Here is a 57,671-nt window from a genome sequence, read left to right on the forward strand (position 1 = left end):
TCCAATTTGACATATCTGAAATATTAAAGGCTGGATCACTCTCAATGAGAATCCAGCCCTTTGATGTGTCTTGATTTAATGAATATGGGTAACTGATATATTCATATATTCCATTATCATTTAATTTAACGGCAATTTTTGACATTATTCTACCTTCGAATCATAAAGATACGTTTTGACCTGTTCAATTCTTGCAAATAGACGTTCGGTATCGTTCTTAACACTTTGAACATATACGTTTGATTTAATAGCATTTTTTTGGATTAATATTGAGCTACCCGTACCTGATACAAAACTGTCATTTAAGGATGTACCTGCTACCCCATCACTGGTGCCTATCTTCCATCCACTGAATGAAGCGGGACTTATCACAACTAAATCAGAAATTGAGTTTCCGTCAATTAGTTTCTCTTTTGAAATTTTAATTGATGTGTTAAAAGTCATTTTTGCTGTATTATCTTTAATAATAAAAGTATCACTATTCAAATAGTAAAGATGGTTACTTAAGGTCACCTCAATTCCGCCACCAACATTAGAAAATCCATTGATTAAATTAGATAATTTTGCAGAATCGTTAGTTGATCCATCGAACAGAATTGTTCCATCAGGTAAGTACTGAGTTATCGGCGTACTAAGAATTTCAAAAGAATTAATGGTATTAACCACAATGTCGTAATAAGCACCGCTATTTTCCCCACTTGCCATATTTAGATCATATCCACTAACACTTTGAATATCTAATGTATTATCAGACTTTAATTTAATAATAATTTTTGGTTTTAAAACGGCCCCACTACTATTAATATTTTCTCCCATTCCATCAAGTGAAATTGAAATATCATTCCCAGTAGATAGGTCAACTTTCTTTAAAGAAATGGGAATAGGCGTTGTTGTGATAAATTTACTTACCTTAAAAGAATTACTTCTATCATATATCAATGGTATTGATGTTGATGTGCCCTTAACTCCTTTTATAACAGCAGTTCTTTTCAATGAGATATTAAATTGCAGCCCATCATATAAGTACTCAGAATTCGTTCCCAAAGCACTAGCAATATTCAACTTATTAATCTGACTAATATCATAATTAGAACCTGAATTTGACCATATGATTTTGGTGGAACCAATATAATTTGTATAATCTGCATCTAATCCAGTTGAATCAGTGGGCATTGTTCCTCCTCCCCCACTAGTACCACCACTAAACTCTGAATTTTTAAAAATAGTTGCTAAATCAAGCGTATTACCATCTCCAACAGGCTTTGAAATGACAACGTTTCCTTTTTTATCTTCATATTGTGCTGACAAAAAAGCATGTGATGCGACTCTCGCTGTCCTTGTTAGCTTATTTGATGTAGCCATGTTTAATTACCTGCCTTTTCCGACTCGTCAATTGCTGAATTTAAAGTATCTATTTTGGTAGAAACTGTTGCATCATCGAAATTATCATTGGTATCTAATTTATCAACAACATCAGAGATTGTTGTCTGTGATTCCTCTTTTGTTAAAAATGCAGTTGAAAGATTTAAAAAATTTTTATCGTCCTTCTTCAAATAAACTTTAGTACCATCAGCTTTTGTATAATAGGCTCCCGTAATTAATCTAGTAGCAAGCTTCCCCACTTTGGTTAACATATTCATTAGACAATTCCTCCTTCTGACTCAGTTATGTAGTCATTCAATTCATCGATTCTAGCTGATACAACATGATCTAATATCAAATTATCAACGTTAATTGTTATCTGTCCACTGTCCAAAGCCGATTGCATTGTTCCAATAACGGTGTCGTTTGTTAAAATATTGTTACTTTTAATTTGAGAATCAATCCCATTCATTCTCTTTTGAGCATCGTCAATACTTGCATTAACAGCAGTTAACTTATTATTTGAAATACTAATAAATTGATCAACTTTGTCAGTTCCTGCTTTCAATTTTTCATTTGCATTGTCAATTGATTCTTGAACTTGAATTTTTAAATTGTTTAACGAATCAGAAATAACAACAGATTCGAAATTCAATAAATAATTTAGTTGTTTATCTGCATTTGTTTCCATTTCTTTTATATGAAATAAAGCTCGTTGATATTCAGACATATAAAAAGCCAATGCGCGTGGATAGCTCACGTCATTGGCAATAATATTAATCGTAAAATCTAATGTTGTTAAAACATTGGTTCTATCAGCATTTTCAATAACGAAATGAGCCGTCTTGTATCTTCCTGCAACCTGAGAGATCACTGCACTTGGTTTCCAAGTTAATCGTCCTAAATTTGCTTGAGTTGTGTCAAATATTTCATCATCTGAAATTTCTGCTTCACTCGCGTCTTTACCAGCAAAACGTATAACAACATTCGTTAAATCAACTGGACCATCTTTTGTGAGAAACAAGCAATTAATATGCTGCATGCCAGATTGACCTTGTCGAATGTTAACTTGTTCAAATATGCGCTCTTTTGTTAATGTGTTAACAACATTTTGCGGTGAATGAGTGTCCTCGTCTATTGTTGATTCGTGAGTCAAATAGAATGTCTTAGAATTATCCAAATAAAAAATTAGTGGTTGTTCTAATGGTATATCTGTATTTAACTTCTCATAATTTGGACTAGCCGGATTTTGAAGAGGCGGTATAACTGACATTCCATTTTCTGTTGTCGTTCCAAGATCTACCATAATTTAGTCCCCTTCCTTTACAATATTATTATTTAATTCATCAATTTTGAGTGATGTTTTAGGATCTGTAATGTCATCATTAATATCAACATTTGATGTCTTATCTCCCGTATAGCTAGGTGGAAAGACACCGCCAGCATTTGGCTTATATTGAATTTTACTTTGAATGTTTTCTAATTCATGCTCTAAATTATTTATTTTAATGTCTACGTCTGACTTTTTATAATATCCGTCAACCTGATTAGATATAATCTCTGATAAATCAATATCCTTTTTTTCAGCGAATTTATCCAAATAAGATTCAATTTCATTAATCCAGTCGATCATAGAGTTCATTTTTCTGGTAATCAACTGAATATAATCTCTTATTTCATCCCAATTCTTATTAGTAGTATCAAAGATATTATCATCGGATAATGATCCCCAGTTGCTAATAAGTTGATTAACACTGATATGTGCATTGTCAGAGAATTTGGGCCTTAAAATACTTTTATTTGCATCAACCAAGTTATATCTAGTAGCATTTTCAGAACCTTGTTTTTGAAGATAAAATTGACCATTATCCTGGTCAACAAAAATATTTGTTTTATCCTTATCACCATTCTTACTTTGACTTTTAGCAGCATAAATTGCAGGAAACTCGCTTGCCAATACCGAATCCGGAAAATCACTAACATTTATCAAAAAAGCACCTCCTAATTTGTAATTATTTTATATGCTGAATTTCTAGCATTACTATTAAGCTGAGATAAAGTATCTGCAAAATCACCGATAATATTTCCGAATGTAATTTCTGGTTCTTTATTAGTAGGCGAATGAAGATACTTTGTAATTTCAATTATTCGAGCAGAAATGTCTATATCATATCTATCTTTAATGAATCCTGAATTTCCTATTCCCACGTCATTCACTGACTGGAGTAGGTTATTTTTTTTGAATTCGTGATACTCCAAAGTGATTTGGGTTAATGGATAATCTTGCAACTTGTCTTTCATATGCTGAAGTAACTCATCTTTCGAAGATGCTGAATCATCTGTAAAATATTCATCGTCAATAATTCCATATAGATTTACATGTGGTGAAGTATATTCCGCAGTTATAACTTGCTCTGAATCGTCTCCATTCATTGAATCACTAGAATTTTTATCACTTGAATCAATTTTTTGACTGAATTCACCTAAAATATGTGTCTTAATAGATGTGTCATCATTCGTTGTACTAATTTTTGAAACATTTCCACTATCGACAAATGCAAAAGAATTATCACTACCAATTTTCTTAAAAAGATTAATGTGATAATTATCTACTGTAAATTCATATCCATAATCACTAACCCCATCGTTTAGAAATAAATCAAGGGCGTTTCCATCAGGTTCTTGATCAAAATTATACATTTCGAAATCATCGTAGATATTAAAGGTAAACTTAGTACCTGAAGTTATATATGACATGAATTGACCTATGGACCACTGAACCGAATCGTCTTTTTCATCTGAACTATCATCTTTAATTTCTTCAGGCTGCACATCATATTTGTCAGAAAAGTCAAAATTTGTCTGTTCAACCCATCCATTTGTAGATACACGATACCAAGACTTGCCTCCTGCCCCATCACTAACAGATCCATTAATTCTCCATTGAGTACCATTTTCAAGTTCCTGACCGGTCATTTTTTGAGGTGATACAGGAGAATCAAATACTTGAACTGATTTAGCAGAATCATCAATTTTTTGTGGTTTTACGTCTGAGGCACTTGAGAAATCAAATACTTCCTGCGTTACCCATTGATTAACACCGACACGATACCAAGATTTTCCTTGTGCTCCGCTGGATACCTCTGCTGTTATTTTCCATGTTGTTTTATTAGGCAGCTGTCGTCCAAGTTTGTGTTGGGGAGAAAATGGTGCATCGTACAATTCGGAAGATTTTTTATCGTCGTCATCTTTTGAAGATTTTTCAGGTAGTTTTATTGTTCCTTTTCCTAAAACCACTGTCACTTCATGCTCTTCTGGTTTTACGTCACTATCTTTATCAAAGGTAAGATATTTATCCGATACCCACTGATTAGTACCTACTGAATACCAATTAACATTATCAATAGACTTCACTAAATTAATTTTCCACATAGTTCCATTAGACAAGTGGCTAACAATATTGCTTCCACCTGGAGCACTGTATGTGGGTGCTCCACCATCTTCCATAGTGTTGATTGTCCCAATGGCATTGCCTGTAGGAGTCGCTTCACCGTTATTGATAGTATTGGAATCATCAGATGCTGTAACCTTTATGGTCCCACGGCCAAGTACTTTAGTTATGGTTGGATTCTCCGGTTTTACGTCACCATCTTTATCGAATGAAATATATTTTTCATTAATCCACTCATTAGTAGCAACACGATACCATTTAGTAGAATTAACAACTACTTGTTTATCAATTTTCCAATCAGATCCATTAGATAATCTAGTTGACAATATTTTACCTGCAACTGGAGCACTGTATATAGGCGCTCCGCCATCTTCCATAGTGTTGATTGTTCCTATAGCATTGCCTGTAGAAGTTTCTTCAGTATTAGATACTTTCGATGTAGCTGGCTTATGAATAACACGATCATTCAAATCATGAAGTACATGATATGCAGTGATATTCTTTTCCTTAACAATTCCTAGAGAATCTTCACTACGATTTAATATTCTGTATTGTTGACCATTATCTGATAACTCAAGAATTGAACGTTCTTGAATCATTTGAAACCCAACGTCATTTTCATCAAAATCATAAACAGTGGTATCCAATTGAGCTACTGCATTAACTTTTTCATTCAATTTAATCTCACCATAATTGATTAACGGTGCAGCCTTATTTCTTAAATCATAAATTGTAAGCATATATCCTCCTAATAATAAAAGCGGGTATCAATTGCAACTTCAAAGTTGCCTTGACATCCGCCTATTTTAAAATGATTCCAACCTTTTTTTAAATCAATTAACTCATGGTTACCATCAGCATATACTGACTCCCCATCTAAAAATGGCCATGCACCGTACAGTTCAAAACTATTAGTAGATGAGAAGTTTCTATTGATTTTAAAAGTTTGATTTGTTGTTTCATTAGATATAGTTAAGAAATTGGCTGCACCTTTATAAATGATCCGATATGGCTTCTCCTCAGCCAATATATCTATATTTGAAGCGTTAAACACATCAAATTCAGCCTCGTTAAACTTGTACTTAACGGATAGATTCAGTGGAATATTCATCCCTCCAATTGCCCATTTAGATAAATCATCAATATTTAACGTTGAATCAACAGTTTCTGAATATCCATCTGAGCAAATCAAATTGAATGAGACGTCACCACCCATATGCCAATTTTCATAGAATTTAAACGGCTGTTGCTCGGCTCTAACCTTCCATCTGATCATTGGAAGACGCATATCAATTACATAAAATTCCTCTATTGAATCAAAAATCTGAAAAAATTTATTACGTTTCATAACGATTGTTAAATCATTTGATGCAAACACATCCATAGAAATAGGTATCTGTCTTTGCCCCACCGATGTTCCAACAACCCGTTCACCATATCTACCAACTTGAACCGTAGCGTTTGTATAATTTGGTGATGGTGGTGAGAATTCAATTACTTTAATCCCTAAAGCGTCTAAATCATAAGTGGTTCCATCCAGTCTTTGAATAACTAAAGTTCTCATTAACGGCCCCTCCTAGTCATCTCGGCATTAATATAATCATTCATCAATAACTTCATTTTTGGGAATGTTGCTGTGGCTAAAGACACTCCATCAACGTTAATATTAACGGTTGTATCACCACTCAAAGATTCAACTAAATTATCAAATTTTTGAATTAACGATGCGATTATTCCTTCACTATTACTATTATTAGCATCTAAATTGTCTATCGCTTGATTATCTGAATTTCGACTCACCGGTAAACTCTTAAATTTACTAATAGATTCTGGTGATACTCCCTGACCTGGTAATACTATCTTTCCAAGCGCGTTAGGTTGTACATCATTAATTCTTTGAAGCAATTCTGTAGTCAATCCTGATGCGGTTGACTCCCATGGATTTATAACGAATTCGTCTTTGCCTTTTTCTGCTATATCTATTGTTTCAGGACTATAGACATGTCCACCTTGATTCATTCTTCTATGTCCTTGCGGTCCTGAGTGTAACCAATCAATCTTAGGTGTTCCCCAAATAACTGTTGGACCGATAGAATTAGCCCAGTCTGAATTATTAAAGAACGCTAATAGTTCATCGAAAGGATTCATCCTATTTGTATGTCCTGGCATTGCAAATGTTGCGAATGTTCCTGGTGTATATTGAAGAATTCCAGCAGCTTCCTGACCACCTGAGTTGGTATCGTGGATTTGTTGAGTAACACTACGTCCACCTGACTCACTTTGAATGGTTGCTTGAAGCATTTTAATAAAACTATCTGTGGGATGAACCCCCATTATTGCTGCAGCTTTAATAATCATTGCAGGATCATACGAACCACCTGTGGACATTATGCTTTTGACTAATTTATCTAACCAATTGGTCTGCTTCTTTTCGGTAGATTTAGTACCAGTACCTATGGATGCTGCATTTCCAGAAAATGCTGAAGAATCAAATTGACCTTCAATCAGTTTAGACCAAGTTTCTTTAGGCTTAGAAATCCAATCAATCAAATCGCCAGATACATTCTTGATCCAATCCCAGGATGTCTTAGCAGTATTCGAAATCCACTCACCAACATTACCACCTGTACCATTAGCGAACATAGAAATTCCCATACCATTTAAAGCGTTTGAAATAATCTTTGTATCACTACCACTGAATACTTGTGCCCCAGGATTAAGCATCCTAAATGTAGGAACAGCCGGTGATAATTCTAGACTTCCGTTACCGTAATCGATTAGCTCAGGTTCATACCCATCTCCCACAATTGATGGTGTTAGGGATGCAATTTTTCCGTTTGTTCCTGTCTTCCACGGTGTAGCAGATGGAAGACTCGTTTTTGTCTTACTTGTATGTTTCTTATAACTTGATTTACTTCCTAGTTGATTCGAAACATTATTAGCACTGTCAATACCATCATTAAAATTTCCGTTAACTCCATTAGCAATACTTGCGGATACTGATAATGGAAGTCCACTATTCGTCAAAATACCATTACCAAACGCTGTACTTTTATCAGCACCATATTTTTTAGCCAAATCACTGGATTGAAGTTGTGCGATAGACCCATCATGAACTAATAGTGCATTGCCTAAGGGATTGCTTATCATATCATAAATTCCACTGCCGTATGATGTAGTTATATCAGCACCATGCTGATATGGTAACCCCGTTGGAGTTAGACCAGACTCAGATTGTGTTCTTACATTGCTAATTGCTTTGGTCGCTGATCCAATGTTTCCATTTGCACCATCTGCATATGTTTGAATTGCATTACTACCTTTATCAGTTAAATCGATTTCAGCAGACTTCTTAACTAATTTATTTAACCCGCTCATAAATTGTGATACGGATAATTTCCCCGACTCTAGCCCTTCTGCAAGACTTTCAATGTTAAACTTACCTTTTCCTTTGAGGTCGACGGTAGCATTTTTGTTGATCTGGCCTTGGATCTTCTTCATTTCGGCTTGAACTGAAGGCAATCCTAGTTTTAAGCCATCAGCTAGTGTCTCAATTTGTCCTTTTCCCAGGTCTGTCAAATCTTTATTATAAATTTGATTTAACTGGAATTTATACTTATCCTCTATATCCTGAGTGTTTGTAATTCCTAGTGACATTGCTTGTTGTAGGGTTGATATATTTGCTTTACTTATTTTATTCAATTTGGGCGTTTGATTGTAAATTCTATCAATAGTACTACCGAATTTTTGCTGTAAATCGGATTTATTAGTAATCCCTAAATCTAAGGCTGTTTGTAACGTATCAATATCATCTTGACCAACATCACTCAAATCTTTTTTGTAAATAGCTTCTAGCTGAGGACCAAATTTTGCCTTCAACTCACTAGATTTGATTTGGCCATTTTGAAGTCCTTCATTTAAGGTATCAACTTCCTTTTTACCTAAATCCGACAGATCATTTGGAAATATTTGATATATTTTATCACCAAATTTATTCTTTAAATCATTAAGTGATACAACATTATTTTCATACGCAGACTTAAGAGACTTAATTTCTTGGTCCGGTATCTTAGACATATCGCTAGGAAACAAATCAAATATTGCTTTACCATATTTATTCTTAAGATTCTTTATACTAAGAACTCCAGATTCAAGACCTTCATGTAAGGCTGTCTTATTATCATCAGTTAAATCTTTAATAGATTTTTTACCATTTGATTTCCAGTCTTGAAACATCTGAAGATAATAAAGTTTTGCTTCTTCTTGTCCATCTTTACTTCCGGAAGTAAAATCAGTCCATAATTGCTTTGCCGACTTTTTACCATACTTCCCTAAATCAATATTTTTAACTTTACTAGTAATATCTAGTCCCCACTTACTTGCAACTTCAGCAGGGGTACCATTTTTATTAGACTGTAATCCTTTAATATACGATTTTTGGATTTTTTCAGCTTCCGCAGCAATGTTAGAGGCCGTCTTGTCAGTTTCCGACTCTATATTATCTCTGTCAGCCGTTGCTTGGACTATTGCCTCTTTTCTACTTAAACCCATCTTTTCGTAGAAACTAACTTGTTTTTTATAATACGAATCTAAATTGCTTTCAGCTGTGCCGTGTAATTCTTTCTGTTGCTTAATATATTTAGCATTTTGAGTTTTAGCCTCTTCGATCCATTGAGCTCGTGATACATATGAACCTGTCATAACTGATTTATAAGTCTTTTGACCCTTTGAATCTATTTGTGTTGAGGCTTCATAAATTGATTGTTTCGTAGCTAAAAATTGTGTGCCTGTATCCTTATAATGCTTATATGTAGTATCTTGATCCTTATAATAAACAATATTAGATTTGGTTATTTTGGCCTGATACTTGTTCAAAGAAACAGTACTTTCATCTTGATATTGCTTGTCAGTAATCAAATGAGCCTTATGGTCTTTTTTCAACTGAGCAAGTTCCTTATCTTGCTCTTTTTTTGCTGTCTCATATGTTTCGTGATGGGCATTCTCTTGCTTTTTAATATCTTCACGATACATTTTGGTTGTAATATTACCATGCTGATTCTTATAAGCATTTAACAATGCTTGCTGATCACGTAGCGAAATCGCAAATGCCGATGTCTGTTCAGTAATCAAGCTCTGTGCATCCTCAAATGAATGTTTTTGAGTAGAATTCATTTGTGATAAATCTCCACCCACTTGCTTATATATCCTGTGAATGGTTGCTTGGGCTTCTTTTACTTCTTTAGTTGAATCACCAGTAACATCATCAATGTGGCCATTAACGTTCTTAGTCATCTGATCACCAACAGCACCAAGATCACTGTTAAGCTGTTTTATAGACTTCTCACTGTCTGTCTTCATTTTGTCAAATCTGCCAGTAACAATTGTAGCCATTTTATCGTATTTGCTAACCACGTCTGAAGACAGCTGCTTAGATTGATCGTTGGTTGTCGAATCGAGAAGTGCCATATCATTAGTTGCTGATTTACTTAAATCATTAAATGACTTCATTGCTTTTTGTGTATTTTGGCTTACATTAACACCGTATTCATCTAATGTTTTTTTTATATTCTTTGATTTTCTTTTCATGCTCGTTATGAGCTTTAATTGCAAAATAGGACACAGCAGCCACTCCAACAAATGCCGCAGTCACACCAGCAATCGGTAATAACAGTGATCCTAAAGAAACACCAGTCGCACCAAGCTCAGGTATTAAGGCTGTTAAGGTTCTACCAAATAAACCGGTTTTGGTACCCGCTTCTGCTGTTTTGGTGGCTAATTTAGTAGCACCTTTAGCCCCGATTTCGGTACCGGCACCTAATTCCTCAGCACTTTTTGATGCTACTTTAAGTACAGTACTAGTTTCAGAAGTTCCATTTTTCACTTTAGCAAAGAAATTCAACATTTTAGGACCTGTTAATATAATATTACCAAGTCCTTTACTAATATTTCCTATCAAGCTTAAGGCGGGACCACCTGCAGCTACAACTAGCGCAGTATTAACAATCATTTTTTTAGTTCCGTCATCTAAGTCATTGAACTGTTTTAATAAAGAAGTAATATTTTTGATAATATCATTAACTTCTGGTACCAATTCTTGTCCTGCTGTAATAGCTAAAACATGTAGTGATTCTTTTAACTTTTGAGCGTTAGCTTGAGAGGTCTGATTCATCGTATCAGCAAGTTTCTTAGTATATCCAGTGGCATTCTTAGTCTCACCAGTAAGATTCCTAAGCGCATCCCCACCTTCATTAACTAAAATGTTCATTCCAGACTGAGCTTCAGTACCAAACGCTAATGCTAAATTAGATTGAAGTTGTTGTTTTGTCATACCTGAGGATTTCGTTTTAATACTATCTATAATATCTGGAAGTGTAATAGTCCCTTTCTTAAATGCTTCCACTGATATACCAAGCTTATCGAATCCTTCACGGTTTTGCCTAGATGGTGTCAGTAATGCTGACAATGCACCACGCAAAGCGGTTCCGGCCTTTTGACCTTCGATTCCTTGATTAGACATTAATCCAATTGCGGAAGCTGTCTGTTCTAGGCTTATATTTAACCCATGAGCTACTGGACCAACGTATTCCATTGCATATCCCATATCACTAAATCCAGCTGAAGTTTTGTTAGCTACATAAGTAAGTCCGTCAGTAACACGCTGCGTATTTTTTAACATCTTTGCAGTATCGTTTGATTTAAGACCGAATTGTTCAAGAGTAGACGTAGATACACTCATTACTTCATTAAAGTCATCACCAGATGCTCTCGATGCATTCAGCAAACTTGGCATTGCTCCCAATACCTGGTTGTATGAGTAACCTTTTTTAATCAATTCTTCCATTCCGGAATTAATTTTAGTAGTTGATACACCATACTGCGTTGACCACTTTTTAGAAGCACTTCCCAGATTCTCAAGCTCTTTTTTTAATGCAGAAGCTGAAACAGAACCATCATCTAAAAGTGATCCCATCGATTGAATTTGCGATTCAAAATCAATTGCTGATTTTGTAGCATATCCCAAAGCAGTAACTATGGGAACGGTGAATCTTTTACTCATACCATCGCCGATTTTATCTATACGGTCGCCGACTGCTTTAAACTTGTTACCAATCCCTACGGCTTTATCAGCAGCTTCAGCCATTTTAGGGGTTATATTTCCATATGCCTTATAAAGTTTTTGCGATGAAAGCACTAATTGTTGTTGATTAGCCTCAAGTACTTTATATGAGGCAGTAGCCTTCTTTACTTCATTAGATTCTTCACCATGTTCAGCCTTAAGTTTGTCAATACTGTCACTCTGTCTCTTCATGGTATTAGAGACTTCCTCAAGTGATTTATTGTAACTTTTTAATTTATAGACATTAGCCTGGTATTTGTTACCGACCTTATCATTAGCTTCAGATAATATTTTATAGGCTGATGCGGATAGTTTGATCTGCCCTTGGAGTTCTTTAAAAGATTTTTTATTCTTATCCAAAGACTGACTATCTTCATCAGTCTTTCTTCTAGACCCTGCTGCACTATTACCAAAATCATCTATTTCTTTTCCAGCTGATTTAGCAGACTTGCTAACATCATCTAATTCAACCTTGATTCCATCACCTAAGTCGGTGGCCATCAGGGATTTTTTGATACCGTCAATTTTTTTATTGGCATCATCAGTTTCAACCTTAACTTTAATTATAACTTGACCATCATCTGCCATATATTTTCCTCCTTTCTTCAAAATTTATAAATATCATTTAATTCGACCTTGATCACGCAGCTCTTTAATTTTTTTGACTTTATGTACCATATCTAATGGGGCTAAAATCATATCTAAATCAACTTTAGTTAGCTTTCCATCCCCATCATTATCTTTACGATCTAGTGAATAAATTAACTTCATCTGCTTTAAATAATTCTGAGTTTCAGATGACATGTCATCCGTTATCTTAACTGTTCGGTACGAAGTAACTTTTCTAAAAGATGTGTCATCTGTTAATCCTTGAAGCAAAGAATTGAATTTTGACCAAGTGAGATTAGTGAATATCCTTTTATCGGATAAATCAATTCCATATTGTTGTAAAAAGGATGAATAAATCAAATCCATATCTTGTTCGTAATCGAAAGACTTCTTTTTGGAATTGATTAATTCAGCATCCTCTTTATCCTTTTTGGTAAAAATAAAAGAGCTATAGATTTTCTCTAAAAGCTCCATTTTATCTTCAGCTGATAACTCACTAGTTGATTCTTTTACAAATGAAAATAGTGCCATATTAAGGCGTTCAGGAATAGTTAAATGTTCATCGTCACCAATATACTTGAAGTATTCCAAAACCAATGGAAACGCAGCATTAATTTGATACTTCTTGTTTTTGAATATCAGCTGATTCTTCTGTAGTAGATTCATCATCTTTCATATCCTTCAACTTGCTCATATAATTGTCGTAATAGTCTTTAGTTCCGATACTTTTTTCAAGTTCAGCATTAATTTGAATAACAACTTTTCGAAGTACTGCTGATGATTGACCACAAATTTTATAAATTTCATCCCCAGAGCCTTCTCCGAAGCAGTCATTCAGAAAGCCTTTTATCAGCTGCAATTGCCTATCTTGTATAGTATGGCTTTGCCGTTGAATCTTTTTGTAATAGGTGTCTTCAATACCAGCACGTTGTTTTCTATATTGAGCTTCTGTCATATCCTCACTAGTTGCATATTTTGCTTCTAGATCAGCGAACTTTTGATTCAATTCTGTTAGTTCAATATCTTGCTTGTGAACATCTTTTGACTCCTGAAGTGCAATTTTATTGAACGATTCAGCATATTTACCTCTACTTTTATCCGCAAGTGATAAATTAAACTTTTTAATGCCAATTTCGAATTTAAGTTCTGAACTGGGTACTTCAATTTTGACCACTTAACTATTCCTCCATTCATAAATTCCGACCACCTCCGCTCAAATAGTGAGTATGCTATATAAATTAATTATTCAAATGTAATATTGGCACCATCAGCTGTTGCATCTGTCTTAACGTTAGTTGGTACCTCTGGTGTTAAAAAAACTGTAAATCCTTCAACATCAACTTTTGAAGATTCGAGATCAGTAATTGTATCCTTACATGAAATCTGATAATCACCAGTAGCGACTACTGTTCCTTCGGTTAAACCAGTAATTGATACTAGATTTTTACCTTCAACTCCTTCTGCTACTTTAGTTCCATCTTTTTTATATAAAATTCCGATTTGATTAGTTCTATCTGCCATGATTTATTCTCCTATTATTTATAATTTATTGTAGCACCGTCCATAGTAGGACTAGATGTTACATTAGTTGGGGTTGCTGGAACTGTTGTTTCTGAATCGTCCACTTTTGGAGCAACATAGGAACCAGCTTGGGTACGTGCTTCATCAAGTGTTGCAGGACGCGACTTAGAAACGCTGATTGTATCCTCATCATCATCAACGTTTGGGGTATAGATTGTTACAGAACCATCAGCCTGAGGTTGTTCAATATTGACCCCTAGAATAGATGCATTTTGGGATGGTGTCTGATGAAGAATATTATCAAGTTGTTGAGGGTTGTTTGATGTAACAATAGTTGGAGTAGACAGATACTGAGCTGTCACTTTAAACCCTCCGTTATCATCAGCTGTACCGCCACCGTCATCTATATCTGAAAAGTTTGATTTTCCATACTCTGATTTAGTTAGCGTAAGTGTTCCGTCTTCATTTTGAACAAAAATATTTTTTCTGAACCAAAGCTGGCGACGAGCACCTGTCATAAATTTGCGATTGGCAATTAAATCTTGTGTTGGATTACCGTTAGATCTATCACCTGAAATATCGTAGGATGCTGTAACACCCGTAGTAGTTTTAGTTTCTGCACCACCACCATTATAATAAGCTGCTGTTTTAGTCTTATCGGTATATTTAGGAGTAATTGTTGTAATTCCATCCCCAAGATATAACCATCCAATTCCTGTCTTAGTTCCTAATCCAATCCAGTGTTCATTGAGATAGCCTTCTTGAATATCACCTTTAAAATCAACATTTGATGTAGGTGAGAGTGTATCTTGTGTATCTGCCATTGATTTGGCCTCCTTATTTAGTAATAATAGCTGTAACCTCAAATGAGGCAATATATATAGCAAAAACATTGTCCCCAGCTGAATTGCCAGTAACAACGTCTAAATTATCTGTTACATTTGCTGCAAAACTTGGTGAGTGTGTCATTTCAGCACGGGTAAATTGAAAGCTTCCATTATTCGACTTCAACTGAAAAGACTTTGCATTCTCCATTAATTCATTTATAGCATTTAAAATATTGATAGCATCCAACCAAAAAGGACACTTAGCCTGAATATCAAAGCTAAATGTCCTCTTTTTTCTGCCATCAAAATATACTTTATATTTTTGAAGTGGACGCATAACGTAGGCGACTGAACTACCATGCATACTTGGCTCACCCATTACGAGCTCTGCAGGTAAATCTAGATGATCATTAATGAAGTTGGCTACCCTTTCGTCCAAATCAAGGCTTCTTGATGCCATGTATCAACGCCTCCTCAGTAAATTCTTTAATTTCATCTATCGATTCATCTTTAACTCTATTTATCCAGTGTGAACCGGCGTCCGGGTGATGAGTAATCGTGTAATTAAATGGCTTGCCACTAGGACTAACACCAACAAATTGTTTATGCGAATATTTCTCACTGTATACAATATGTGCACCGACATCATCACCTATTATTTTTGTATGTCCAGCCATAGCACCACTTCTAAATGGTACATATGGATCGGACATTTCAGTAATTTTATAAGCTAATGCCAATTCAATGTTTTTAGGATTGCTAAGTCGTTGTGACCATTCTCCCAGATTAACTTGATTATTCATTCCAATTCAACTTCCCAATGATGTGGTTTATTAGTGTCCGTACTATACACAGGATAATTACTGACAGCGACTCGACTGATGCCATTCCAAATAACTTTATCTCCGATTTTGAGTAAATAATCATCTTTATTAATGGAATTAACCGAATCAATAAATAATGTGAATTCACCTTTATTCTGAGGGATATTATTAACTCCAGTGGGAGTAATTGATGCTTTATCTTTGGGCTCTATTCTGACACGATCAAATTCATGCTCAATTAATTTTCCTGGTCTTTTAAGTGAACTAGATGAAGTCTCGGATGATTCTTGTATAACAATATTATGAATCAATAGATACAGTGGTATCGCAGGGATATTCAATATTGACCAACTCCTCTATATAAGAGACCTGTAGGCTTTAGATATCTTATAGCCTTACGTGATATAAGAGATTTCATTCCAGTCGATGCCTGTTTAATACCAGACATGCTGAAATTACCAATAGTAACACCAGTCGGCTTACTTAATGAGGCTAGTTCAGTTGTTCCATTCAATTCATAAAAATGTTCAATTTGGGCACACATGGACTTTTTAATATTAATTTTATCTTGTTCAATAGGTAATTCATCAAAGGAATGATTATCAAAATAATAATTACAAAGTTCATTGATTACATCCGCAGCTTGTTTACAATTATTCTTAATATAATTTGCAGGAATATCGATACCGCCGTAATCATTGACATAAAATTCACTATTGATGGTTTCAAATAACTCCACAATTAATCATCCCTTTCTATTTTGATGGTGTTGAAGCGCTTGTTGTACCTGATGCAGTATCAGCTGTTTTTTTGCCACGTTTAGTATTAGCTTCAATAACAGTGCCTGTACCAGTGAACTTATCTGGATTAATAGCAAGCAATTTAGTGTCATCATAAATTGCCACACCATAATGAACATCCGCATTGAACTTAGTAAGTTTATGATCCATATCACGACCAGATTCCGTTAAGACATTTCGTTTCATATATGTGCGCATTGCTCCAGGCTTGATTGCTAAGGCAGCTCCTTCACTCATTTTCATAGTACGAATAATTTGCCAACCTAGTAACTCCCCAAATGTTCCGTTCACAAGAATGCTATCACCAAGAGCTGTCGCACGTGTCCAATCTAAGCCAGCAGCTTTACGTAATTTGTTAACGTCTTTAGGATTCATGAATAGTACACCGGTTGCAGGTGCAGAATCCTCAACTGAACGTTCATCTGTGTTATCGTTGAACGCTGCTTCAATAGCATCAACCATATCTACAACATCCACATTAGTAGACAGTGCTAATGGTGCTTTCATCGCAGTGGCAATAGTATCATTATCAATTTTAGAAGCAACTGACAGTACAACTTGGTGTTCACCCTCTTGCACTGGATTACCATATCCGGATAGCATCGCTTCATCAGTGATTTTTACACCTTTACCTGCCTTTTTAATTGTGAATTGATCAGTGTCAGTAGTTAACTGTGCATAGTCAATCATTTGTCCTTCGGTGAAATCTGTAGCATCCCCAATATATTTAAAACGAGGAACCGTAATTGCATCCCCAGGTTGTCCCTGAAGTGTCGCGTCAATTGGCGCAATTGATGTAAAACGAATAACCTTAGGTAATTCGGCAGAAATCATGTCACCCATAACCTCTGGATTAACCATGGTAGCCAATTGAGTAGTATCTGTTGAATCAATATTTCCAGCCATATTATATCTCCTTATCTATTTGTAAATTCTTTATATTTTTCAGGTTGTTCAGTAAAAACTTTCAGCCTTTGACCATAATTCATCTTTTCAAACTCTTCTCGAGTCAACTCAGTTTGATTATTAGATTTGTTAGATCCATCTAACGCTGCACCGTCACTTCCAGTTTGAATCTGTGTACCTTTAAATTGTGGATTCGACTTAATAACATCAGCAATAGCCTTATCAAAATCTTTAGCACTACCATTATTTACCTTTGCCTGAGCAAGAATAGTAGCATCCTCCATATGTTCTGACGTTATACCAGCTTTCAATACTGCATTGGATGCTAAGAGGGATGTTACCTGGCTAGACAAGTTCAAGTTATTGTCATTAGCTTTCTTCAAATCAGATTGAGAGTTTTCGAGGTCCGTTTGATTAGCTTTGCTAGTCTCATTTTGAGCTTCTACGATTCCCTTTAACGAATCGGTGCTATCCACCCCCATCTCTTTTAACAATCCATTTACTGCTTCAGTTTTAGCGGCTTCAATATCTACTGTTGCTTCAGTACTTTGATTAGATTCAGTTGTTTTTGAATCTTCTTCTGCGTTTTCAACCATAAACTTGGCCCCTTTCATTTTTCTGTAAAAAAATAAGCATTTTTATGACATACTTAGGTCAAACAATTAAATAGCGAGGATTAATATGACAAATAAAGAAAAAGAACAACTTGGATATCTATTACAAAAAGATGACTTACTTATCCGAAAGAACATAGTTGAAAAAGATGCTGATATACTTATAAATTTCATCAATCGTATCAACTTTATTTTATTATTATCAAATGTCTTCTTCCTAAACTCTAAACCTGACATACTTCTTCTAGCCAATGTGGCACTATCACTTTATTCATTTTACGTTTCAAATCTGAAATCAGAAATGATGAATAATGAAAATAAAAATTCTAAAATATCATTACATGCATCTGACTTAACACCAATTGCATTAATTCTTTTTATAGAATTATATATTCGAAAATTAACAAATATTCATATTGAATATCAAATGTTGAATTCAATATATCAAATAGCGTTGATCATCATAATTTTTATGGCATTAGTTATCATCGAACTTATAACTAAAATAATTCTTGAAAATAAAGTTTCTCGTGATTTGTTAAATCACTGCTTATATAAATAGCTGATTATTTGGTCAGTCCATTATTATTTTTAAAGTCAGTAAGTCTCTTACTACGTCCTTTAACTAGCCACTTATAATGTTCTACGTCCTTAGCATTGCCCATTTTTTCAGCAATCGCCTTATCTCTCTTAGCCTGTCTTAAAACACGTTCATACCTGTGTTGTTGTTGAACAAGCTTGTAGTTATGATCACTGTCCTTCTTGCTAGTGACTTGGTTATAATAATCTCCACTAGTAGGGATGTATGGCATTGGATGATGTCTACAATTTAACCCACATAATCCACCACCATTACCGTAATTAGTCGCTTTATATAGATTAGGATAATCAGTGCTTTCACCAGTAAGACTGTATATTTTATCCTGATATTGATAATGAGTAGGGCGGCAATCAGCATGACTTGATATTTTAACTAAGTTGCCACCATAGTCCTTAAATCTTTGAATGGCCATCCGATTATAATTATTATTGATTGTATTGGTTACAACTAGCTTCGTATAAACATCGAGTGACCATCTTTTACCACCTTTATCAATTAATGCTGGAATATTATGCTTATTTAATTCATACAGTGATTGCGCCACAGCTTTTTGAGTTGTAATTTTATTAATACGTTGATTTCTAATTGCGTCTCTAAAAGTTGTTTCAAACATCTTTACCAAATGTGTGGGAAGATTGCTAGCAGCAAGTCCTAAATACTTAATTCCTTCATTTTCACTATTTGATATTATCTTTTTAATCTTCTTAGATTCAGATATTTTAGGAGCAAAGTTAAGCAGCTTACTCTCAACCATTCCCATAAGCCAAATTTCTTCTTCACTCATATCATGAGTAGTTTCATCATTCAATTGGTCTTGTAACTTTTTGATAACTTCATCAAATGCAGCCTGAATTGGTTTTGAGGACTTCACTTTCAATTGCTTACGATATTCAAGCACTTCATTTAACCATTCTTGAGTAGTACTGGCGTCATTTAAATCATTACCATCGATTGCATTAGACGATACTTCGATAAGAATATTCCATAATTCATCCTCAAGAACCTGCATTCGTTTTGCTTGAGATGCTGCTAATAGTTCAAGTTCCCATGGGCTAAGTTTCATCTTCTTTGTCCTTATGATTATCTAATATATCTTCTATATCGCCGTCAGCTTCGTCTTCTCTAATTTGTTTTAACCACCTAATTGCTTCATCATCAGTTAAGCCATTAGACTTTTTAATAGCTTCAAAATGTGGCATTAGTGGCTTATTCCCAGATACTAATTCATAATAATTAGCATTTTCAGTACGATCCTTGGCGATGGAGTCATCAAAATTAACAGAAACTTCTACATCTGTGCTTCCTTGGTATAATCCGGCAGCCTTTCCCAATTCAAGTATAGATATACACATATTTTTAAATGCATCTTCTAAAATCGTCTCATGACTATTCTTAGATTGATATGTATCAGAATTCCTACTAATAACACCAGTAGCAGTCTCCATCCCTTGAGTGTTGTTATAGCTAAACGTTCCTGCACTGAAGCCACATTGAGCGGCCAAAATATCTAAAAGTGAATTTATAGTTCCGATAATTTCCTGATTTCTTAATCCAAGAGTTATGTCTTTTGGTGCAGGGGCAGAGTCTGTTCCTGAAGTGTCATTAAAAGAGAATCCAACGTAAACACGTTCATCAAAGTTAACGTTGGATTCTCTTTGACCAGTTACTGGATTAATTTTCCCTTCAAGCATACTGTCTGGAACAGTAATTCGACGTCTTCCCATTTCCATTTCTTGATTCAGCATGTCGTAAGCCTGATCAAGCTGCTTTAAAGTATCAATTGCATTAGCGTATATAGAAATTCCTAACGGACTACTATAATTAAAATTATTAGCTAAATTTGGTTTGATATAAACGAACGTAGGTCTACTATATAATCCCTTAGGATAACTAGATCTTGGCTTAACCGTTTTGCCATAAATAGTTGATAACTCAACTTTTGTACCTAAATCATCGGTTGAATCATTTACTGACTGATATAAATCATTTTTAATAATATAACTGCTGTCATCTTCAAGATGCCACTCAAGTAACGTATATGACTTACCTGACTTGATGAACTTAGATGCAATAACACATTCAGTAACACCGTTCTCATCTTGAGATATAGGATAGAATGCATCTGCTGTGGCAAATCTTATCTTAACTTTCCCATTTGCTACGTAGAATCTCATGACCATTCCACCAGTACCAAACATATATTCTAAGTATCGCTCACAATTGTTATAAAAATAATTATCTTGAAGTACCTCTTGAACGAATTCATTAGCATCGTTGTTCCATTGCTCGGGGGATGTTTCATCATTCTCCGAATCTTTTTTGTCATTTACGTTTATGGTGGCTTTTTGATTGAATACTAGGCTAGCCATCTTCTTAGACAATATTTTAGGCATATTCAGCGACTTCTGAGTATGATCGTGCTGTATATTCAATGCAGAAGTCCAATGTTTATGAATCCAAAAAGGATCACCTTTATAAGCTGAATTCCATAAATTTATATTTTTCAGAAATCCATCATCAATCAATAAATTACTGACATCTGACACACTTTCAATGGACTTAATTAATCCCATTTTAGATAACACCACCTTCATTTTCGACCATAGATTGTTAAACATTGCATCACCTACCATATTTTTGATAGAAATAATTAACCGAATATCTAAATTCGTCCATTGCGTGATTATTAGCATCTACAGGATATCCGCTGGTATCATCCCTAACGTAGGTTCCAATTTCACGGTTAAAATTATAATGATCATATTTCATAGAAATACCGCTATCTGGAGTTTCTACTATCTTAAATTGCCCATTGGACATCAGGTTTTGTCCACGCTGAATGCCTACTTCAATTCCTTTTCGACCTCCGGCTATTTCATGAGCATTGTTGTTTGCCCCCTGGTTAGGAAGTCCAACACGTTTTAATTCTTCCCGCAATGAACGTGCAGCAGGATCAACTAAAATTGTATTGAAGTATAATTGATATTTTTTTTTGCACCAATTTGTAAATCTTAATAACTCTTCAGCGTAAGTACTCATTGCTTTAACATTATGAGTATCTCTTCCTGAATGATAATAATTGGCTACTCTATTCAATACATATTTGTAGCGACCATTAACATTAACTTGAGTAACAATGTTGCAACTCATTGTAGTCGCATCCTCTTGACCTGCGTCAGCACTGAAAAACATCTCAATAGGTTTACCTATTAACGCTTGGTCAGTCATGTTATCCTGGTCAAACATAGAATAGATGACTCCTTCAGGCATTACACGTAATCCTAGCCAATCGCGCTTATATGTGTAAGGATTACGTTTGAACTCAGCCTCTAATTCTGTTAATCTCTTTGCACTCATAACTGGATTATCTTGCATAGTCCAGTGTTTCCAATAAGCGTTGTGATCACTAAAAAAATCCAATATGGGATGATTTGGCGCTGGCGGATTTAAATCACCAAGATGATATCTAATGGCAGCATTAGCTGTACGTCTAAAGGTTTCTTTTAAAAATTCACTGTTCATTAAATCTATTTCAGTGTATGCTGCTGATCCTAGAGACATACCACGAATTGAGTTGGCTGAATTAGACTTACCTCCACCTTTGAAATAAATTTTCTTTTGGCCACTCGGCAAGTCTATAGTTAAATTATCTCCACCTCTATCACGTTTTAGTTGAGACATCCCATCGAATATATACGCTAGGCCTAATCCATCGCCTTCAATATAGATTTTATAAGCTATTTCTTGGTTATATCCAGAGACAAGGTGTGATTCATCGGGAGATAACATATAAAAATTGGCTAATCTCATGCACGCAGCTGCCGATTTGCCTGAACGAATTGAACCCTCATTGACTTCAAAAGTGTGATCAAAAGGAGCAAATACGAAATCATCTTGTTTCTTTGAGTACTTAATCTCACTAATCGATGTCTTCATTCATCTCACTCCCATTCTGTTTCCTCAAATGTTCATATATAGTCTTAAGGATTGGATTATCAATACCACTGTTGGTCAGCTTATCAGCCTGATATTCAGCGATTCTTGCTTGTTGAACAGCAATTTTAGCTTTTCCCTTAATGAGCTCCTGATCATAAGGGATATTCATTATCTTGGCCTTTTCTCTAATTGCTTTTTGAAGTGAATTACCTACAGCTGTTAATGCATCCTCAAGCTTTAATAAGTCATCAAATTTACGATATGATTGTGTTGCCGATTGAAAAGGCTTGGTGATAGGAACAGCTGCTGTAAACTGGTTCCCGTCATCATCAGTAAATGTTTGTGGACGCTCTTTAATAGTGCTAAAAGTTTGAATCTCCTTATCATTCATCCCCTCAACAACATCTTTGATACGCTTAGTAATACGATATTGTCTAACCTTCAACTGACGTATTTCAGTGTTGATACTTACTAAGGGATCATCGGTGACACCTTTGAATATTTTTTGCTCTTCGTCGGATAGCTCATCTAATAAAATGGTTTCATATTGACCAGTAGTTACCGCATTTTTATTCCCAGGCGGTGCAGCACCTCCTGAATTACCAACAGCATTCTTATTATTAGATAACGACTCAAAAGGAGCGCTCCCTTTAGATAAAGGAACGCTCCTTTTTAATTTATCTTTCCATTTATCCTGCGATTTCCACTTTCTTATGCGCGAAGCAGGAACATTCAATTCTTTAGCAATATCTACAAGTGGCTTAGAACCATTGGAATCTAGCCATATTTTCATTGCTTTATTGCGTTGAGGACTTCTAGGTCTTGCCACTCATATTCACCACCTCCACATCCGTGTTTGTTTTATAACTTTTATTTATTTAAATTTATTACTAAGTGTCTTTGTGTAATTATGTTTCTTAACTTTAGCATTTTGTTTTTTTATTTCTTCCTCTCTAGATATGCGTCCAATGCATTCCGCCTCAATTCTAGAAATAGAATTACAATACCTAGTATGAATTATTTGTGACATCCAATCATCTCCAATTCAGCAAAAAAAGCCACGTTATTATACGTGACTTCTTCTTTATTTATTATTAATTTAATGCAGGCACCAGGAGTTGAACCTGGTTATATTAATTAATAAATTACAAAAGGAGGATTTTCAAAGTAAAATTTTTATAATATTCCGTTGCCTGCATAAAAAGATGAGCTTTATCATCACTCATCAACGTTGAGAATTAAAAATATGATTAATATTGATCTTTTTGTGGAAGAGTAACCATCGCTACCTCTCATATTTTCAATAGTACTAATATACATCCCTAAAACGAACTTTTGCCCTCACATTGAGGACAAAATCAGGACAATTATCCCTCAATATTCCCTCATTATAAGGACAAAAAGCCCTCATTATTCTTTAAAAACTAATAATTTTCCATTTCGATATGCTTCACAGAATTGAATTAATCCTATGCTACGTTTACGTTCTACTGATTTACTGGAATCGTAACTTTGAAATACTGAATAAGCTATCTTAGTATCTGTAAACTTCTCTTTTGCCATATATGTTAGATACACTACCTCAAAACATTCTTGAGATAAATTGTTCATTGCTCTATTTATTTCATCTAATTCCATACGTGCTGAAATAACGGTAGAATTATTCTCCTCTTGCCTATTACCATATGGTGTAGCGCTTGGCATATCAGATATGGTTGGAGATTTCAAATCAGTAAGTGACCTACCAGCTATTCTTGCTAAGCGACGATATTGGTTTAATATAGGTCTTACATTATTTTTACACTTGGATTCATCATATTCTGGTATTAAGAACAACTTCAGCCACTCCCCCGTGATATAATTAAAGTGCATAGTTTTAATTAATCATAGGTTGCTTCTTAGGAGTGGCCTTTTTTTGTGCCCATAATTTGTCACTTACCAATCCATAATTGATTGCTGATTTCAAAACCCCTTTAGTAATTCCTATTTTCTTAATTATTGTCAATTTAGCATATCCAGCATTCAACATTTTTTGGACTGCAGCCTGATCTATTTTTTTTAGTTTTTCATATACATCATCATGAACTACCCACCATTTATGAATAATCAATAAGTAGGGATGTCTATCGGGAATCTTATTTGGATATTCTAACTTCAATTTTGGATAATAATAATTAAATGCATTTTCCATAATTCCATTGATTCCAAAGATATCTTGATAGGCTAATTGTAAATTATCATCTGATATCTGCAATTCATCAGCAATAGCGATGTCTGTCATCCCTTGCTCTTTCAATTTCAAAATCGTTCTTAATTCTATTTCACTAAACAAGTAATCACATCACTTTTCAATTAATATATTAAAGTTTAAAATCAGTTATTACCCTTTTTAAAAAACTCATGTCTAAAATTTTCATAGATTGTCACTGACTATTTTCCATGTCTATCTTTAAGAATCCAGTCACCAATTTTCTATTTAATAGGATTCATCTTGATATATCTTTCAGCAAACTTAACTTGTCGCCACATATAAGGATCACTTTGATGGCCACCAGCTAACATCCAATCATCCATTCGACCTCTTACGTCTGCAAAAATCTCATATGGCAGCTTATCTGATAATTGTATAATTCTATCAATAGGACTTTCATCCAATACTATTCACCCCACAGACTTGTTTCGACGACTCTATTTGGATATAGAACACGTTCATATTCATTTGATACTTTTAAATACAATTCATTCGATTTTGGATTCCATATATATTCATTATTTTTAGTATGGATGTAGTAAGAATCGTTATTCCAAAACGATTTTTCTTCCAAAACGGTTTCTTGATTATCTTTAAACCAGTTATTCAAATTATTTAATCGACTCTGAATATCCATTCTCATAATTTTCTCCAGTTTTCTTCTAGTAATTCTTTCAATTCGAAGTAGTCTAATTTGTTGATTGGAATTGTTACTAAGTCCGATTCTCTTAATCTCTTTTGCATATCAACATCTATACTTTTAAATTCCTTCGATGTCATTTCTAATTTTCGCTTTTTTAATGTAACTGTATAAATTCCATTAATTTTGCTCAAATCTTTTTTAAATACCAATTTATACAGGATAATGGATAAATCTTGATAAGCAGTTATAACCCTTTTAATTCTTTCATCAGTTAGACTCATTTTCGCCACCATCTTTAATTTCTTCTAGCAATTCTATGTTGCTTGAATTGATATATACTTTGTGTCCATTGCTAATTTCACCAAATATCATCTTTCCCTTTTCAACCAGTCTATACATTTCAACGATGTTTAAATTATTGATCAACTTGTAAAAATCACCGTCATTGTTTGACATAAGAATCTTATATTTATTCATTATGTTTTCTCCTTAATTTTAAAATGGTAAGTCGTCATCACTAATATTGATAGGCTTACCTTTATCAGCAAACGGGTTGCCCATATTATTTGAGTTGTTACTGTTGTTAGATTGATTATTGTTAGTGTTGCCAAAAGGTGACTGGCTTGATTGATTTTGCTGATTATTATATGGTGCTTGGTTTGGATTATTGTTGTTTCTGTTGTTCTTATTACTGTCACTAAGATTATTATTCGATGAACCACCGCTTCTATTCTCACTATCAGATTTTGATTCTAGAAATGAGAAATTTTCAACAATAACCTCAGTTATATAGACTCTTTGACCTTGTTTATTTTCGTATGAACGTGTTTGGAGACGTCCATCTATACCTACAAGTGATCCTTTATTAGTGAAATTTGAAAAATTCTCAGCAGGCTTTCTCCAGATAACGCAGTTGATAAAATCAGCCTCACGTTCACCTTGAGCGTTAGTGAATGTTCTATTTACTGCTACAGTGAAACTAGTAACCGCAGTTCCACTGGACGTATATTTCAATTCGGAATCACGTGTAAGGCGTCCAGTTAATACAACTCGATTAATCATATATACATCCCTTTATCATCTTTGATTTGAAAAAAATTGAAGTACGATTAATACTCCCAAAATAATAATTAATATTTCCAATACCTATTTCCTCCTAAAATCAAACAAAAGTTAATTGATTATTATGTTTCAAGAATTTCTTAACAAAGTATTGCTGACCCTTACCGGTAACTTTAGTGGTGATGTTAGTATGCACATTCCCATTCGGACTTTGATAGCTACTTTCCTTAATCTCAAATATTCCTTGTTCAATATATCTTTGCTGAGGTCGATTCTTGTCAGAACGGTGTATCCCGCTGATTAAATAGCGATTATCACGTAAATACTTGAAGAATCTTTTCTCACCAATATCAATTCCATTTTGGTGTAAAATTTTGGCCATATCAGCAATTGATATACTGGTGTCACTAGAAGCTACTGCATCAGCAAAGATAGCTTTAGGCTTCATGGATTCAATTTGCTCAGCCTGATTGGCAGCGAGTCTCAGTGCCTCTGGTAACGTTGTTGGAATATTGAACTGACTCTTTAAACTATCTTCCATTTCGTTAAAAGCACTAATATATTGCAACTTGAATTTATCAGCTTTTTGACCAGTGAATCCCATGGCGATGAATGCAAATCCATCTCTGGTTAAGTAATACATTTTTTGACCACGACCTCTAGAATCGCGGTAAGTACCTCTTTCAAACATCTTCAAGTAATCAGCCGGATTTTCGGCCGATTGAATTTTATCTTGAATAACTTCCAAAACGTGCTTATGATCTTTATCAAAATTTATAGCAACCTGTAAAGACGTAGTTACAGGTTGCCGATTCTTTAAAACTACTAAATCATTCATGATTAAGCTCCTTTGAACGTCTTATTTTTAATTGCTGCATAAGTTCTGCGTGCTTTTTCAAATATTCTTCATTTGTCATTGTTGGCTTAACTTTGCTCCAATCATCAGCCTGTTCAATTCGTTTGACTTTGCGATTACTAGATTCATCAATTGGCTTGCTATTCAAATAATCATCAAACTTTTTGCCAAATAACGTGTAAGGCCTCAGATATTCATTCATTTTGGAATCATCCTTCCAAACCAAACACTTGTTATCAATTACTTTCTTAAAATCTTCGAGCCTATAACCTTCATTCCAACGTTCTGTTATCTTTAACTTGTTGGTCTCAGCTAAGCGATAATGCTTTTCAGCTTTTGAATTTAAGTATTCAATAATTTTTTTGAATGGTATGGAATCAGGGGGAGAGGGTCGAGGCAACTCGACATTATCTTTTATATGCTTTTGGTTATCTGAACTTGGTTCTCTCTCCTCACAATTTTCTAAGTACCCCCCTTTAATTTTCTTAGTAGGGGGTATTAATATATTAACTACCCTATTTAATATATTAACGGGGGTAATTTCCCTCCGAGCAACTAACTTAGGATTATCCTTTGAATAAAATAATTTCACCGTAATGTAATTCTTTTTTTCTAGCTCTGATACCAATTGAGATATTCTTGATGGACTAACTCGCAAAAATTTGGATAAGTAATTATTACTTGCAAAACATCCCTTTTCATTACTAGATAGACTATCAATTTCAACGTATAGCAGCATTTGGGATTTAGTCAGTTCTTTGTCCAACCAAATTTCTTTAGGGATCCAAATCCCTTTAAAGTCTCTACTTATTTCTTCACTCACTACACCACTCCCTAACTATTTCCTCACATTGTTTCTAGCTTTGAGGGCTTCTTTTTTCATGCCATTTAAATAAACAAGTAATTTTTGCGCAAATCCATTTGTGATCATGTCTAATCTGGTAAATTTGAACTTCGATTTCAATTGATCGTAAATTTGCTGATTGGACAACTCCCATAGCTTTGCTACAGTATCAATCATCTCCAGTATTTGCTTATTCATTGCTGAATTTATTGGCTCGTTGCTAGAGTTCTGATTGTTGTTCCTACTTAATTTATTTTGATTATTACTAGATCTATAGTTTTGATTAGAATTATCTTGTCCATCGTCATCGGCGTCTCCTAAACCAAAGAATGATTTCAGCTGATATCTTCTAAGATATGTTATTGCTTGTCCCATCATCTGAATTTTGTTTGTTCTTTTATTTGTATCTGCCTCTACTAATGGAATAGTAGACACGTCTTCTGATGAGTTCTTAGTCCATATCGTTAATACAAGTGTTGCATTACCACCAGCGTCAATTTTGATGGGTTGTGTGAATGTTCCGTCGCTAGGAAAAGCATTATTAACAGTTTCTAATACTTCGTTTAAATCAGCATATTTAGTACCATATAGAGGATTTGTTTCTTTTTTAACTGGATTCCTTATATTTTGGCGCACTTGTAAAATTACATCATTAATAGAAATATTATTTTCAGTCATCAATTTCACCTCCAGTAATATCAGATTGTGTTATACTTAATCAATTGAAATCCTTTGCTTTTACTTTTGTTTGACCCTTTGCTATTGCCGTAGTAAGGGTCTTTTTTTGTGCCATCATTTTAATATTTGCCTCTCTTAAATTATTTTGATATTTCATATTATTATTAGGATTTACTTGAAACTCCATGACTGCTTGTAAGAATCCCACTTCTATTGCATCATCAATCAACTGATTAATTTCACTTGGTATTTCCATCTTATTTTCCCTCCTTTAAATCAAAGACATTATCAATAATCCAATGATTCAGTTTTAAGCAGCACCTTTTGAACTTATCCGAAACATCAAACAAGTTTAAAAACCCACCAGCTGCTGCTGAATAATATCCAAAAGTAAAACATCCTGCGCCAAACATCACATAACCTGCGATTAGATCTATCATCATATTTCTCCTTTTTAAAACATTCTATTTTGCTCAAAACTTTTTAAATATTCATCTAAATTCTCTACGCTTACACGACGCCCATTATGCTTAACTGATTTAAGTGGGTGTATCGGATCCTTCATCCAAGAATAAATTGTAGCCACTGAGCAATCGGCGTATATAGCAGCATTAGCAATTTTTAACCAGCCTTTATGTGACAAATCTTTCTGTTTATTTTCTTCTTCTTGAATAAGTTTCTCTTTACTAATCATAATGATTACCTTTCAATCTCCAATTCAAGTGGATTAATCTGAAATTTTTCTATGACACTATTTAAAAGAGAATTTTCACTAGAAATCTCTTCAGTAAATTCTTTCGTCCATGAAACGATTTTTCTTCTATCATCTTCAGTGACCAATTCTGGCCGTTTTGCAAAATAAATAACTGTCGCTTTGTCTAGTGACTCTCGCTCCATTTCTTCTTTCTCTGAAGCTAGATATAAAGCAGCCGAATCACATTGATATATTTTGTTTTCACTAAATATAACTGGCATTTCAGTAAGATAATCACCCACAGCACGTTTAAATTTAAGATCACTAAAGTTTTTAGATATAAGTAGCAATTTATCCGCTGGGATTGATCGTTTAACATCGTTCATCCAATTGCTTATTGTTGACTCCCTAACATGAATTTCTTGTGCCAAGTCTTTATGAGAGAAACACTCCCTAGTTAGCAAGTCTTCTAATTCATTTTTTATTTCTTGTTGATTCAAATTAATCACCTTCCTTATTTATTTTTTTCTCTTTGCTTCTAAAGATTTACTTCCATTTTGTGTAGTTGAGTATATATTTATTCACGTAATTTTTTTGTATGCTTTATTTAACAAAAGAATATTTATAATGTTGAAAACAAATTGTAAATATTCTTGATATACATTTGCTATGTTCAAATTAATCACCTCCTTTAAAAAAATATTTTAAATTTATTACAATTTAAAACGTATTATTGTTAGCTGATTTTAAAATATTATCAAGTTATTGCGATATATACGTTTTATTTTTGATACTTTTTGTACCATCGCTAAGCAAAAAAATATCAGGAAACAATTCATCCATACCAACATCGAAAAAAATAGATATTCTTTTTGCAGTATCAATGCTAGGGTTTCTATCACCATTTTCAATACTGCGAATGGTGATGGTTGCTAGTCCCAGCATTTCTGCTAATTCTTTTTGCGTTAATTTTTTTTTCTCACGAAAATATTTAAGTTTTCTCATAAAGACATCCCCTTTTTTAAAGTGATACTTTCTGTATCACAAGATTAATAATACACGATACGTTTTGTATCGTCAATGTTTTTTGATACTTTTTTTATCATAGATACATTTTGTATCTATAACTTGGTATTATATATTTGAGGTGAACACATGTTACTTAACAGATTAAAGCTTTTAAGACAAAATCTCGGGCTTACTCAACAAGAAGTTGCAAACAAAATCGGTGTTTCACGAGCAAGCTATTCTCATATGGAAAATGGGAGAAATGAGCCTGATAATGAAACGCTTATAAAGCTATCAAATTTTTTTGGTGTCTCAACAGATTACCTATTAGGTAATGATGAGACACCAAAATGGGCAACCCCAAAAGATATTCTTGATTTAAAGGACTTTTTAGATGGAAATATGGGTATGGCTTATAACGGCGAGGATTTGACAGAAGAAGAGAACGAGCGTTTAAAATTAGCTCTATCTCAAATATTTTGGGATAAGAAAAAACAGCAAAAACATAATAGTAAGAAGTGATTTTATGTCTAACGACTTGAACGAATTAATTTTAGATATTGGTACAAGATACAATACATTTGATCCATTTGTCTGGGCTGATAAATTAAATATTGAAATTCACTGGAAAGATATTTATCCTCGTCCATTAGGCGATACGATTTATTTTGGTAGCCAACCAATAATTATTTTGGCAAATGAAATAAGAGACAGTAGCCAGCGATATTTTGTCTTAGCTCATGAATTAGCTCACGTGATTGAGCACGATGGGCTTGTTTCCTACTACAACGATAGAACTTTTTTTAAGCACAAATTGGAGTATCAAGCTGATAAGTTTGCTATTACATTAGTCACAAACTTATATATAGAGGAATATGGTAATCTACCTGGCACGTATGCCGATTTAACGCACTGCTATGGATTACCAAATATTAGCGACTAACAACCCTGTCCAAAACTGATGACATTAAAAGCTGTTGTTATAGGGGAAATCTCGTTATGAAAGAATTTAAAAGAATTTTAACAACATTGATTTTAATTGCTCTAACACTTATAGCTGCCGGTTGTAGCTATAAATCGGCAAACTCATCAGAAAATAAATACAACTACAGCAAGAAAGAACTAATTAATTTTTATGCCGATGCTGGTAATGGTCAGGCGAATATAATATATAGTTACGCTAAATCTATTGATACTAATAGTGATCATGTTAGTAAAGTTGCTGATAATCAAGTAGCATTACTAACGTCAAATAACAAAAAGCTTAAACAAAACCGTTCAAACACCGAAGCAACTAAAAACTTGATTAGTTTTAACAATTCTTTAAAAACAATAGCTATGGAATATAAAAATAATGACTTTAGTCATTCAAAAAATACTAACAAAAGATTCAATAAGCAAGTTGCATTGGTGAAAAGTGATTTATAATAGATTCATCGGATAACCAAAAGTTAATTTCAATGCAAAAAAGGCAAAAAAAATTTACTAATTATCTGAATAAAGTTATGGAATCACAACCACACATTGAAAATAAGACAATTATAAATTCTACCGGAGAGATAACCTTCGACAATACCGAAATCATACCTGGTTTTGAAGGTGAAAAAGTTTTAATGGTTACCTACACGTACAAAAACACAACGGATAACCCGATGGGAGCATTTGATGCACTATTAGCATCAGGAGAATTTAAACAAGAAAATGCTGACTCTATTGTTACACTCAGCATGGGTATCCCTGATACGGATTGGGAGCTGTCCAATGAAAATTATCAAGACATGTATAATACCGGTTCCTCTGAAAAGCTTAAATCAGGTGAAACAAAACAATACGTTGACTTTATAGAACTAGATAATTCTAATAATCCAGTTACATTTAAAGCTGAGGATCAGGATACACGTACCTCATTAGGTTCCATTAAGTTGGATTTAAACAAGTAAATGGCTTTTTCGGTCAGCTTTACTGAATACGTTGTGGCATATAAAAACGGAGGGAAAATAATGACCAAATTTGGTGTCAGAAAACCTAGTATTAAGAGGTCCGTTAGTGCTAGAACAACCGGTAGAATTACTAGAAGTGTAAAAAGATCAGTCACCCCATTCTATGGAACAAAAGAAACTGGATTTACAAAAAAGCCATCTAAATCTGTTTATAACAAAATATACAAGAGTACAACCGTAGGAATAAATCCATTGAGTACTTCCTCATCACGTAAATTAGACCATTACATAAATCAAAATACGCAGCATATTGATAACAACTTTAATTTCAGTGACAGTACTGAACTATCTAATTTAAAAATTCAAGGTCCTGACTTAGAGAATCTTCCAGAAACTGAATTGTTAATTTCTATAAATAGGGAATTTATAAATACTGAAAGATATAAAGATAATCTAATATCCATAACTAACCATCTCGCAGACATTATCCCGAAAGAAGAAAAATTTAACGGTCTAAAAAGAGCTGAAATCATAAAAAAAAGATTTGATCAGCCTGTTTTCCAATTCGACAGCGATGCATTCTCTACCTATTCAAATATCAAACTAAATATGGAAAACGATATTTTTTATTTAGAAAACGATATTTTTTATTTAATTGTTACTTTTAATAACATTAATTTAAAAGTTGGAGAGATAAGTCCCATAAAAAATATGGAACTTCTAAAACTATTCAATGATTCTGACAACGACAACGTAACTTCTATCTCTATAAAAAATTATGGTGGAAAATATAAAAAAATCACTATCAACAAAGACGAGTCCATAAGTGTTAGAGGATTCACATCTCCAACTGAGTTCGATATCGATATATTTGATATCACAAAAAATCAAAAAGAAAAAATCAACCGAATTAACGAATTTAACGAAACAATTAAAAAGAAAAAATTAAAAGAGAAGAACGATTTTGAAAAGCAACAACGAGATGTACGAAACGGATGTCTACTTTCGTTCTTGATTACTAGCTTTATCATTATTATTCCTTTGATTGTCTTGTTTGCTTCGTTATAGGATTCATATCTAGTTAAGTAGATTAATTATTAATTTAGGAAACAAATGATTAAATCAATTTAAGAAAGAAGGATCAATATAATGAAAAACCCTTTTGATAAATATTTAATAAATAGAGAACCTTGCATTTTAAAGTTCAGCGTTGAACTTCTCGATGGAAAAGTATATTCCGATAATAAAATATCTATAAAAATATTATTCGATATATCTATTCTGTGGGGATTGAACATGATTGAATCATTAGATTTAAATTTGTATGCACTAAATAACAGATCAAATGTTGCGTACGATTTTAATAATATTAAGCCAATTGAAGGAGCAAAATTCTATATTGATAAAACTAGAACTGGTAAATCATCTATAACAGAGACTACAAGTGGTATATATCGAGTTGAGAATACCTTTAGTTTTGACTCACCTTTTTTTGGTAGTAATTTTGATTTTCTTGGTATTAATATTGTAATGAATAGTAAATCTATTGATGATGAAACCAATATTAAAAAGTCTATTTATAATTCAGCCGTTCCAACTTTATATCTAGGTATACAAACAAATGAATGATAATATTAGTTATATAAATGATTATTCCAAAATAGACCCAAACGAAATGGATTTATTCAAAAATGATACAACTAAAAACAGTGATGGAGGTGGATCAAATATGGATAAATATGCTACCAAGGAAGAACTCCTAGCTACTGAGAAATTACTGTCCGAAAAAATTGATTATAGATTTGATTTATTAGAAGAAAAAATATCTTCAATTCCAGACAAAACTAGAATTATGCTTAACGACAGCGAAAAAATACAGCAGAAAGAATTTAAAGACAATCGTAGATTCTTCTGGGGAACTATTATAATTGGTGGAATATCGGCACTATCAGCAGTTATTTCTGCAATACTTACCGTTGTCTTTCATTGATCAAACACATGTGAAGCCTTAATTGGCTTTTTATTTTTATCGTTAAGAGAACATACGTGCCCATAATCGTGAACTTTTATATCTTGACATACAAAAAAACACAACATTTTTTTCTATAACTAAATAAAATATGGTTCAATAATGAATTACTAACTTAAAACTTCACAAGGATAAAATAATGAAAAAAATAAATGCAATTAAAAAATATTTTCTAAAAAATAACCAGAAGCGTTACCGTTTCACTGTTCGTGTAGATAAAGGCCATGTTACTTCAAGAAATGGCTTCTTCACTTATGACGACGCAGCACTCGCCTATTTAAATTTAAAGCAAGAAATCATGGAAAATAAATATAAGGTTAGTAGAAACATAGTTACTTTTCAGAAAGTCTACGATGATTGGATAACACGATATCGCAAATCAATAAGAGATACTACCTATTCAAATATTCATAGGTCATTTGAACACTACATACTCCCAATATTTGGCACAATGCAAGTCAATAAAATAACTATAAAGGATTGCCAAGATGCCATTGATGAATGGACGGACAAAATAGCCACATATAAGCCCTTGTTTGAGCGTACCAGAAAAGTTTTAGATGAAGCAGTAAGATATGAATATATTGATTCTAATCCAATGAGAAAGGTTATATTGCCTGTAACTACTTCTAAAATAAACAAAATGATTTCTGAACGAAAAGAAAAAAACTTTTACTCTTTAGAAGAGATTAATAAATTCTTAGAAGCTGCTCATAACGAAGGATTACAACAATATGCCTACTTTAGAACTATGGCATATTCTGGAATTAGACGTGGCGAAAGCTTATGTCTACAATGGTCAGATATTGATTTTGAAAATAACTATATTTCAATTACCAAAACACTCGTTTATTCAACTGAGTATCGTAGATATGAAACGCATCCTACCAAAAATAGTCTTAACAGATCACTGATAATGGATTCTGATACTATGAAAATACTAGCAGCTTGGAAATACGTTCAGAGTTACTTTAAAATAAAAAACAATTATGTATTCTCAAACGACTCTGGTGATCATTGGAGCTCTCGTGGTGTTAATGATTGGCAAAAAAATCTCAACAAAAAAATCGAACTTGGAAGAACTGTCACTATGCATGGTATACGACATACTCACGCTACACTCCTTTATGACATGAATCCAACAATTACCCCTAAAGATGTTCAAAAGCGCTTAGGACATAGAAATGTCGATGTGACAATGAATATATACGAACATGCTACCGATAATAGTGATAAAAAGATTTTAATTGCGCTAACGGATTTAAATGAAAAATAAATCGCCAACTACATATGTCATATTATCCTAATATATTTATATTAAAATGAGTTCACGACTACATTGCAACTACAAACGGTTATATAACTATGCAAAACTATAAAAAAATAAAGCCCCAACATTCCGCTAAGAATGTTGGGGCTTTAAGACTATGTAAAACTACATCAAATTATATAATTGTCTATGTTTATTTAATTGAGATTGAGAAGTATGCTTCAAATTGTTCACTAGGAGCTAACTTGTTAACACCATACTTCGTCTTGAAGTCATTATCGCTATCCTTTTTATCAGCAAGTCCCCACCATGGTTCGATGCACATGAACTTACCTTTATCAGGATATGTTGACCACATACCGAAGTATTTAGCATTACCAGTATCAAGAGTCAACTTATGATTAGTTTTATCACTTTCAATTGTGACAACTGCTGGATCATTCAAACGATATACAACAGCATCATCTTTGAACTCATCACGATTCATTGAGAAGTTTTGATTTTCGACTTTTGTTTCGCCATCAAGATCAATTTGATGTTCAACTATAGGAATAGTTGATCTTGTTTCAGAAGGATCAATCTTTACGTCGAAGTCTTCAAAGTTTAGGTTATCTTCAAATGGTACAGAAAAACCAGGATGAGCACCAATATTGAAGTACATATCTTCTTTTTCTTCAAGGCTATCTACCAAATAACTGATTTGAACAGTATCTTTAACTAGTTGATAAATAACACTCAACTTAAAGTGATATGGGTACTTAGCAAGACTTTCTTCACTTGTTGTCAAAGTCAAAACAAGCTTTGAATCTGTTTGTGAGCCAAGAGTAAACTCTTGATCTCTTGCAAAACCATGTTGTGTCATTTTGTATTCTTTGCCATCAACAAAGTAGTGATCATCTTTTAAACGACCAACGATTGGGAAAAGAATTGGTGCATGTCTACCCCAAAAATTTGAGTCTGCTTGCCAGATGAATTCCACATCTTCACCATTTTTGATGCTACTTAATTCAGCACCTTTAGAATTAACTTGAACGGTTAAATAATCGTTCTTAAGCTCGTACATTGTCATTATTTTTCCCCCTAAAGAATATAACGCGAAAGATCTTGATCATCAGCAATTTTTCCAACTTGCTCTTTTACATACTCACGAGTGACAGTAATATCACCCATTTGCATATCTGGACCTTCATAAAGAATATCTGCTAATATCTTTTCCAGAACAGTTGCCAATCTTCTGGCACCTATGTTCTGATTAGTATTATTAAGGTTGTAAGCGATTTTTGCAATCTCTTCAACGGATTCTTTAGTAAAAGTTAAACGAATCCCATCTGCTCTGGTTAATGCAACGTATTGTTTTGTCAAAGCATTGTCAGGTCTAGTTAAGATCTCAATGAAATCATCTTGCGTTAAATCATTCAATTCAACACGAATAGGGAAACGGCCTTGTAATTCAGCAATCAAATCACTTGGCTTGTTTTCAGCAAATGCACCTGATGCAATGAATAAGATATGGTCAGTATTAACTACACCATACTTAGTATTGATCTGTGAACCTTCAACGATAGGTAAAATATCACGTTGAACTCCTTCACGAGATACCTCACCAGATGTTTTTTTATTTCCAGCCGCAATTTTATCAAACTCATCGATAAAGATAATACCATTATCTTGAGTACGTTCAATTGCTGATTGATAGATTTCATCATGGTCCACACGCTTACCAGATTCTTGTTGAATCAAGAGTTCACGTGCATCATTTACTGGTAAAGTCCTAGTAATAGACTTCTTAGGGACTAGTGAATCCATCATACTAGACATATCCATACCCATTTGGGCCATTTGGTCATTCATAGGGTTTACTTTACGTGATTCCTCAACTTTAATAGTAACTTCACGATCCTCAAGTAATCCCTTATCCAATTGTTCTTTAACACTCAGACGTTGATCACGAACTGAATCGGTGACCTCAGCATTACTATCAGGGTCTTCATCCCCACTTTGAGGATTCAAAGCATCTTGTAAGTTTGATGAATTTTGTAGATTATTTAGCATAGACATAAAGTCCATGTTGTTATTATTATTTTCTTTACGTTCCTTTTTAATGCCAGGAACTAATAATTTAACTAATTTCTTATCAACATCACGTCGTACCTCTGGTCTAATTTCATCGATTTTTTCTTTTTCTTCCATAGCAACAGCTACATCGACTAAATCACGTACCATTGATTCAACATCACGTCCCACGTATCCTACTTCGGTAAACTTAGTTGCTTCAACTTTAACAAAAGGTGCCTTAACAATTTTGGCCAAACGTCTCGCAATCTCCGTTTTACCAACACCAGTAGGTCCGATCATTAATAGATTTTTAGGCGTGATTTCTTGTTGTAAGTTCTTAGGTACTTGCATACGGCGATAACGATTATATAAAGCAACCGCAACGGCCTTTTTAGCATCAGTTTGTCCAATAATATAATTATCTAATTGAGCGACTATTTCTTTAGGTGTTAAAATGTTGTCCATTTATTACTCTCCAATTTAAAATTTGTCTGAAATAATATTATCATTAGTGTAAATATCGATACCTGAAGCAATCTTAATTGCTTCTACTGCCATTTGCTCGGCATCCATATCTTTGGCATGACGTTGCATTGCAATAGCAGCGGCTTGAGCAAAATTACCACCTGAACCAATAGAAACAACATCTTCATCTGGTTCGATAACTTCCCCACTACCTGAAATCAAGAGTAAGTTGTCTTTATCCATGGCGATAAGCATAGCTTCAAGCTTTTGAAGTGTTGGATCTTTTCTCCAGTCTTGAGCCAACTCAACAGCAGCACGTTTTAAATTACCAGAATATGCTTTTAACTTCTTTTCTAACCAGTCTTGTAGAGTTATTGCATCTGCAACACCACCAGCAAATCCGATAACTACTTGGTCATCGAAAATACGTCTAACTTTGTGGGCTGAACCCTTCATAATGAATTTTTCACTTAGTGTAACTTGTCCATCACCAGCGATAGCTGTATGACCATTGTGTTTAACTGCGACAATTGTTGTCATTTAATTACCTTCCTTTATCTTGGAAAATATTTTTTATAATCTTTTTGTAGATGTTCCATTGTTACATGTGTGTAGATTTGTGTAGTTGAAAGACTTGAGTGTCCCAGAAGTTCTTGGACTGTACGCAGATCTGCACCATTATCCAACATATGGGTAGCAAATGTATGTCTAATCATATGTGGGTGAATGTCAGTCGTCAAACTGGTTTTCTTTATAATTTGATCAAGTATATATTCAACTCCACGACTCGTGATACCTTTACCTCGATTATTAACGAAAACAAATTGATGGTCCATATTATTAGCGGCCATCAATTTTTTTCTGCCGTCATCGATATAACGATTTAATGCCCTTTGAGCAAAACTACCAAACGGCACATAACGATCTTTATCACCTTTACCATGTACCAAAACGATACCGTTAGTAAAATCTAATTGTTCTAATTCAAGATTGGAACATTCGCTAACACGCATCCCAGTAGCATATAGTAACTCTAATAGCGCAGAATTTCTTTCAGAAAGGGCGTCATCACCTTTTACAGCTTCGAAAAGTTGTTTCATTTCTTTTTCATAAAAAAAGCGCGGTAATTTACGTCCTTTATGTCTAAGCTGAATAAGATCAAACGGATTAGTTTTCATGAACTTATTACGTAACAGAAAATTATAAAAGGATCTCAACGCTGAAACCCTTCTAGCCACCGTTTCATCAGCATAATTCTTTTCATCTAAATACGTTAAGTATGTCTCCACATCGAGTCGATTTATTTTTGTAAATCCCTTGAATCCACCATTATCATCAAGAAATTTTACAAAATTATTGATATCTTCCAAATATGAACTTTTAGTATCTTCAGAATAATGATGGTTGATCATCAAATAATCAATAAACTTGTCAATTAAATCTTGTTCGATCATTTATTTTTGAACCTGTTCTTCATAATCGCCATTTGGACATAGAACTTGACGACCACCCTTAACTTTCTTTTCAACTAGATAATGGCCATCTTTAGGGCAATCACGTCCAATTGGTTTATCCCATGAAACGAAGTCACAATCAGGATATCTAGAACAACCATAGAAAATACGGTTTTTCTTTGATTTTCTTTCAATGACTTGTCCCTCTTTACACTTAGGACAAACTACACCAATCTCTTTAACAATTGGTTTTGTATTACGACAGTCTGGGAATCGTGAACAAGCATAGAATTTACCATAGCGACCCATCTTGATAACCATAGGTGCACCACAGATGTCACAATCCATACCGGCTGGCTCATCTTTAATTTGAACTTTTTCAATTTTGCTCTCGGCTGATTCTAATTCTTTAGCAAAAGGTTTGTAATAGTGGTCAACAACCTTTACCCAATCTTCCTTACCCTCTTCAATTTCATCAAGTTCATCTTCTAGATGAGCTGTGAAATCAATATTAACAATATCTGGGAAGTAATCTTGAATTAAATTATCAACAATTTCACCTAATTCAGTCGGTTCAAAACTTTTTCCATTCAATTTTACATAGTAACGTCTCTGAATAGTATCAATTGTTGGAGCATATGTTGAAGGACGGCCAACACCATTTTCTTCCAAGGCCTTAACAAGTGAAGCTTCAGTAAATCTTGCAGGTGGTTGTGTAAAATGTTGTGCTGGATCGTTTGTTTGAAGCTTAGCTTTATCACCTTCAGCAAGTTCAGGAAGAATATTATCCTTCTTATTAGATTCTGAAGTACTTTGATAAACTTTGCGGTATCCCTCAAACTTGATTTTTGAACCGTTGGCTCTGAACATAACACCATTTTGTGTTAAATCAACAGTCATAGTGTCATAAACAGCAGGTGTCATTTGACTAGCCACAAAGCGTGACCAAATCAAGTCATACAAACGATATTGATCACGTGTCAAAATATCTTTCAATGACTTAGGAGTACGTAATACTGAAGATGGTCGAATAGCCTCATGGGCGTCTTGTGCACCTTCTTGATTTTTATCCTTACGCATCTTAACTGCAGCAAAAGGTTCACCAAATTCTTTATGAATAAATTCTGATGCTTCAGTTTGTGCAACCTTTGAAATACGCTTGGAATCAGTACGCATATAAGTAATTAAACCTACTGTGCCTTCTTTTCTTCCAAGATTGATTCCTTCATAAAGTTGTTGAGCAATCATCATTGTTTTTCTAGTCTTATAATTCAATTTACGGTTAGCCTCTTGTTGAAGTGAACTAGTCGTAAATGGGGCAGCGGGGAATCTATTACGTTCTTTTTTCGTTACCTTTTCAATGTCAAAATCATCACTCTTATTGATTTTTCCAAGAACTTCTTGAACTTGAGCATTATCTTTTAATTCAGTTTTTTTATGATCAATACCATAAAAGTTAGCATTAAACTTATCTTTACCATGTTTGAATGTTGACTCAATAGTCCAATATTCTTCAGGAATAAATTTCTTTATTGATTTTTCACGTTCAATAACAAGTTTCAAAGCGATTGACTGAACACGTCCAGCACTTAATCCCTTTTTAACTTTTGCCCAAAGAATAGGTGAAATAGAATATCCTACTAATCTATCAAGAACACGACGAGCTTGTTGTGCATCGACTAAGTTCATATCGATACTACGAGGTTTCTTAAATGCCTGTTTAACAGTATCTTTAGTAATCTCATTAAATACAACACGATTATCACCGTTGACATCAAGTCCCAATAAATGGGAAACATGCCAAGCGATGGCCTCTCCTTCACGATCCGGATCGGCTGCAAGATAAACTCTTTTGGCTTTTTTAGCCTCTTTTTTCAAATCTTTTATAACAGGACCTTTACCACGAATAGAAATGTACTTAGGTTCGTAGTCATGTTCGATATCGACACCCATTTGACTCTTAGGTAGATCTCTAACATGTCCCAAACTTGCTACAACGTGATAATTACGTCCCAAATATTTTTCAATTGTTTTTGCTTTTGAAGGTGATTCAACAATCACCAAATTCTTTTGTTTCGCTGGCACGCAAAGTGCTCCTTTCTGAAATGAATCATTTAGGAAACTGTTCAATATAATATTTATTGTTTTTGAATTTGTCAATCAAAACGATACATTAAATTATCAATCAGAGAAAAAATTAAAAATCACTAAAGTTGATTAGTGGTATTGCACCCTCTTCAATTAACTTATTACATCCTTTTGACGTACTCTCATCTATCTTACCTGGTATTGCATAAACATCTCTGTTTTCTTGCATTGCCAATTCAGCCGTAATAAGTGAACCACTTCGCTCTTTTGCTTCGGTTACAATTACTCGCTGACTGATACCTGCGATTATACGGTTTCGTTGCGGGAAATGCCACCTTTGAATATTACATCCTGGCGGATATTCACTAATAACAAGTCCAAACTCAAAGATTTCATCTTGAAGTTTTTTATTCTTAGTAGGGTAATAATCACTCAAACAATTACCAATCACAGCAATAGTTTTACCATGATTATTCAAGGTTACTTGATGTGCCCAACCATCAACACCCTTTGCCAAACCGCTTACAATAGTATAACGGTCTATAATTCTAGGTACAAGTCCATTAATGCAACGATAACTATATTCAGTCGCTTCTCTGGCACCAACTATAGCTGTACAATCAGTTTTTAATAGTGAAATGTCACCCTGGTAAAATAGCAATGCTGGTGGATTATAAATTTCCCTTAAATTCTCAGGGTACTCATCATCCAGGTAATTTATTGCCTGAATTCCGGACTCATTTTGTAGCCTAAACAATAGAAGAAACTTTTTATATTTCTCTGATTTCCAACTTCTTTGAAGCATATAAAAAGTATCTTGTTCAAGATTATCACTATTTAGTGACAATTTGACAATTTTTAACATTTCCTGATTTGATATCTGCATAGTTAAACGACATTTTACTAAAATTTCAGTTAATTTATTCATATATAAAAACACCACTTTCATAAATAAATTACGAAAACGGTGTTTGATATAACTTATTTGTTTTTCTTACAGGAGAAAAGCTCATTCGATGAATAGGAGTTCTGCCATATTTATCCAGTGCCTTCAAATGTTCACTAGTCCCATAACCATCATTTCTCAAAAAACCAAATTCAGGATACAGCTCGTTGTAAGCTGACATCAATCTATCCCTTGAAACTTTAGCCACAATACTAGCTGCTCCTATACTAAGCGACTTTGAATCACCTTTAATAAGCTTAGTTTGTCCGATATTAACGGGAATGGTCATGGCATCAACCAGAATATGATCAGGTGCCAAGTAAAGACCATTGATTGCATCTTTCATCACTAGCTCAGTAGCATGATAAATATTCTCTTGATCAATCAATTGAGGACTACCTATACCAATTGAAATATCTATCGCCTGTTCACAGATTTGTCGATAAACTCTGTCACGTTTTTTAGCGGTTAATTTTTTAGAATCATCAACCTCATACAAAGTATTATTGGCAGGTAAAATAACTGCAGCAGTTACTACAGGACCAGCCAGTGGTCCCCGGCCAACTTCGTCGACCCCTGCTACAAATAGATTATGATTCCAATAATCACGTTCTAAGAACTCTTTTTTATGGAACTTTTCAATTAATTTTTGTTGCTGCTCAACTTTTCTAAAATATTGTGCCAATAGATTATGAACACCACTACGTTCATCTTCTTGTAACAAATCAAGGTCATCTTTAGAAACCGAACCAATTTCTTGATTCAGCAATTCTTTGACATCCTTAATCGTCATTTTACTCTTCATAAAATTCACCTGGCACATCAAATGTAACACGACCAAGTTTTAACTTACGAATATCTTCAATGATTCGTCTTGAAGCACGATCATAGTCATCTTTATAGCCAAATTTTTGTGTCAAAAGCATTAATAATTCTGGTGTTGTGTGATCGAATAAATCACTTTTATCTAAACCATATGTATCTTGTAATCTCTCCAAATAATGTGTCTCTAAAAAATTCAAGGCATAAATTGCAACATCATCAGGTGCATATATCTTATCCTTAATAGCACCCGAAAGAGCAAGTTTCATCCCTACTTTAGGATCATCTATTTTAGGCCAAAGAATCCCTGGTGTATCTAATAAATCAATATCATACTTAGTCTTCAACCAGTTTTGATTCTTTGTTACACCTGGTCTATTACCAGTTATAGCAATGTTCTTGCCAACAATTCTATTTAGAATCGTTGACTTACCAACATTAGGTATACCTATACACATTGCTTTGATACGATAATTCTTTACACCATTTCTTTCATATTTAGCCACTTTTTCAGCTAATTCAGAATGGATCAAATTATTTATTTTACCCAATCCCTTATTATGCTTAGCATCAAGCTCAACAGAATGTGTACCTTCTTGTTCGAAGTTAACTTTCCAATCATTAGTTAACTTGGGGTCTGCCAAATCAGCCTTATTCAAAATAATAATATGTTTCTTTTGATCAATAATTTGTTCCAAAATTGGATTTCTGGAACTAAAAGGAAGTCTAGCATCGACTATTTCAAGCACAATATCGACCATTTTAAGCCTGTCTTGAACCTGATTTTTTGCCTTGTTCATATGTCCTGGATACCATTGTAACGCCATACATATCACCTATTTTCTATCTGTATCTTGATATTTTTGGTACGCTTCGTCAAAAATTGTCATACTCGGTAAATAACCAGCATTCAACTCCAAATAATTAGAGATCTTCTCATAGTCAGTCTCCTGCTTAGGAAATGATTGATCTCTGTGTGCATTATTTGCAAATTCAGCTTCCGGCTCGGTACTGTTAACATTTCTCAATGTCATCAAAAACTCATAAAAACTTCGCCTCATTGTTCCTCCCTGTCTATTGCTTACTTGTAATCTTATTATTCATAATATCAAATGATAATTTATCATTCTTCAAATCAATCTTTTTAGCACGGATACCATATCCTTCTTTTGTAGTATATTTAGTAAACTTCAAAAGAATTGTTTGATTCTTACTATTAACACTGACCCAATTAGGAATTTTAAAGCTGTTATTAATATAATTCATGACAAACTTAATTGGTAATGATAACTCTCCAATTTTAATATCTTTTGCCTTTAAAAGCACATCACCATTAGTCTTAGCATATGGTGCCATAACCAATGTGAAGTGGATTTTTGATCCTAAAAACGCAATTGCTCCAGTAAGTTCGGCATCGTTTTTCAATTTAACTTGATACTCAGTTTTACCGTCGTTTAATGTATTTTTAAGATAATATTGAGCCATCTTATTGGCTTCACTTTTATTCATATTAACTGTAAATACTTTGTCATTTTGAGATTCTATTTTAGATGAAACTTGATAGGTTTCACTAGAAGAGCTTAAGACCTTTGTTCCTAAAATTCCAAAACTAACTACTAAAAGTACTATTAGTGCTAAAAATGCATATTTCCAATAATTTCTACTCTTCATCTTACTTAATCAGCCATTCCTTAGTTGTTTTACTTACCTTATTAAATACTTGATCAGTCATCATATCATAACCTTTACCATTTGGATGGAAGTGATCACCTGTATAAAGGTATGGATTATCACCATTTTTTTTCAATATTTTATCACTAGGTTGATACAAGTTATTAATATTAATAAAGTATGTATCTTTTTGATCCTCAGCAATCTGTGCAGAGGCTTTATTCCAATTAATAAATGCCGTTTTAGCATATTTAACATTGGATAAATAAATACTAAAGGGATTATAAATCCCTATTAAATAAATAGGTGCATCGCTATTGTAGCTTCTTATATCTGATAATAACTGCTTCAGTCTCTCATCAAATTTGCCTTGTTCTGTTGTTATATCTGATTCCGTTAAGTCCAGTCCCTTACGTTTAAGAAGATGCATGAAGTCATTTCCACCAACTGTAACCGTAATAATATCAGCCTTTGGCAAATCCTTGTGCATTGAATCATCATTTTGAATTCTAGTCATAATTTGATTACTAGTATCACCAGAAACTCCGTAATTATATGCATTAGTTTTTACCTTATACTTCTTTGTAACTTTACTTTTAAGTCTAGTTACATATCCTCCACCAACGGACTTAGAATCACCAACACCTTGAGTTAATGAGTCCCCAATGGCAACGATGTTGATTTCACTTTTCTTTTTGACAACAATTTTTTTCTTTTTCTTTTGTACTACCTGTTCCGTTTTATTATTAGTAGTTGGTTCAGTTTTAGATTGAGTAAAATAATAACCTAATACTCCACCAATTGCTACTAAAATAACAACAATAATAATAATCCAAGTACTTTTTTTCTTCATATATTAATCCATCTTTCAAAAAAAAGCTGATGTTTTCATCAGCTTTTACTAAGTTTACTCTGTATAGAATTCTATTGCAAAAGCCCCTGATCCAGCATGTGTAGCAATAACAGGACTTGTAACTCTAATCAATAAAGGAACATCAGGAACTATTTCCCTCAATTTCTCCTTGAGTTCATTAACATAATCCATCTTATCAACATATGAAATACCAATGGCCTTTATATTCTCAAGACTCTTTACTTCTTCCATGACATTATTCATATACTTCTCAATAGTCTTACGTCCACGACCACGTTTAGCAATATCAAGACTATTGTTCTTCAATGTCAAAACCAGATTAATATTCAAAAGTGTTGATAAAGTTCCTGCAAAACGGCTCAAACGTCCACCACGCAAGATATTCTCAATACTGGTTACACCCATATATAAATAAGTATGATCACGTATCTTTTGAATCTCTTGTTTGATTTCGTCTACTGATTTACCTTCTTTTGCCAATTTAGCAGCTTGAATAACCTGAAATGCTAAGGCACGATCAGTAAACTCTGTATCTACCACTTCCATATGACGATCAGTCATTTCAGCCACTTGACGTGCAGCATTAACAGTTCCACTGATCGACTCAGTCATATTTAGTGACAAAATATCGGTATAATCACTAGGAACTTCATCGATTATACTCATAAATGTTCCAATCGAAGGTTGTGAAGTTTTTGGTAATTCATTTGAAGAATCCATTTCTTTAACAAATTCTTCACGTGTGATATCAACGCCATCCGTATAAGTCTTACCATCAATGTTGATTGTAAGTGGAACTACGCCAATTCCATATTCTTTTATTTCCTCTGAAGTTATCTGTACCGATGAATCGGTAAGGATTTTTACTTTACTCAATTTTATCCCTCTTTCATAGGGTTTTTCACTATTATTGTTTAAATTATAACAGATTTATACCACCATATTAAAAAAACTAATTCATATTTTTTAACATCTTTTTCTATTATATTATACTTATCGTAAATATTGAAAGTGAAAATGAACTCCTACACAAATTATTAGGAGTTCATAATATCTCATATTTTAAAAAATTAAAGTTAGTTTAGTTTCACCTTATACGTTAAAATGAAATCAGTTACAATAGAAAGTTGGTCTTGAAATTGAGTAAAAAGGTCAGAACATTCACACGTAGATATATTATTAAAAATGAAATCTTTAGTGCCATAACTCATGGAATTGGTATTATCCTAGCAGTTATTGGATCAGTTTTTTTATTAATTAAGGGATTCAATAACGGTGATCCCTTAGAAATAACAGCATACTTCATTTATGCTTTCACTTTATTTTTCCTGTACTTAAGCTCGACGTTATTTCATAGTTTATATTTCACCAAGGCTAAGCACGTTTTCCAAATATTTGACCACAGTTCAATCTTTTTGATGATTGCTGGTACATATACCCCATTTTGTTTAATCGCACTCAGAGGGTCAGCATTTGGCATCATTATCTTATCAGTCATCTGGGTCCTAGCAATATTTGGAATACTTTGGAAAATATTCAATGTCGGTCGATTTAAGTTCTTTGAAACACTCTTATACATACTGATGGGTTGGGCAATTATTGTTGCCATGAAACCACTTTATGAAGCTATTGGAACAACTGGTATTTGGTTATTAGTTGCTGGTGGACTTGCATTCACAATTGGAGCATGTATTTACTTATTAAAGAATCTTAAATACGTCCACGTTATTTTTCATGTTTTTGTCATGATCGGCACAGCACTAATGTATTTCTCAGTATATTTTTACGTTAATTAATTTTCTTTTGATAAGTTTTGAAGGTGTATGGATAGATATTTTTATCGTCCATGACACCTTCTTTTTTTTCAACCAAAACAAATTTATCATAATCAATCCTTGGCATAACTGTATCCCCACCGAATTCGTGATCAATTCTAGTTAAATATAATCGATCCACATCATCTTTAAAAATTTCAAATATCGAACTACCACCAATGACCATGACTTCTTCATCAGGTTTTACATATTCACTTAATTGTGACTTATCAGTTATGAGTACTACTGAATTAGGTACCTTATAATTTTCATTTCTAGATAGGACAATATTCAGCCTATTTAAAAGTGGTCCATTTGGAAAACTTTCATAGGTTTTACGCCCCATTACTATGGGATGTCCCGTCGTGATATTTTTGAATCTCAACATATCATTAGGAAGACTCCATGGCAATTTGCCATCTTTTCCAATAATATGATTTTTATCTTCTGCCCAAACAAAACTAATCTTCATTTAATCAACTCCTAAACAGCCACTGGCGCTTTAATTGCTGGTTCTGGATCATATCCTGTAACTTTAATATCTTTCGTATCAAGATCAAACATACTTTTATCAGAGTTTATTTCTAATTGTGGACCTTCATGTACATCCCTTGAAAGTTGAGTCTTAACTTGATCAATATGATTGAGATAAATATGTGCGTCCCCTAAAGTATGTACAAAATCGCCAACTTCTAATCCAGTTTCTCTAGCGACCAAGTGAGTTAATAGCGCATAACTAGCAATGTTGAATGGTACACCTAAAAACAGATCACCACTTCTTTGATACAACTGACATGATAATTTACCGTCATTAACATAAAACTGGAACATTGTATGACAAGGAGGAAGTGCCATCGTTGGTACATCCTCTGGATTCCATGCACTTACGATCATACGTCTGGAATCGGGAGTAGTTTTTATTTGTTCAATAACATTTTCTATTTGATCAATGAAACCACCATCTCGTTTTTGCCAATGACGCCACTGTGAACCATAAACTAAACCAAGGTCACCATATTTGTCAGCAAAATCTTCATTTTCAAGAATATTCTTGTCAAAAGCTGACTTTTGAATTTTATACTCTTTAGCAAATTCTTCATCGACCAGACTTCTTCTTCCAAAATCTGTCATATCTGGTCCTGAATAATCAGTACTTTCGATATATTTTTTAAATGCCCATTCATCCCAAATATGGTTTTTGTGTTCCAACAAATAACGAATATTGGTATCTCCGTGTAAAAACCAAAGTAACTCGCTCTTAATCAAACCAAAGGGAACTTTCTTTGTAGTAAGGAGTGGAAATGATTTTGACAAATCAAATCTCATTTGATAGCCAAAAGTACTTATTGTACCAGTACCAGTACGGTCACTTTTTTTATGTCCATTATTTAACACATAATTCAATAAATCCAAATATTGTTGTTCATTAGTATTTGCCATATTCTTCTCCTAAAAATAAATTATTCAAACGATCCGAGATATTCCCAGCGCTCCATCATTTTATCAGCTTCAGCGTTTTTTTCATCCAATTGACGTTGAAAATCCATTAAATCTTGATATCCATTTGCATCATCAGCCAATTGATCGTTCAGTTTAGAAATTTCATCATCTAATTTTTCGATTTTAGGTTCCAATTTATCAAACTCTATTTTTTCAGCATACGTCAACTTTGTCTTTTCTTCTGGCTTTTTAGACTTAGTTACTGCTTGCTTCTTTTCTTTTTCTTCATGATGTTTAGCTTGTTGTTTTTCATTCATCTTTTGAAGATAACCAGAATAAGAATCATAACTCTCTTTAATTTGACCATTACCTGTAAAAATCAATAATTTGTCAGCGATTTTATCCAAGAAATATCTATCATGCGATACGGCCAAAACTGTACCCCTAAAGCTCTCTAAGTAATTCTCCAAAATCGTCAAAGTTTCAATATCCAAATTATTAGTTGGCTCATCAAGCAATAAAACGTTAGGTTGATTCATCAAAATTGATAACAAATATAAACGTCTCTTCTCACCACCAGATAGTTCACGAATAAAGGCACTTTGCATTTGATGATCAAATTTAAAAGTATCCAATAGTTGTGAAGCTGACATGCGTTCACCGTCAGTATTTCTGACGTTTTGGCCGATGCCTTCAAGATACATAATTACACGCTTATCAGGATCCATATCTTCAGTGTATTGAGTATAGTAACCTATTTTAACTGTTTGGCCAGTTTTAATGTTTCCTGAATCCAGTGGGATTTTCCCAGTTATCGTATTTAAAAATGTTGTTTTACCTGATCCATTAGCACCGGTAACACCTATTCTGTCACCCTTTGTTATTAGATAACTAAAATCATCAATAATTTTCTTGTTATCAAATTGCAAACTTGCATCTTTAATATCAAAAACATCATTTCCTAATCTTTGTTGTGCAATATCAATAGACATATCTTGTTGAACATCAGGTTTATCATTAAGATCCTCTTTTAGACCCTTGAACCTATCGATACGAGCTTGCTGTTTAGTTCCACGAGCTTTAACACCAGCACGCATCCAATCGAGTTCTTTTTTGTACATCTGTGTCTTATGATGTTGTTCAGATGCATATATCTCTTCATTATCAGATTTCTGTGATAGATACTTCTCATAATTACCGTCGTATTCAGTAACATTGCGATTTTCTAGTTCAAAAATCCTAGTTGCAACAGTATTCAAGAAGTAACGATCATGGGTAACAAATAATACTGAACCTTTGTACTTATTCAAATATCCTTCTAACCAATCAATTGCTTCATAATCCAAATGGTTAGTAGGTTCATCAAGAATTAATAAATCTGAATCAGAAATCAAAGTTTGTGCCAAGGCGACACGTCTTTGTTGACCACCGGATAAATCTGCAACTTTTTTGTTTAATTCAGTGATCCCTAATTTATTAAGAATGGATTTAACATCTGACTCCATTTGCCAAGCTTCAGCTGCATTCATTTGCTCCTGAAGTTTAAAAAAGTCATTTTGAATATTAGTATCTGTAGAATTGTTATTAAAATTCTCCAATGCACGTTCATATTTTCTAATTAATTGAAACTTCTCCCCACTACCAGCAAAGACAGAATCAATTACTGATAAATTTTCATCTAATTCTGGTTGCTGTGTTAAATAAGTTATCTTATAGTTCTTAGGCTTTTCTAAGCCAATAGAATTCAAATCTTCCGGATGTATTATTCCATCTAAGAGAGTTGTTTTACCAGCACCATTAAGTCCAAGAAGGCCAATACGGTCTCCTTCTCCAATAGTAAAGGTAACGTTTTTAAAAAGTGTTCTTTCACCAAATGATTTGTATGCATTTGTGATATTTAATGTTTTCAAATAATTTCACCACGTATTTCAGATTTGTCACATATAGTTATATATTATATCAAATGGCAACAAAAAACCGCTATCCAGAAAAGATAGCGATTCTTTATGTTTCTATAAATCTTTATTGTAGATATCAAAAACAGTATGATCTCTGTCAATTGAAATGTATAAATTACCAGTTTTGCTTGAGATTGTTGAAGTTTGATATACATTATCTAACCCTTCAGCATCCTTTTGCTTGAATGGGAAGAAGATCTGCATTGGTTCCTTATCCTCATCATCTTCAAAAACAAGATCACATTTTTCAATATCTTGATACTTAATTACACGGTTAAACATTCCGTCTGCCATGGCAGCTGTCGAAACATCTGTATCTTTAATGTAGTCGGCTTCGGGTAAAATTTCAATTCTGAATCTCTTGCATGGGTGAATCTCTTGCATACGTCCACCAGCAATACGTCCATAACTTGTAGTTACACGCGAAATCCATACGTCACTCATCTCACCGTGGTTCACTGTCCAAGTATCATCATTTCTAAAGTAGAATTTTAATTCTTTGAAAACATGTTTTGTCATATTACCACCCTTTCGAATACTTCATTACTTTATAAACCAATGATACCACAGCAAACTCATTTGCTTAACAAATATTCCCTCAATTTATCAAAATTGTTGTAAACGTTTCCTTCCACGACCTTATGCTCTAAATCGGACATGTACTTTCCGATTTCTGGACCCGGTTTAATGCCTAATATTTTGATGACATCATTACCAGTAATTGCCAGATCATGACTAGATTCTATTGGAATATTTACTACTTTTTGAGTTAATGTATCGTCATCAAATTCAATTCTAAATAGTTGACACAAACTTTTAACTCGGTCGAAATTACTTACACCTAAACAATAAATATCCCAGATATCAAAATTACCAGATTTGAATTGTTTGAGCATTTTGTCCGTCGCAACACTAATTTCACGTGACTTATTAGAAACTTTCCAATCACGTAGCATTTTGTTGAATTGATTTGGTTCTAGATCCATGACATATCCAATAGCCGTCCAGGCTGATTGCTCATCAACAAATGACTTATCGTCTAATTTTAATAATTTTTCCAAATTGCTCTTTTGATCATTAAAAGATGGACAATATTCGAATAAATCAAGATTTAAAAAGTCTGAGAAGCCAATCTGCCAAGACTTACCTAGCATCAACTTTATAAATTCTTCCCGAATCCTCTCTATAGCTATCTTATTAAGTAAATGTGCATTATCTTTGATTGCTATCGCCGTTTCAGCTTCGACAGTAAATCCTAATTGTGACTGAAATCTAACAGCACGCATCATACGTAGCGCATCTTCATGGAATCTCTCTTCTGCCTTACCAACAGCTCTAATAACTCTTTTATTAAGATCGGCCAATCCATCGAATTTATCAATAACTCTACCATTGCGATCCACAGCCAAGGCATTAATAGTAAAATCTCGACGCTTAAGGTCATCTTCTAAGGAACGTACGAAAGTAACTGAATCAGGTCTTCTGAAATCCTGATAACCTGATTCAGTTCTAAAAGTTGTTATTTCATATGAGTCTTCTTCAAATAATACTGTGACAGTCCCATGCTGAATACCGGTATCAATCGTACGATTAAAGATGGTTTTTATTTCTTCTGGATATGCACTTGTAGCAATATCCACATCATGGATCGGCAAGCCCAAAATGTGATCGCGCACACTTCCCCCAACAAAATAAGCTTCAAATCCTGCTTTTTCTATTTCCTCCAAAACTGGCAATGCCTTTTTGAAATCGGAAGGAAGTTGTTTAATACGCATGTAATTACCTCACAAAATTAGATTTGGTCCATTAAATCCTGCATTTCAGAATTATCAGGGTCTTGTTTCAAATACAATGTTAAAGCTGCTTTCAATGCATCCTTGTCACCGCTACTACGTAGGATTTCGATAACATCAGTCAAATAGTCCAAGTTATCTTTATAATCGTCTAATACCAAAAGAATATTCTCTTGTGCCTTTTTAATATCATCTGTTTCAAAATATGATTTAGCAAGATTCCAAGTTAATTTAGGATTTCCGTTGATATCAACGTCACTCAATAAGTCCAAATTATTCTTGTATTGACCTTGTGTAACATAAAAATCACTTAATCTAATAATCAATGGCAGCGGTGTTTCTACTGTTTTGATTCCTTTTTGAATAATCTTTAGTGCTTCATCAGGTTGCTCAGACACCCCCGCATCAAAAGCTATTTGATAAAGTCTTTCGTCCAATTCATTTAAATTAAGACCAAGTTGAGCATATTTAAAGGCATCATCATTCTTTTTAATATTCAAATAATCATCAGCTAAAATGGAATATGCAGTTGGATAATCATGATTTATTTCTAGCAACTTCTCCAAAGTTTGGATGGATTTATTATAATCCTTAACTTGATTATACAAAAATCCCAACTGATATTGGGCATCTTCATTCAATTCAATGGCATTTAATTTTTCAAATTCAGAGATTGCCTCTTCATATTGTCCATCTCCGGCCAAAGAACTAGCCTTACGGAGCACAATGGAGATTCCGGAGTAATTGTCTATCCCTGCATCTAAAAGCATGTCATAGTACACCAGAGCCTTACTGAACAGGTTCTCATCAAAATACAACTCAGCAATCGCAAATTTAAAAACATCTTCCTCTGGAAAAGTCCTTATTCCCGTCAATAGCTTCTGTTCACTGACTTCATATAATCCCTGAGATTGATATATGTCAGCTGAAACCAACAAGTTCTCTGCATAGGCTGGTGAATCTGAATCAATCTGGGAAATATAATCTAGTGCTTTATCTGAATCACCATCAGATACTGCTATTTCTGCCAACCTAGATAAAACCTGTCCTTCATCAGGATAAAACTGTAATAAATGTTCATAGATTATTTTGGCCTGAACCGATAGGCCTCGACTCATCAATGTCTCAGCTAGAGAAAATTGTGTTTGGTCGTCGTCTTGTTGTAATGATTCGTTAATCAAAGTATCTACATTTGAGAAATCTCCATCATCAATTGTATTCATCACTTCATCTGCTTTAGTCAAATCCTTACCTCCGTGTTATTAAAAGTAATACTGTATCTAAATATTTATAATTTGCATAAAAAAAGACGGTCATCCGACCGCCCCCAAGGTTAAAACTATTTAACTGAGTCCTTCAATGCCTTACCTGGCTTGAATGCTGGAACCTTACTTGCTGGGATCTTAATTTCTTCACCAGTTTGTGGGTTACGACCCTTACGAGCTGCACGTTGACGTACTTCAAAGTTACCAAAGCCAATTAATTGTACTTTGTTTCCTTCTGACAAGTTTTCTTGGATTGATTCAAAAACAGCATCAACTGCTGAAGTTGCATCTTTCTTTGTCAAACCTGTTTTAGTTGCAACACTATCGATAAGTTCTGCTTTATTTGCCATACGTAATACCTCCGGAGATTTATATAGTTTTTAGAACACATGAACGACGACTGTGTTCATCATTCCAATAATCAAAATACCATAGCAATAGGGATGTGACAAGCTTTTACGCTCTAAATTACAATAAAAGATGAATTTTCACATTTTTTAATAAATATAATTATAAAAGCGTTCATTTTACCGTCATTTAGGCCTACTTACGCTTTCTTGGTAAAATCTTAATTGGTGTCCCTTCAAAGTCAAAAGTTTCTCTTAATTGATTCTTTAAAAATCTTTCATATGAGAAATGCAATAATTCATTATCATTTACAAAAACAACAAAAGTTGGTGGTTGAACCGCAACTTGTGTCATGTAGTAAATTCTCAAACGTTTACCATTTACAACTGGTGTTGGAGCAATTGAAGTGGCACGTAACAATAGGTCATTAAGAACAGCTGACTGAATACGACGCTCACGATTATCATATACTCTTGAAACTAATTCAGGTATTTTGTCTAATCTTTGTCCTTTAACGGCCGAAGTAAATAGAATTGGTGAATATGATAAATATTGAAATTCTGTTCTGATTTGGTTTTCAAAGTCTGTCATTGTATGAGTATCTTTTTTCAAAGTATCCCACTTATTAACGACAATGATTACACCTTTACCAGCATTATGTGCATATCCAGCAACACGTTTATCCTGCTCACGAATACCCTCTTCGGCATTTAATACAACACAAACAACGTCAGATTTATCAATTGCACTCAAAGCACGTAAAACTGAATACTTCTCAGTATTCTCGTAGACCTTACCACGTTTTCTAATACCAGCAGTATCAATCATTGTAAAGTCTTTATCTAATTTTTCATCATGATATTTGGTATCAATTGCATCACGAGTTGTACCTTCCATATTGGAAACAATAACACGCTCATCACCCAAAATCGCATTAACCAATGAGGATTTACCAACATTTGGACGACCTATGAAACTAAACTTAATCGAGTTATCTTCTTCGTGAGTATCTTCCACTGGGAATGCCTCAACGATTTCGTCAAGTAAATCACCAATACCAGTACCTTGAGCACCAGAAATTGGATTTGGGTCACCAAATCCCAATGAATAGAAGTCATAAATACTTTCTCTTTGTTCAGGGTTATCAGCTTTATTTACAGCTAAAATAACTGGTTTCTTCGTACGATAAAGTATCTTCGCAACATCTTCGTCTTCTTTAGTCACACTGTTTTGACCATTAACAATAAAGACAATAACATCTGCTTCATCAATAGCAATTTCTGCTTGATTCTTAATTTGAATGGTCAATGGTTCTCCACTCATATCGATACCACCAGTATCGATCAAACGAAATTCTTTACCTAACCATCCAGCTCGCGCATAAATACGATCACGCGTAACACCGGGTGTATCTTCAACAATACTCAATCGTTCATTAATAATTCTATTAAAAATAGTTGATTTACCTACATTTGGACGCCCAACCAAAGCTACTACTGGAATTGCCATAAATTTACCTCCCTACATATCTACTTATTCTCATTTATAATTTTTGTTATTTTATCAACAACTTGTTCAATATTCATATTTGACGAATCTACTTCAATAGCATCATTAGCCTTAACTAGAGGTGAAATTTCTCGGTGTGAATCCTTGTAGTCGCGCGCAGCAATTTCTTCTTTTAATTTCTCTAATGGTGTATTGATTCCACGTTCAATATTCTCCTTATAACGCCTTTTAGCACGTACCAAAACACTAGCTATTAGGAAAATTTTTACGTCAGCATCTGGAAGAACAGTTGTACCAATATCTCTACCGTCCATGACGATATTAATATTGTTTGCCATATTGCGTTGCATTTCAACCAATTCTTCGCGAACTTTCTTGATTGCTGAAACTTGAGAGACATTATTAGTTATCTCTTCTGTTCTGATTTCATCCGAAATATCTTCATCATCAAGCATGACGTGTTGTCCATCTTCCTTGTTAACAAAAGAAATTCTATGTGAATTCATTAACTTCAAAATGCTGGAACTATCACCATAATCTACATTATGATTTTTTGCAAGCAATGTAACCGAACGGTACATCGCACCAGTATCACAATAAACAAAATTCAACTTTTTTGCAATCAATTTTGCAATTGTACTCTTTCCAGCTGATGCTGGTCCATCAATAGCTATTTGCATAATATGCATTTCTCCTTTTGCTTAACAAAAGGGTCTAGGACATAATTGTCTAAGACCCTTTTTATTACACTATTTAACTCTTATTTGTGTTCCAGGAGTTAATGTTGAAACTCCACTATTTAAACTCTGCAATTGAGCAGTGGTCAAATTATTGTTATAGGCAATTCTAAACCAATTATCACCAGGCTTAACTGTGTAATACGATGCAGCTGTACTGCTACTATTATCATCGGTCGATGTAGTTGAAGTAGAATTACTGCCTGTACTACCAGTAGTTGTTCCAGTTGTGGATCCTGTACCAGTTGTTGAATCCGAAGTTGTGGATTGTGAGTTAGTTGTGTCAGCATCAGTAGAATTATCTGCAGTTGAATTATTCGACGAAGTATTATTACTACTTGTTGAATCTGAAGTTGTGGAACTAGCTTCTTTTGCTGCAGCAGCCTTTTTAGCGGCGGCTACAGAAGCAGCTTTCTTTTCTGCTGCGGCTTTTTGATCAGCTTTTTCCTTGGCTGCTTTTTTTTCTGCAGCTTTCTTCTCTGCTGCCTTTTTCTTGGCTGCGGCTTTTTTCTTTGCAGCAGCCTTATCCTTACTTTCAGATGACTTTTCAGTTTGTGCACTATCTAAGTCACTACTCCCGCTACTACCA

The 57,671-nt window shown here is 33.9% G+C and carries 70 protein-coding genes (2 of these 70 cut by a window edge); 10 read left to right on the forward strand and 60 right to left on the reverse strand.

The genetic code is table 11. The features are described 5' to 3' along the window. The 19 genes from BTM29_RS09945 to BTM29_RS10035 all read right to left on the reverse strand — a co-directional run. A protein-coding gene (locus BTM29_RS09945; protein ID WP_076616946.1) for a hypothetical protein crosses the window boundary here: on the reverse strand, positions 1 to 145 show its 5' end (the start). 293 nt of this gene lie to the left of the window's left edge; the window shows 145 of its 438 coding nt (coding positions 1–145); it begins with the start codon at positions 143 to 145; its stop codon lies off the left edge, out of view. Next, entirely contained in the window at positions 145 to 1,362 is a 1,218-nt protein-coding gene (locus BTM29_RS09950) for a hypothetical protein (RefSeq protein WP_076616950.1), read from the reverse strand. The genes BTM29_RS09945 and BTM29_RS09950 overlap by 1 nt, the downstream gene beginning before the upstream one ends. A 2-nt stretch (positions 1,363 to 1,364) precedes the next feature. After that, on the reverse strand, positions 1,365 to 1,640 hold the full coding sequence (locus BTM29_RS09955; RefSeq protein ID WP_076616953.1) for a hypothetical protein: 276 nt from the start codon (positions 1,638 to 1,640) through the stop codon (positions 1,365 to 1,367). Next, positions 1,640 to 2,668 carry a BppU family phage baseplate upper protein gene (locus BTM29_RS09960; RefSeq protein WP_076616956.1) on the reverse strand — a complete coding sequence of 343 codons (1,029 nt, stop codon included), beginning with the start codon at positions 2,666 to 2,668 and terminating at the stop codon, positions 1,640 to 1,642. Before BTM29_RS09960 ends, BTM29_RS09955 begins: the two co-directional genes overlap by 1 nt. A 3-nt stretch (positions 2,669 to 2,671) precedes the next feature. After that, positions 2,672 to 3,352 (reverse strand): hypothetical protein, encoded by a 681-nt coding sequence (locus tag BTM29_RS09965; protein ID WP_076616959.1) that lies wholly within the window; start codon positions 3,350 to 3,352, stop codon positions 2,672 to 2,674. 11 nt (positions 3,353 to 3,363) lie between these two features. Next, positions 3,364 to 5,553, reverse strand: a complete 2,190-nt coding sequence (locus BTM29_RS09970) for a prophage endopeptidase tail family protein (protein ID WP_076616963.1) — start codon at positions 5,551 to 5,553, stop codon at positions 3,364 to 3,366. 8 nt (positions 5,554 to 5,561) lie between these two features. Continuing rightward, a complete protein-coding gene (locus BTM29_RS09975; RefSeq protein ID WP_076616966.1) occupies positions 5,562 to 6,377 on the reverse strand; it encodes a phage tail domain-containing protein in 816 nt (271 codons plus the stop codon). Beyond that, positions 6,377 to 10,399, reverse strand: coding sequence for a hypothetical protein (locus BTM29_RS09980; protein ID WP_076616970.1), 4,023 nt, complete (start codon positions 10,397 to 10,399; stop codon positions 6,377 to 6,379). The genes BTM29_RS09975 and BTM29_RS09980 overlap by 1 nt, the downstream gene beginning before the upstream one ends. After that, entirely contained in the window at positions 10,359 to 12,518 is a 2,160-nt protein-coding gene (locus tag BTM29_RS09985) for a phage tail tape measure protein (RefSeq protein ID WP_076616973.1), read from the reverse strand. The genes BTM29_RS09980 and BTM29_RS09985 overlap by 41 nt, the downstream gene beginning before the upstream one ends. 33 nt (positions 12,519 to 12,551) lie before the next feature. Then, on the reverse strand, positions 12,552 to 13,208 hold the full coding sequence (locus BTM29_RS09990) for a Gp15 family bacteriophage protein (RefSeq protein WP_076616976.1): 657 nt from the start codon (positions 13,206 to 13,208) through the stop codon (positions 12,552 to 12,554). Next, complete coding sequence (locus BTM29_RS09995) at positions 13,150 to 13,713, reverse strand: hypothetical protein (protein ID WP_076616979.1); 564 nt, start codon at positions 13,711 to 13,713, stop codon at positions 13,150 to 13,152. Before BTM29_RS09995 ends, BTM29_RS09990 begins: the two co-directional genes overlap by 59 nt. Positions 13,714 to 13,781: 68 nt before the next feature. Then, complete coding sequence (locus BTM29_RS10000) at positions 13,782 to 14,060, reverse strand: hypothetical protein (protein ID WP_076616982.1); 279 nt, start codon at positions 14,058 to 14,060, stop codon at positions 13,782 to 13,784. A 14-nt stretch (positions 14,061 to 14,074) separates the two neighbouring features. Next, positions 14,075 to 14,884 (reverse strand): phage tail tube protein, encoded by an 810-nt coding sequence (locus BTM29_RS10005; protein WP_076616985.1) that lies wholly within the window; start codon positions 14,882 to 14,884, stop codon positions 14,075 to 14,077. Between the two features lie 13 nt (positions 14,885 to 14,897). Next, on the reverse strand, positions 14,898 to 15,347 hold the full coding sequence (locus BTM29_RS10010; RefSeq protein WP_076616988.1) for a hypothetical protein: 450 nt from the start codon (positions 15,345 to 15,347) through the stop codon (positions 14,898 to 14,900). Next, positions 15,328 to 15,690, reverse strand: a complete 363-nt coding sequence (locus BTM29_RS10015) for a minor capsid protein (RefSeq protein WP_076616991.1) — start codon at positions 15,688 to 15,690, stop codon at positions 15,328 to 15,330. The genes BTM29_RS10010 and BTM29_RS10015 overlap by 20 nt, the downstream gene beginning before the upstream one ends. Further along, entirely contained in the window at positions 15,687 to 16,052 is a 366-nt protein-coding gene (locus BTM29_RS10020; protein ID WP_076616995.1) for a putative minor capsid protein, read from the reverse strand. Before BTM29_RS10020 ends, BTM29_RS10015 begins: the two co-directional genes overlap by 4 nt. Further along, positions 16,049 to 16,450 carry a head-tail connector protein gene (locus tag BTM29_RS10025; protein ID WP_076616998.1) on the reverse strand — a complete coding sequence of 134 codons (402 nt, stop codon included), beginning with the start codon at positions 16,448 to 16,450 and terminating at the stop codon, positions 16,049 to 16,051. The genes BTM29_RS10020 and BTM29_RS10025 overlap by 4 nt, the downstream gene beginning before the upstream one ends. 16 nt (positions 16,451 to 16,466) lie before the next feature. Next, on the reverse strand, positions 16,467 to 17,417 hold the full coding sequence (locus BTM29_RS10030; RefSeq protein ID WP_076617001.1) for a N4-gp56 family major capsid protein: 951 nt from the start codon (positions 17,415 to 17,417) through the stop codon (positions 16,467 to 16,469). Positions 17,418 to 17,428: 11 nt separating this feature from the next. Next, on the reverse strand, positions 17,429 to 18,013 hold the full coding sequence (locus BTM29_RS10035) for a hypothetical protein (RefSeq protein WP_076617004.1): 585 nt from the start codon (positions 18,011 to 18,013) through the stop codon (positions 17,429 to 17,431). An 85-nt stretch (positions 18,014 to 18,098) separates the two neighbouring features. Here BTM29_RS10035 and BTM29_RS10040 point away from each other — a divergent pair, with 85 nt between their 5' ends. Further along, on the forward strand, positions 18,099 to 18,593 hold the full coding sequence (locus BTM29_RS10040) for a hypothetical protein (protein WP_076617007.1): 495 nt from the start codon (positions 18,099 to 18,101) through the stop codon (positions 18,591 to 18,593). A gap of 4 nt (positions 18,594 to 18,597) precedes the next feature. Here BTM29_RS10040 and BTM29_RS10045 read toward each other — a convergent pair whose 3' ends face one another. The 19 genes from BTM29_RS10045 to BTM29_RS10135 form a co-directional block, all read right to left on the reverse strand. Further along, a complete protein-coding gene (locus BTM29_RS10045) occupies positions 18,598 to 19,695 on the reverse strand; it encodes a phage minor capsid protein (protein WP_076617010.1) in 1,098 nt (365 codons plus the stop codon). Continuing rightward, positions 19,685 to 21,205 carry a phage portal protein gene (locus BTM29_RS10050; RefSeq protein ID WP_157886449.1) on the reverse strand — a complete coding sequence of 507 codons (1,521 nt, stop codon included), beginning with the start codon at positions 21,203 to 21,205 and terminating at the stop codon, positions 19,685 to 19,687. Before BTM29_RS10050 ends, BTM29_RS10045 begins: the two co-directional genes overlap by 11 nt. Positions 21,206 to 21,254: 49 nt before the next feature. Continuing rightward, the gene (locus BTM29_RS10055; protein WP_076617016.1) at positions 21,255 to 22,568 is read right to left on the reverse strand and encodes a PBSX family phage terminase large subunit; all 1,314 of its coding nucleotides are present in this window, start codon (positions 22,566 to 22,568) and stop codon (positions 21,255 to 21,257) included. After that, entirely contained in the window at positions 22,552 to 23,397 is an 846-nt protein-coding gene (gene terS / locus BTM29_RS10060; protein ID WP_076617019.1) for a phage terminase small subunit, read from the reverse strand. Before terS ends, BTM29_RS10055 begins: the two co-directional genes overlap by 17 nt. Before the next feature lie 581 nt (positions 23,398 to 23,978). Further along, positions 23,979 to 24,404, reverse strand: a complete 426-nt coding sequence (locus tag BTM29_RS10065; protein ID WP_157886450.1) for an ArpU family phage packaging/lysis transcriptional regulator — start codon at positions 24,402 to 24,404, stop codon at positions 23,979 to 23,981. A 40-nt stretch (positions 24,405 to 24,444) separates the two neighbouring features. Continuing rightward, positions 24,445 to 24,900 carry a hypothetical protein gene (locus BTM29_RS10070; protein WP_076617024.1) on the reverse strand — a complete coding sequence of 152 codons (456 nt, stop codon included), beginning with the start codon at positions 24,898 to 24,900 and terminating at the stop codon, positions 24,445 to 24,447. A gap of 140 nt (positions 24,901 to 25,040) precedes the next feature. After that, a complete protein-coding gene (locus tag BTM29_RS10075) occupies positions 25,041 to 25,223 on the reverse strand; it encodes a DUF6877 family protein (protein WP_076617026.1) in 183 nt (60 codons plus the stop codon). 2 nt (positions 25,224 to 25,225) lie between these two features. Further along, on the reverse strand, positions 25,226 to 25,462 hold the full coding sequence (locus BTM29_RS10080) for a hypothetical protein (protein ID WP_076617029.1): 237 nt from the start codon (positions 25,460 to 25,462) through the stop codon (positions 25,226 to 25,228). Next, the gene (locus BTM29_RS10085; protein WP_076617032.1) at positions 25,459 to 25,743 is read right to left on the reverse strand and encodes a hypothetical protein; all 285 of its coding nucleotides are present in this window, start codon (positions 25,741 to 25,743) and stop codon (positions 25,459 to 25,461) included. The genes BTM29_RS10080 and BTM29_RS10085 overlap by 4 nt, the downstream gene beginning before the upstream one ends. Beyond that, positions 25,730 to 25,939, reverse strand: a complete 210-nt coding sequence (locus BTM29_RS10090; RefSeq protein WP_076617035.1) for a hypothetical protein — start codon at positions 25,937 to 25,939, stop codon at positions 25,730 to 25,732. Before BTM29_RS10090 ends, BTM29_RS10085 begins: the two co-directional genes overlap by 14 nt. Before the next feature lie 18 nt (positions 25,940 to 25,957). Then, positions 25,958 to 26,524 carry a single-stranded DNA-binding protein gene (gene ssb, locus BTM29_RS10095; protein ID WP_076617039.1) on the reverse strand — a complete coding sequence of 189 codons (567 nt, stop codon included), beginning with the start codon at positions 26,522 to 26,524 and terminating at the stop codon, positions 25,958 to 25,960. A 100-nt stretch (positions 26,525 to 26,624) separates the two neighbouring features. Next, positions 26,625 to 27,362: a phage antirepressor KilAC domain-containing protein gene (locus BTM29_RS10100; protein ID WP_076617043.1), complete on the reverse strand. Its 738-nt coding sequence runs from the start codon at positions 27,360 to 27,362 to the stop codon at positions 26,625 to 26,627. Next, positions 27,355 to 28,203 carry a conserved phage C-terminal domain-containing protein gene (locus BTM29_RS10105; protein WP_076617046.1) on the reverse strand — a complete coding sequence of 283 codons (849 nt, stop codon included), beginning with the start codon at positions 28,201 to 28,203 and terminating at the stop codon, positions 27,355 to 27,357. Before BTM29_RS10105 ends, BTM29_RS10100 begins: the two co-directional genes overlap by 8 nt. Positions 28,204 to 28,218: 15 nt before the next feature. Beyond that, a complete protein-coding gene (locus BTM29_RS10110; RefSeq protein WP_076617049.1) occupies positions 28,219 to 28,902 on the reverse strand; it encodes an ERF family protein in 684 nt (227 codons plus the stop codon). Between the two features lie 40 nt (positions 28,903 to 28,942). Continuing rightward, positions 28,943 to 29,158, reverse strand: coding sequence for a hypothetical protein (locus tag BTM29_RS10115; protein WP_076617053.1), 216 nt, complete (start codon positions 29,156 to 29,158; stop codon positions 28,943 to 28,945). A 1-nt stretch (position 29,159) separates the two neighbouring features. Beyond that, positions 29,160 to 29,342 (reverse strand): hypothetical protein, encoded by a 183-nt coding sequence (locus tag BTM29_RS10120; protein WP_076617056.1) that lies wholly within the window; start codon positions 29,340 to 29,342, stop codon positions 29,160 to 29,162. A 14-nt stretch (positions 29,343 to 29,356) separates the two neighbouring features. Beyond that, positions 29,357 to 29,596 (reverse strand): DNA-binding protein, encoded by a 240-nt coding sequence (locus BTM29_RS10125; RefSeq protein WP_076617059.1) that lies wholly within the window; start codon positions 29,594 to 29,596, stop codon positions 29,357 to 29,359. 5 nt (positions 29,597 to 29,601) lie between these two features. Next, positions 29,602 to 30,096 carry a helix-turn-helix domain-containing protein gene (locus tag BTM29_RS10130; protein WP_076617063.1) on the reverse strand — a complete coding sequence of 165 codons (495 nt, stop codon included), beginning with the start codon at positions 30,094 to 30,096 and terminating at the stop codon, positions 29,602 to 29,604. A 262-nt stretch (positions 30,097 to 30,358) separates the two neighbouring features. Then, a complete protein-coding gene (locus tag BTM29_RS10135) occupies positions 30,359 to 30,601 on the reverse strand; it encodes a helix-turn-helix transcriptional regulator (protein ID WP_076617067.1) in 243 nt (80 codons plus the stop codon). A gap of 150 nt (positions 30,602 to 30,751) precedes the next feature. On the opposite strand from BTM29_RS10135, the gene BTM29_RS10140 reads away from it, so the two are divergent. The 8 genes from BTM29_RS10140 (at position 30,752) to BTM29_RS10175 (ending at position 35,849) form a co-directional block, all read left to right on the forward strand. Next, the gene (locus tag BTM29_RS10140) at positions 30,752 to 31,126 is read left to right on the forward strand and encodes a helix-turn-helix domain-containing protein (RefSeq protein WP_076617070.1); all 375 of its coding nucleotides are present in this window, start codon (positions 30,752 to 30,754) and stop codon (positions 31,124 to 31,126) included. A gap of 4 nt (positions 31,127 to 31,130) precedes the next feature. Beyond that, on the forward strand, positions 31,131 to 31,547 hold the full coding sequence (locus tag BTM29_RS10145; protein ID WP_076617073.1) for an ImmA/IrrE family metallo-endopeptidase: 417 nt from the start codon (positions 31,131 to 31,133) through the stop codon (positions 31,545 to 31,547). Between the two features lie 56 nt (positions 31,548 to 31,603). Further along, on the forward strand, positions 31,604 to 32,032 hold the full coding sequence (locus BTM29_RS10150) for a hypothetical protein (RefSeq protein ID WP_076617076.1): 429 nt from the start codon (positions 31,604 to 31,606) through the stop codon (positions 32,030 to 32,032). Between the two features lie 32 nt (positions 32,033 to 32,064). After that, positions 32,065 to 32,544 (forward strand): DUF5067 domain-containing protein, encoded by a 480-nt coding sequence (locus BTM29_RS10155; RefSeq protein ID WP_076617079.1) that lies wholly within the window; start codon positions 32,065 to 32,067, stop codon positions 32,542 to 32,544. A gap of 60 nt (positions 32,545 to 32,604) precedes the next feature. Next, positions 32,605 to 33,612, forward strand: a complete 1,008-nt coding sequence (locus BTM29_RS10160) for a hypothetical protein (protein ID WP_076617082.1) — start codon at positions 32,605 to 32,607, stop codon at positions 33,610 to 33,612. A gap of 228 nt (positions 33,613 to 33,840) precedes the next feature. Beyond that, positions 33,841 to 34,173 carry a hypothetical protein gene (locus tag BTM29_RS10165; protein ID WP_076617086.1) on the forward strand — a complete coding sequence of 111 codons (333 nt, stop codon included), beginning with the start codon at positions 33,841 to 33,843 and terminating at the stop codon, positions 34,171 to 34,173. Further along, complete coding sequence (locus BTM29_RS10170; RefSeq protein WP_076617089.1) at positions 34,166 to 34,534, forward strand: hypothetical protein; 369 nt, start codon at positions 34,166 to 34,168, stop codon at positions 34,532 to 34,534. Before BTM29_RS10165 ends, BTM29_RS10170 begins: the two co-directional genes overlap by 8 nt. 178 nt (positions 34,535 to 34,712) lie before the next feature. Beyond that, positions 34,713 to 35,849: a tyrosine-type recombinase/integrase gene (locus BTM29_RS10175; protein ID WP_076617093.1), complete on the forward strand. Its 1,137-nt coding sequence runs from the start codon at positions 34,713 to 34,715 to the stop codon at positions 35,847 to 35,849. Positions 35,850 to 36,036: 187 nt separating this feature from the next. Here the strand turns inward: BTM29_RS10175 and BTM29_RS10180 are convergent, their stop codons facing one another. From BTM29_RS10180 to BTM29_RS10235, 12 genes are all read right to left on the reverse strand, one after another. Then, positions 36,037 to 36,912, reverse strand: coding sequence for an aldose 1-epimerase family protein (locus tag BTM29_RS10180; RefSeq protein WP_076617097.1), 876 nt, complete (start codon positions 36,910 to 36,912; stop codon positions 36,037 to 36,039). An 11-nt stretch (positions 36,913 to 36,923) separates the two neighbouring features. Next, entirely contained in the window at positions 36,924 to 38,363 is a 1,440-nt protein-coding gene (hslU, locus tag BTM29_RS10185) for an ATP-dependent protease ATPase subunit HslU (RefSeq protein ID WP_076617100.1), read from the reverse strand. A 15-nt stretch (positions 38,364 to 38,378) separates the two neighbouring features. Beyond that, positions 38,379 to 38,903 (reverse strand): HslVU peptidase proteolytic subunit, encoded by a 525-nt coding sequence (hslV, locus tag BTM29_RS10190; RefSeq protein WP_076617103.1) that lies wholly within the window; start codon positions 38,901 to 38,903, stop codon positions 38,379 to 38,381. A gap of 14 nt (positions 38,904 to 38,917) precedes the next feature. After that, positions 38,918 to 39,817: a tyrosine recombinase XerC gene (gene xerC / locus BTM29_RS10195; protein WP_076617107.1), complete on the reverse strand. Its 900-nt coding sequence runs from the start codon at positions 39,815 to 39,817 to the stop codon at positions 38,918 to 38,920. Then, positions 39,818 to 41,902: a type I DNA topoisomerase gene (gene topA / locus BTM29_RS10200; protein ID WP_076617111.1), complete on the reverse strand. Its 2,085-nt coding sequence runs from the start codon at positions 41,900 to 41,902 to the stop codon at positions 39,818 to 39,820. Positions 41,903 to 42,014: 112 nt separating this feature from the next. Further along, on the reverse strand, positions 42,015 to 42,833 hold the full coding sequence (dprA, locus tag BTM29_RS10205) for a DNA-processing protein DprA (protein WP_076617115.1): 819 nt from the start codon (positions 42,831 to 42,833) through the stop codon (positions 42,015 to 42,017). A gap of 28 nt (positions 42,834 to 42,861) precedes the next feature. Then, positions 42,862 to 43,644 (reverse strand): ribonuclease HII, encoded by a 783-nt coding sequence (locus BTM29_RS10210; protein ID WP_076618893.1) that lies wholly within the window; start codon positions 43,642 to 43,644, stop codon positions 42,862 to 42,864. A 1-nt stretch (position 43,645) separates the two neighbouring features. Then, positions 43,646 to 44,500, reverse strand: a complete 855-nt coding sequence (ylqF, locus tag BTM29_RS10215; protein WP_076617119.1) for a ribosome biogenesis GTPase YlqF — start codon at positions 44,498 to 44,500, stop codon at positions 43,646 to 43,648. Between the two features lie 9 nt (positions 44,501 to 44,509). Then, positions 44,510 to 44,734: a YozE family protein gene (locus tag BTM29_RS10220; RefSeq protein ID WP_076617123.1), complete on the reverse strand. Its 225-nt coding sequence runs from the start codon at positions 44,732 to 44,734 to the stop codon at positions 44,510 to 44,512. Positions 44,735 to 44,747: 13 nt separating this feature from the next. Further along, the gene (locus BTM29_RS10225; RefSeq protein ID WP_076617126.1) at positions 44,748 to 45,344 is read right to left on the reverse strand and encodes a YpmS family protein; all 597 of its coding nucleotides are present in this window, start codon (positions 45,342 to 45,344) and stop codon (positions 44,748 to 44,750) included. Position 45,345: 1 nt separating this feature from the next. Beyond that, positions 45,346 to 46,197 (reverse strand): GDSL-type esterase/lipase family protein, encoded by an 852-nt coding sequence (locus BTM29_RS10230; protein ID WP_076617130.1) that lies wholly within the window; start codon positions 46,195 to 46,197, stop codon positions 45,346 to 45,348. Positions 46,198 to 46,251: 54 nt separating this feature from the next. Then, entirely contained in the window at positions 46,252 to 47,094 is an 843-nt protein-coding gene (locus BTM29_RS10235; protein WP_076617133.1) for a DegV family protein, read from the reverse strand. A 251-nt stretch (positions 47,095 to 47,345) separates the two neighbouring features. Between BTM29_RS10235 and trhA the strand changes: the two genes are divergently transcribed. Continuing rightward, positions 47,346 to 48,014: a PAQR family membrane homeostasis protein TrhA gene (trhA, locus tag BTM29_RS10240; RefSeq protein ID WP_225972196.1), complete on the forward strand. Its 669-nt coding sequence runs from the start codon at positions 47,346 to 47,348 to the stop codon at positions 48,012 to 48,014. Here the strand turns inward: trhA and BTM29_RS10245 are convergent. The 10 genes from BTM29_RS10245 to BTM29_RS10290 all read right to left on the reverse strand — a co-directional run. After that, a complete protein-coding gene (locus tag BTM29_RS10245; protein ID WP_076617140.1) occupies positions 48,007 to 48,504 on the reverse strand; it encodes a dihydrofolate reductase in 498 nt (165 codons plus the stop codon). The two genes, trhA and BTM29_RS10245, sit on opposite strands and share 8 nt — an antisense overlap. 11 nt (positions 48,505 to 48,515) lie before the next feature. Next, a complete protein-coding gene (locus BTM29_RS10250) occupies positions 48,516 to 49,472 on the reverse strand; it encodes a thymidylate synthase (protein ID WP_076617143.1) in 957 nt (318 codons plus the stop codon). A gap of 20 nt (positions 49,473 to 49,492) precedes the next feature. Further along, a complete protein-coding gene (locus BTM29_RS10255; RefSeq protein ID WP_076617146.1) occupies positions 49,493 to 51,382 on the reverse strand; it encodes an ABC-F family ATP-binding cassette domain-containing protein in 1,890 nt (629 codons plus the stop codon). 102 nt (positions 51,383 to 51,484) lie between these two features. Continuing rightward, positions 51,485 to 51,949 (reverse strand): hypothetical protein, encoded by a 465-nt coding sequence (locus BTM29_RS10260; protein WP_076617150.1) that lies wholly within the window; start codon positions 51,947 to 51,949, stop codon positions 51,485 to 51,487. 56 nt (positions 51,950 to 52,005) lie between these two features. Beyond that, positions 52,006 to 53,205, reverse strand: coding sequence for a CCA tRNA nucleotidyltransferase (locus BTM29_RS10265; RefSeq protein WP_076617153.1), 1,200 nt, complete (start codon positions 53,203 to 53,205; stop codon positions 52,006 to 52,008). Positions 53,206 to 53,222: 17 nt separating this feature from the next. Then, positions 53,223 to 54,467, reverse strand: a complete 1,245-nt coding sequence (locus BTM29_RS10270; RefSeq protein WP_076617156.1) for a tetratricopeptide repeat protein — start codon at positions 54,465 to 54,467, stop codon at positions 53,223 to 53,225. 95 nt (positions 54,468 to 54,562) lie between these two features. After that, complete coding sequence (locus tag BTM29_RS10275) at positions 54,563 to 54,838, reverse strand: HU family DNA-binding protein (RefSeq protein ID WP_048702990.1); 276 nt, start codon at positions 54,836 to 54,838, stop codon at positions 54,563 to 54,565. A 193-nt stretch (positions 54,839 to 55,031) separates the two neighbouring features. After that, positions 55,032 to 56,345 (reverse strand): ribosome biogenesis GTPase Der, encoded by a 1,314-nt coding sequence (der, locus tag BTM29_RS10280; protein WP_076617159.1) that lies wholly within the window; start codon positions 56,343 to 56,345, stop codon positions 55,032 to 55,034. Positions 56,346 to 56,365: 20 nt separating this feature from the next. Further along, positions 56,366 to 57,025 carry a (d)CMP kinase gene (gene cmk / locus BTM29_RS10285; RefSeq protein ID WP_076617162.1) on the reverse strand — a complete coding sequence of 220 codons (660 nt, stop codon included), beginning with the start codon at positions 57,023 to 57,025 and terminating at the stop codon, positions 56,366 to 56,368. 69 nt (positions 57,026 to 57,094) lie between these two features. After that, positions 57,095 to 57,671: the 3' portion of a LysM peptidoglycan-binding domain-containing protein gene (locus BTM29_RS10290; RefSeq protein ID WP_076617166.1), read on the reverse strand. The gene runs 668 nt beyond the window's last position; only the last 577 of its 1,245 coding nucleotides appear in the window; its start codon lies beyond the right edge, outside the window; it ends in the stop codon at positions 57,095 to 57,097.

It is taken from the genome of Companilactobacillus allii (genome assembly GCF_001971585.1).
GTDB classification, from domain to species: domain Bacteria; phylum Bacillota; class Bacilli; order Lactobacillales; family Lactobacillaceae; genus Companilactobacillus; species Companilactobacillus allii.

What these genes read in the sequence shown, in the direction of transcription:
- BTM29_RS10050 (WP_157886449.1), bottom strand. Translation starts at nt 21,205, where the DNA reads ATGGGATTAATTAAGTCCATTGAAAGTGTGTCAGATGTCAGTAATTTA.
- BTM29_RS10085 (WP_076617032.1), bottom strand. Translation starts at nt 25,743, where the DNA reads ATGAGTCTAACTGATGAAAGAATTAAAAGGGTTATAACTGCTTATCAA.
- BTM29_RS10140 (WP_076617070.1), top strand. Translation starts at nt 30,752, where the DNA reads ATGTTACTTAACAGATTAAAGCTTTTAAGACAAAATCTCGGGCTTACT.
- BTM29_RS10160 (WP_076617082.1), top strand. Translation starts at nt 32,605, where the DNA reads ATGACCAAATTTGGTGTCAGAAAACCTAGTATTAAGAGGTCCGTTAGT.
- BTM29_RS10030 (WP_076617001.1), bottom strand. Translation starts at nt 17,417, where the DNA reads ATGGCTGGAAATATTGATTCAACAGATACTACTCAATTGGCTACCATG.
- der (WP_076617159.1), bottom strand. Translation starts at nt 56,345, where the DNA reads ATGGCAATTCCAGTAGTAGCTTTGGTTGGGCGTCCAAATGTAGGTAAA.
- dprA (WP_076617115.1), bottom strand. Translation starts at nt 42,833, where the DNA reads ATGAATAAATTAACTGAAATTTTAGTAAAATGTCGTTTAACTATGCAG.
- BTM29_RS09985 (WP_076616973.1), bottom strand. Translation starts at nt 12,518, where the DNA reads ATGGCAGATGATGGTCAAGTTATAATTAAAGTTAAGGTTGAAACTGAT.
- BTM29_RS10090 (WP_076617035.1), bottom strand. Translation starts at nt 25,939, where the DNA reads ATGAATAAATATAAGATTCTTATGTCAAACAATGACGGTGATTTTTAC.
- hslV (WP_076617103.1), bottom strand. Translation starts at nt 38,903, where the DNA reads ATGACAACAATTGTCGCAGTTAAACACAATGGTCATACAGCTATCGCT.
- BTM29_RS10225 (WP_076617126.1), bottom strand. Translation starts at nt 45,344, where the DNA reads ATGAAGAGTAGAAATTATTGGAAATATGCATTTTTAGCACTAATAGTA.
- BTM29_RS10000 (WP_076616982.1), bottom strand. Translation starts at nt 14,060, where the DNA reads ATGGCAGATAGAACTAATCAAATCGGAATTTTATATAAAAAAGATGGA.
- BTM29_RS10265 (WP_076617153.1), bottom strand. Translation starts at nt 53,205, where the DNA reads ATGCGTATTAAACAACTTCCTTCCGATTTCAAAAAGGCATTGCCAGTT.
- BTM29_RS10180 (WP_076617097.1), bottom strand. Translation starts at nt 36,912, where the DNA reads ATGACAATGTACGAGCTTAAGAACGATTATTTAACCGTTCAAGTTAAT.
- BTM29_RS10210 (WP_076618893.1), bottom strand. Translation starts at nt 43,644, where the DNA reads ATGACGATTAAGGATGTCAAAGAATTGCTGAATCAAGAAATTGGTTCG.
- BTM29_RS09970 (WP_076616963.1), bottom strand. Translation starts at nt 5,553, where the DNA reads ATGCTTACAATTTATGATTTAAGAAATAAGGCTGCACCGTTAATCAAT.
- BTM29_RS10040 (WP_076617007.1), top strand. Translation starts at nt 18,099, where the DNA reads ATGACAAATAAAGAAAAAGAACAACTTGGATATCTATTACAAAAAGAT.
- BTM29_RS10110 (WP_076617049.1), bottom strand. Translation starts at nt 28,902, where the DNA reads ATGACTGAAAATAATATTTCTATTAATGATGTAATTTTACAAGTGCGC.
- BTM29_RS09950 (WP_076616950.1), bottom strand. Translation starts at nt 1,362, where the DNA reads ATGGCTACATCAAATAAGCTAACAAGGACAGCGAGAGTCGCATCACAT.
- BTM29_RS10155 (WP_076617079.1), top strand. Translation starts at nt 32,065, where the DNA reads ATGCAAAAAAGGCAAAAAAAATTTACTAATTATCTGAATAAAGTTATG.
- ssb (WP_076617039.1), bottom strand. Translation starts at nt 26,524, where the DNA reads ATGATTAATCGAGTTGTATTAACTGGACGCCTTACACGTGATTCCGAA.
- BTM29_RS10100 (WP_076617043.1), bottom strand. Translation starts at nt 27,362, where the DNA reads ATGAATGATTTAGTAGTTTTAAAGAATCGGCAACCTGTAACTACGTCT.
- BTM29_RS10245 (WP_076617140.1), bottom strand. Translation starts at nt 48,504, where the DNA reads ATGAAGATTAGTTTTGTTTGGGCAGAAGATAAAAATCATATTATTGGA.
- BTM29_RS09980 (WP_076616970.1), bottom strand. Translation starts at nt 10,399, where the DNA reads ATGAAAAGAAAATCAAAGAATATAAAAAAAACATTAGATGAATACGGT.
- BTM29_RS10275 (WP_048702990.1), bottom strand. Translation starts at nt 54,838, where the DNA reads ATGGCAAATAAAGCAGAACTTATCGATAGTGTTGCAACTAAAACAGGT.
- BTM29_RS10115 (WP_076617053.1), bottom strand. Translation starts at nt 29,158, where the DNA reads ATGGAAATACCAAGTGAAATTAATCAGTTGATTGATGATGCAATAGAA.
- BTM29_RS09955 (WP_076616953.1), bottom strand. Translation starts at nt 1,640, where the DNA reads ATGAATATGTTAACCAAAGTGGGGAAGCTTGCTACTAGATTAATTACG.
- BTM29_RS10005 (WP_076616985.1), bottom strand. Translation starts at nt 14,884, where the DNA reads ATGGCAGATACACAAGATACACTCTCACCTACATCAAATGTTGATTTT.
- BTM29_RS10145 (WP_076617073.1), top strand. Translation starts at nt 31,131, where the DNA reads ATGTCTAACGACTTGAACGAATTAATTTTAGATATTGGTACAAGATAC.
- BTM29_RS10230 (WP_076617130.1), bottom strand. Translation starts at nt 46,197, where the DNA reads ATGAAGAAAAAAAGTACTTGGATTATTATTATTGTTGTTATTTTAGTA.
- BTM29_RS10045 (WP_076617010.1), bottom strand. Translation starts at nt 19,695, where the DNA reads ATGAAACTTAGCCCATGGGAACTTGAACTATTAGCAGCATCTCAAGCA.
- cmk (WP_076617162.1), bottom strand. Translation starts at nt 57,025, where the DNA reads ATGCAAATAGCTATTGATGGACCAGCATCAGCTGGAAAGAGTACAATT.
- hslU (WP_076617100.1), bottom strand. Translation starts at nt 38,363, where the DNA reads ATGGACAACATTTTAACACCTAAAGAAATAGTCGCTCAATTAGATAAT.
- BTM29_RS10250 (WP_076617143.1), bottom strand. Translation starts at nt 49,472, where the DNA reads ATGGCAAATACTAATGAACAACAATATTTGGATTTATTGAATTATGTG.
- BTM29_RS10080 (WP_076617029.1), bottom strand. Translation starts at nt 25,462, where the DNA reads ATGAGAATGGATATTCAGAGTCGATTAAATAATTTGAATAACTGGTTT.
- BTM29_RS10165 (WP_076617086.1), top strand. Translation starts at nt 33,841, where the DNA reads ATGATTGAATCATTAGATTTAAATTTGTATGCACTAAATAACAGATCA.
- BTM29_RS10260 (WP_076617150.1), bottom strand. Translation starts at nt 51,949, where the DNA reads ATGACAAAACATGTTTTCAAAGAATTAAAATTCTACTTTAGAAATGAT.
- BTM29_RS10015 (WP_076616991.1), bottom strand. Translation starts at nt 15,690, where the DNA reads ATGAATAATCAAGTTAATCTGGGAGAATGGTCACAACGACTTAGCAAT.
- BTM29_RS10125 (WP_076617059.1), bottom strand. Translation starts at nt 29,596, where the DNA reads ATGATTAGTAAAGAGAAACTTATTCAAGAAGAAGAAAATAAACAGAAA.
- ylqF (WP_076617119.1), bottom strand. Translation starts at nt 44,500, where the DNA reads ATGGCGTTACAATGGTATCCAGGACATATGAACAAGGCAAAAAATCAG.
- BTM29_RS10055 (WP_076617016.1), bottom strand. Translation starts at nt 22,568, where the DNA reads ATGAAGACATCGATTAGTGAGATTAAGTACTCAAAGAAACAAGATGAT.
- BTM29_RS10220 (WP_076617123.1), bottom strand. Translation starts at nt 44,734, where the DNA reads ATGAGGCGAAGTTTTTATGAGTTTTTGATGACATTGAGAAATGTTAAC.
- BTM29_RS10170 (WP_076617089.1), top strand. Translation starts at nt 34,166, where the DNA reads ATGAATGATAATATTAGTTATATAAATGATTATTCCAAAATAGACCCA.
- BTM29_RS10035 (WP_076617004.1), bottom strand. Translation starts at nt 18,013, where the DNA reads ATGGTTGAAAACGCAGAAGAAGATTCAAAAACAACTGAATCTAATCAA.
- BTM29_RS09990 (WP_076616976.1), bottom strand. Translation starts at nt 13,208, where the DNA reads ATGATGAATCTACTACAGAAGAATCAGCTGATATTCAAAAACAAGAAG.
- BTM29_RS10120 (WP_076617056.1), bottom strand. Translation starts at nt 29,342, where the DNA reads ATGATAGATCTAATCGCAGGTTATGTGATGTTTGGCGCAGGATGTTTT.
- BTM29_RS09975 (WP_076616966.1), bottom strand. Translation starts at nt 6,377, where the DNA reads ATGAGAACTTTAGTTATTCAAAGACTGGATGGAACCACTTATGATTTA.
- xerC (WP_076617107.1), bottom strand. Translation starts at nt 39,817, where the DNA reads ATGATCGAACAAGATTTAATTGACAAGTTTATTGATTATTTGATGATC.
- BTM29_RS10135 (WP_076617067.1), bottom strand. Translation starts at nt 30,601, where the DNA reads ATGAGAAAACTTAAATATTTTCGTGAGAAAAAAAAATTAACGCAAAAA.
- BTM29_RS10010 (WP_076616988.1), bottom strand. Translation starts at nt 15,347, where the DNA reads ATGGCATCAAGAAGCCTTGATTTGGACGAAAGGGTAGCCAACTTCATT.
- BTM29_RS09960 (WP_076616956.1), bottom strand. Translation starts at nt 2,668, where the DNA reads ATGGTAGATCTTGGAACGACAACAGAAAATGGAATGTCAGTTATACCG.
- BTM29_RS10150 (WP_076617076.1), top strand. Translation starts at nt 31,604, where the DNA reads ATGAAAGAATTTAAAAGAATTTTAACAACATTGATTTTAATTGCTCTA.
- BTM29_RS10175 (WP_076617093.1), top strand. Translation starts at nt 34,713, where the DNA reads ATGAAAAAAATAAATGCAATTAAAAAATATTTTCTAAAAAATAACCAG.